This window comes from Modestobacter versicolor (genome assembly GCF_041028285.1).
GTDB lineage: Bacteria > Actinomycetota > Actinomycetes > Mycobacteriales > Geodermatophilaceae > Modestobacter > Modestobacter versicolor_A.
Map to the genome: position 1 here is coordinate 342309 of NZ_JABGDB010000002.1, position 56390 is coordinate 398698.

Below are 56390 nucleotides of genomic sequence, written 5' to 3' on the forward strand. Positions count from 1 at the left end.
CGACTACGCGCTGTTCATCGTCAGCCGGCACCGGCAGGAGCTCCGCCGCGGGTCCGACGTGGGCACCGCCACCGCCACCGCCACCGGCACCGCGGGCTCCGCGGTGGTCACCGCGGCGCTGACCGTCGTCATCGCGCTGGTCGGGCTGACCGTCGTCGGCATCCCCTTCCTCAGCCAGATGGGCATCGCCGCCGCGGGCACCATCGTCGTCGCCGTGCTCGTCGCGCTCACCCTCGTCCCCGCGGTGCTCGCCCTCCTGGGCACCCGGGTGCTCCCCCGCCGGCAGCGCACCGCGCCCGCCGCGGCCAGCCACGCCGCCCCCGGCAGCGGGTTCCTCGCCCGCTGGGTCGGCACCGTCACCCGGCACCGGGTGGTGTCGCTGCTGCTGTCGGTGGCCGTGCTCGGCGTCATCGCCGTCCCCTTCGCCTCGATGCAGACCACGCTGGTGCAGACCCAGGCCGAGGACAGCACCCAGGCCCGGGCCGAACGGCTGCTCGCCGCCGGCTTCGGCGAGGGCGTCAACGGCCCGCTCACCGTGCTGTTCGAGGGCGACGGCGCCGCTGCGGTCGCCGGCTCGGCCAGCGCCGCGATCGGCGGTCTTCCCGACGTCGTCGCGGTCACCCCGCCGGTGCCGAACGCCGACGGCAGCGCGGCGCTGCTCACCGTCGTCCCGGAGTCCGGGCCCACCAGCCAGGACACCGAGCAGCTGGTCGCCGACCTGCGCGACGAGCTGGCCGGCCTCGACGGCGTGGACACCTACGTCACCGGCACCACCGCGGTGAGCGTCGACGTCGCCCGGTCGCTGGACGCCGCCCTGCCGGTCTACCTGGTGCTGGTGGTCGGCCTGGCGCTCGTGCTGCTGGTGCTGGTCTTCCGCTCGCTGCTGGTGCCGCTGGTCGGCGTGCTGGGCTTCCTGCTCACCATCGGCGCCTCGCTCGGCGCCACCGTCGCGGTGTTCCAGTGGGGCTGGCTGGGCGACCTGCTCGGCGTGCCCAGCACCGGTCCGCTGATCAGCCTCACGCCGATCCTGGTCATCGGCATCCTGTTCGGGCTGGCGATGGACTACCAGATCTTCCTGGTCTCCCGGATGCACGAGGCGCACAGCTCCGGCGCCGCCGCGCTGGACGCCGTCCGGCGCGGGTTCGGCCAGGCGGCCCCGGTCGTGGTCGCCGCCGCGCTGATCATGTTCGCGGTGTTCGCCGGCTTCTTCACCGGCGACGAGGCGACCATCAAGTCGATCGCGTTCGCGCTGGCCACCGGCATCCTCTTCGACGCCTTCGTGGTCCGGATGGTGCTGGTGCCGGCCGCGCTGGCCCTGCTCGGCGAGCGGGCCTGGTGGCTGCCGCGGTGGCTGCGCTGGCTGCCCCGGCTCGACGTGGAGGGCGCCGCCCTCGAGACCGCACCCGCGCGGGACGACGACCGGGAGCCGGTCGGCGCCCGCTGACGCCCCGGGACTGTCGGACCCGTGTGCTGGCATGCCAGCCGCACAGGTCCGGCACCCCGGGAGGCCCGTCATGAAGGTCGTCGTCACCACCCCCACCGGTCACGTGGGCTCACGCGTGGTCCGGTTGCTGCTGCAGGCGGGGCTGCGTCCCACCCTGCTGGCGCGCGACCCCGCCCGCGTCGACCCGGGGACGCGGCAGCGGGTCGACCTCGTCACCGGCGACCAGGGCGACCCGGCTGCCGTGCTGCGGGCGACCGCCGGCGCCGACGCGCTCTACTGGGTCGACCCACCCAGCCCGGACGGCGACCCGGTGGCCGGCTCCGCCCGGATGGGCGCCGTCGCCGCCCGGGCGGTGCGGGAGAACGGCGTCCCGCGGGTGGTCTTCCAGAGCAGCGTGGGCGCCGAGAAGCGCGTCGGGGTCGGGCGGATCGACGGCCTGGCCCGCACCGAGGAGCTGCTGGAGCAGACCGGCGCGGACGTGCTGCACCTGCGCTGCGGGTACTTCTTCACCAACCTGCTGTACGACCTCGACGCGCTGCGGGCCGGGACGCTGACCACGACGATGCCCACCGACCGGGCACTCCCCTGGGTCGACCCGCGCGACGTCGGCGAGGTGGCCGTGGCCAACCTGCTCTCCGCCGGCTGGTCCGGTCGCCGGGTGCTCGCCGTCCACGGGCCCGCCGACCTGAGCTTCAGCCAGGTCGCCTCGGTCGTCGGCGAGGTGACCGGGCGTGCGGTCGCGGCCCGGCAGATCGGCGACGACGACCTGCGGGCCGTCCTGCGGGCAGCAGGCATGTCGGAGCCGCAGGTGGAGGGCTTCGTGCTGATGTCGAGCGGGATCCGGGACGACTTCACCGCGGAGGACCCGCGCTCGCTGCTGACGACCACGCCCACCACCCTGCGGTCGTGGGCCGTCGAGCACCTGCGTCCGCTGCTCTGACGCCGCCGCGGCACGGCCTGCCCGCCGCGGCCCGCCGACGTAGCCTGGACGGGGTGAGCGTCGCACCGGCACCGACCGTCGCCCTGCAGGGCCGTTTCGCCCGCGAGCTGCCCGAGATGGCCGTCCCCTGGCAGGCGGCCGAGGCACCCGCTCCCGAGCTCCTCGTGCTGAACGAGCCGCTGGCCGCCGAGCTGGGTCTCGACCCGGCCGCGCTGCGCACCGACGCCGGGCTGCGGCTGCTGGTCGGCACCGCCGTGCCCGACGGCGCCACCCCGGTGGCGCAGGCCTACGCCGGCCACCAGTTCGGCGGCTTCAACCCCCGGCTCGGCGACGGCCGCGCGCTGCTGCTCGGCGAGCTCGTCGACGGCGCGGGCCGGCTGCGCGACCTGCACCTCAAGGGCTCCGGGCGCACGCCGTTCGCCCGCGGCGGAGACGGCCTGGCCGCGGTCGGCCCGATGCTGCGCGAGTACGTGGTGAGCGAGGCGATGCACGCCCTCGGCATCCCGACCACCCGCTCGCTGGCCGTGGTGGCGACCGGGCGCCCGGTGCGCCGGGAGACGCTGCTGCCCGGCGCGGTGCTCGCCCGGGTCGCCAGCAGCCACCTGCGGGTGGGCAGCTTCCAGTACGCCCGGGCGACCGGGGACGTCGACCTGCTGCGCCGGCTCACCGACGTCGCCATCGCCCGGCACCACCCGGCCGCCGCGGACGCCGACGTGCCCGCGCTGGCGTTGTTCGAGGCGGTGCTCGCCGCCCAGGCGTCGCTGGTGGCCCGCTGGATGCTCGTGGGCTTCGTGCACGGGGTGATGAACACCGACAACACCACCATCTCCGGCGAGACGATCGACTACGGCCCGTGCGCCTTCCTCGACGCGTTCGACCCGGCGACGGTGTACAGCTCGATCGACACCGGCGGCCGCTACGCCTACGGCAACCAGCCGGTGGTGGCCGAGTGGAACCTGGCCCGGCTGGCCGAGGCGCTGCTGCCGCTGATCGACGAGGAGCAGGAGCGGGCCGTCGAGCTCGCGGTCGAGGCGCTGGGCCGGTTCCGCGGGCAGTACAGCGCCGCGTGGTCGGCCGGCATGCGCGCCAAGCTGGGCCTGCCCGACGGGCCGGACGACGAGGTGTCCACCGCGCTGGTCGACGACCTGCTCGTCCTGCTCCAGACCGACCACGTCGACGGCACCATCTTCCACCGCGCGCTGGGTGCGGCGGCCCGCGGCGACGTCGAGCCGGTGCGGTTGCTCTTCCTCGACCTGGCCGGCATCGACGGCTGGCTGGCCCGCTGGCGGGCGCTCGCGCCCGACGCCGACGCGATGGACCGGGTCAACCCGGTCTACATCCCGCGCAACCACCTGGTAGAGGAGGCGCTGACCGCGGCCACGGACGGGGACCTCGCGCCGCTGCACCGGTTGCTCGAGGCGGTCTCCGCGCCGTTCGACGAGCGCCCCGGGCTGGAGCGCTACGCCGCGGCTGCACCCGCGGACTTCGGCGCCTACCGGACCTTCTGCGGCACCTGAGGCGAGCCGGGGTGGCACCGCCCCGCCCGAGGGACTACACAGGGAGATGACTCCGTTCCGGAAAGCCACCGGAGCGGTCACCCGGCCGAGCAACGGCCCCAGAGTCGCCGTGGGCAGACGCTGGCCGGGCTCGCAGCGAGGCACCACACCATGTTGAAGACGTCGATCCCCTCCCGCTGGCCGCTCGGCCCCCCGCCGGCCGGCGAGGACCGCTGGTCCTGGAGCCCGCAGCTGCTCGCCGAGCTGCCGCACATCCGGCGCGACCTGCGCCGCGCCCTCCCCGCCGACCACGCCGGCCCCTGCACCGAGGTGGACGACGAGCTGCACGAGCGGCTGGTCCTGCTGATGGACGAGCTGCTGTCCAACGCGCTGCGGCACGGCGACGCGCCGGTGGTCGGCGCCGTCCGGCGCACCGATTCGGCCTGGCTGCTGGTCGTCTCCGACGCCGCCGCCGACACCCCGCCGCACCCCGCGCACGACCGGGACCCCGCGCTGGGCGGGCTGGGCCTGCGGATGGTCGCGGACCTGTCCGCCGGCTACGGCTGGTGCAGCGAGGACGGCCGCAAGTGCGTCTGGGCGCTGCTCTCCGTCGGCTGACCCGCAAGCTCTGAAGGCAGCCTGCGAGACCGTGGCAGCGGGCTGGTGAGGGCTGCTGCTGACAGGCGGCGTCGAGCCCCGACGCAGGTCCTAGAGATCCGATCTCGCTGTCCGACCCCCGCCGGCGAGGACCACGGCCAAGGCCAACGGAGCGACACCGAAGAAGGCGGTGCGCCACAGCGTGCGGCCCACTTCGGCGAGAGAAAGGCCAGAGGAGTCCAGCAACGACCAGGACAGGGCGAGGAGCGGCACGGTGACCACACCGGTGCCCAGGGCGGCTGCGCTGCGGGCGAGCCGACCACGACGGCTGAACAGCCAGCCGGCCAGGAGCGCGGGGACGAAGGTGAACAGCCAGTGGAAGACGGGGATGAGGGGGCCGGGCTCCGTCGCGGACATGGCTGCCGAGTAGAGGCCGTTCGCGACCAGAGGTGCCGCGGCAACCAGGACGAGCACCACCCATGCCCAGGTCAACGGGTCACCCGCCCGTAGTCCTGCGGCGCCTGCGCTGACCACGAGTGCTGTCCCCGCACACGCGATCGTCGTCCCGACGAGGAGAGCCCAGAGCGGGCCGGAGACCTCCGCGACCTGCCAGCCGGACCCGGTCAGCGCCGGCCGCGGCCACGACTGCAGGCCGACGACCGCCGCGCACAGGCTGAGCACCGCGATCGCCACCACCGGCGGGGAGGGCAGCCGTCTCGCACGAGGTCGGAGGGCACGGGACATGTGCGCACGCTGACATGGCCGGACTGCCCCCGCCATCCCCTCGCCCGGCCGAGGGAGACCGGAGTCTGCGAGGGCAGCCGCCCTACCGGGGCGCTCGGGAGCACGAGCCTGGACCGACTCGTCGGGCGGCCCGCCCGCCACCGCCCTCAGCCAGGGAGGACCCACGGCGCCTTCCCGAACGGGGTGCCCGTGCGCTTCCCGCACCGGCCACAGACCTTGTCGTCCGGGCCCGAGGGTCGGTCGCCGTCCGGGTGTCGCTGGACGTAGGAGTGGAACCCGAACCGGCACCGCAAGGGCTTCCGAGTCATGCACCGACGCTAGGAGTCGCCGATCCCGCCCGGAAGGCAGCACGACACGGCGCGCCAGGCCAGGAGCGCAGCCCGCGCAGATGGATCGTCAGCCGAGCGGCCGGACGAGCCTCAGACCTGCGGTGCGCCCTACGCTCCGCTGGTGTCCGCGCCTGAGGTACCGCGTTCGGGGCACTGCCTCAGGGGCGAACACGAGCGGTGCCCGCACACCGCCGGCGTCGACTTCGGCGGCCTGCGTCGACGTCGGCCCGAGGCGGAGCACGTCCTGACCGTGTGCACCTGCGACTGCCACGGCGGATGCGCGCTGGTGGGCCGGGGCACGGTGACCCGCCATCTCTGGGACCAGGAGTGCACGTGTCCCGGCGCAGCGGCGGGGAGGGAGCGTCGCGCGCTGATGATGAACCGGCGCGCGGAAGTGACCGAGGTGCTGGCGGGCGTCCAGCGGGAGGGGCGCGTGACGGCACGCGAGGTCGAGAGCAGGCTCCGCTCCGTCTACGCGCGTCACGGGGAGGCGCCGCCTCCCGGCATGGGGCGTTGGGCCGAGCTCGTGGCGGCCGGCACGGCGCCACGAGGCACACGATCACTTCGGCTGCTGTGGATGGGCATCCGCGCGGTGGCGCGCACCGTCAGGTGGGCATGGACCCCGGCGGGCGGCACGGATGGAGGCAACCGGGTCGAGGCGCGCATGTTCCATGGAGCCGTCGCGGTCGTCGCACTGCTGGCCACTCTGTTGACGGCTGCGGCCGCCCGCTCGTCGGGAAGGCGCCGGCTGCCGTTCGGTGCTGGGGCAGCGGCCGCCTGGCTCGTCACGCTGGTGGCCACATCCGTCGGGACGGCAGTCCTGCAGCTCGCCCGGTCCCTCAAAGGGCCCTCAGAGGACGTCCCGCGGAGTGGAGGGACGGACGCAACGTCCGTCTGAGCAGCGCCTCGATCTCTCCCCCGGGGTTTGACGAGCACAGTCCACAGTGAGCGCCTTGACCGCGACAGCGGGCTTCTTGGCTGCCTCGTCGGCGATCTGTAGACGCGGACAGCCGACCGTGCCGCTCGCCGACTGTCCGCAGTCACCGGTCCCGCCGGTCGGGTGGTCGAGCTGACCGTCGATCTCCTTCACCGGGCCAGGATCGGGCGGCCTCTCGGAGGTGCCGACACGGTCGGCCCTGGCTGAGCGTCGCGAACCGGCATGGCCTACATCGACTCACAGCCGGCCCCCATGAGTTGGCCCTGGGCAATGCCCGACCGAGCGCGTTCATGGTGGGTCGCTCGGGATGCCGATCCACGGGCGGCCGGGCTCGAACACACCCGCCGACGGGTGACGTCGAGGGGGTGGGCGCGACCCATTTTGCAGCGCCGTTGGCCAGGTCAGAGGTGCATCAACAGGCGCTGTCCTCTGCGACGGTCCCGGCGCACCAACCCCAGCAGCGCTATCACGAGCAGTAGCGCGAGGGCGGCCAGCGTCCAGAGCACCGGGTCGTCGGAGTTGTTCCAGTGCGCCGCTGCGGCCGTCGACATCGCCGCCGCCGCGCAGAGAGCTGCCCAACACGTCCACAACACGATGCCTCGCCGGACGTGACTCCGGATGCGGATTCGCCATCGGTCGGCGTCACCATTGGGCGGGAGCAGTCCGGTACGGACTGCTTCGGCGGACTCTTCCTCGTCGTCGTACTGGCGCCGGGCTTGGGCGCTGACCGAGCCGAAAATGCCGCGGCGCACCAGTGCTTGCATCCCGCTGGACACCGCGGAGCTGGACAGCACCAGGAAGAAGATGCCCCAGAACCGCCCCCAGTCCCAGCCGTCACCAGTCCCCAGTGACTTCCCGGCGGCGAACGTCTGGGCCACCGTGAGGCCGTAAGCACTGAGTGCGATGGCGACGAGGAACGGTCTCCGCTCACGCCCCACGTCGGCCACGCGGTGATCTTGCAGGACGACCGGGCAGCTCCACGGCTTTGATGATCATCGACGCCGCAACCGCAGGAGCAGCCCGCCAGTCGTGCGAGCTCGCATCGCGCTCCGGCGGAGGCCGCTCGATACCCCAGCCCGGCGTCTAGGTCGGGGGTCTAGAAGGTCACGGACAAGGCAGAGGCCGCACCAGAGAGGGATGCGAAGGCGATGATCACCATCCAGATCATCTCGTCCCGGTCCATGACCACGTCGAGCTGAGGGCGCTGAACCACGTGCCGGCGCCCCTGTATCGGGAGGTCGACGGCCTCACGCCACCCCGCAGGTGCGGAGGGCGAGCAGCGCCAGACTGCGGGCCGACAGCAGCAGGTCGTCGACCGGCACCTGCTCGGCCGGGCCGTGCGCCAGCCGCAGGTCGCCCGGGCCGTGGTGCAGCGCGGGGATGCCCGCTGCCGTGTAGAACCGCAGGTCGGTACCGGCGGTGAGCGCCCGCTCCGGTGGCCGGGCGCCGCCGGCGTCGGTGACCGCCTGCTGGACGGCCGGGAGCAGCGGCGAGCCGATAGGGAGTCGGCTGCTGGCGTACGTGCCGCCGACCCACTCGACCTGCGCCGGGTGGTCGGCCAGCCAGGGATGTGCCGCGCACGCCGCCGCCACACATGCCTCGAACGCCGCCCGGGCCGCCTCCACCGGCTCGTCCAGCCGCACGCCGAACCGTCCCTCGGCGGCCAGCCGGTCGGGCACGGTGCTCGCCCAGTCGCCGGCCTGCAGCCGGCCGATCGAGATCCCGTAGGGGAACGGGTGGTCACCGAACCGGGAGCGGTCGGCGGGCTGACGGCCGGACTCCAGCGCCCGGAGCGCTGCGTGCACGTGCTCGAACAGCTCGATGGCGCTGACCCCGAGGTGCCGGTTGGCCGCGTGCGCGGCCAGCCCGGTGAGGGTGAGCCGGAAGGTCAACGCGCCGGCGTGCGCGGTCATCACCGCTCCTGCGGTCGGCTCGGGGATGACGCAGGCATCGCCGCGGTGCCCCCGCCGGAGGGTGGCCCACGCGCCGAGCCCGCCGTCCTCCTCGCCCATGACGCTGTGCACCGCCAGCGGCCGGGCCAACGGCACGCCCGCCGTCCGGATGGCCCGGACGGCGGTCAGCGCGGCGACCAGCCCGCCCTTCATGTCGCAGGTGCCTCGGCCGTGCACGGCGCCGTGGTCGACCCGAGGCGTGAACGGGTCCCCGGGCCACAGCGCCGGGTCACCGGCCGGGACGACGTCGGTGTGCCCGCAGAGGACCAGCGCCGGCTGTCCGCCGTCCGCGCCCGGGAGAGTGCCGACGACGCCCCACGCCTCGCTCCGCTCGACCTCCTGGCCGGGCGCGTCCGGGGCGGCCGCCGCCTCTGCGAGGTCGATGGCCCAGCGGTCGACGTCGGTGCCGAGCTCGTCCAGCCAGCCGGCCACGAGGTGCTGCGCCTCGGACTCGGCGGCCGTACCGCCGAGTGACGGGACCGCGACCAGCGCGACCAACCGGTCGACGGCCCACTGCGCGTCGATGGCGTCGAGCACCGTGGCCTCCCGGGTGGAGGGCTCAGTACTCCGGCTGTGACGAGGTGAGGGCATGACTGCACGGTGCGGCGAGGGTGGTCCAGGACGCAAGTGCGTGGATCCGTGCCCATACGTTGCACAATGACGTTGTGCCGAACACCGGATTGGATGCTCTTGATTGCGCCATCGTCGACCTGCTGCAGCAGCGGGGCGACATCCCGAACGTCGATCTGGCCCGCGCCGTGGGGCTGTCCCCGGCGGCGACGCTGCGGCGGGTGGCGCGGCTGCGCGCCGACGGGGTGATCCTCGGAGTGCACGCCCGGGTCGACCCCGAGCGGGTGGGTGCTGGTCTGCAGGCGTTCGTGCTGGTGGTGCTCGACGAGCACGACGAGGACAGCGAGCGGCGCTTCGCTCAGGCCGTGGAGCAGATGCCGCAGGTGCTGCGCGCCGACGCGGTCAGCGGTGCCGACGACGTGCTCCTGCACGTGGCGGCCTCCGGCACCGCCGAGCTGCAGGAGGTCCTCCGGGCTCTCCCCCGCATCGGCGCCCGCCGGGCCACCACCATGCTGCGGCTGGGACCGGTGAAGGAGCAGAGCCCCACCCCGCTCAGGCCCTCTCCCCCATCCGGCACGACGCGGCGATGACGCTCACCCGCCTCAGCCACGCCGGAGTCCCCCAGGCGGTGTCAGGCCTGCGGCCCCGTTGAGCGTCGAGTCTCCTCGGCCGGCACGGCGGCACCCGGCTCGCGACGCCGTCGGCGGCGGCCGACCAGCCCAGCCACCAGCAGGACGAGACAGCAGAGCACCGTCAGGATCCGCACCACGACATCGACCGTGTTCGGTTCGTCGGCCCGGAGGTCACGGATCAGCAAGCCGGTGGTCATGACCACGAGCAGGGTCTGGAGCAGCATGAACGCCGGGTTCATCGTGACGTCGTCGATCAACCCGCGCCTGGCCACACCCGCACGCTAGAGGAGCAAGGCCCGTCTGGACGTCGGTGTTGCTCAGGCGTTCGGCCGCGAGTCGCCACCGACGAGCCGACCGGGGTCGCGGCACGCCTTCGGCGGCCGCTTCGCTGGGTCAGCCGCGGTAGTTCACGTGCACGTGGTCGAAGTGGTTCGCGGTGGCACCGCCGCGGTCCTCCATCGGCTTCCACGAGCCACCCGGCGAGCTGAGCATCCGCTGCTCCCAGATGACGTACTCCACGCCGAGCTCGTCCCAGTGGGCGATGTGGTACGCCGCGATGGCGTCACCGAGGGCGGCGTCGCCCATCACCATGTAGTCCAGCGCCAGCCCCGAGGGGTGCCCGCCGGGGTCGGCCGCGCTGGGCCGGGTGCCGCCGAGGGTGATGCCGGCGGCGCCGGGCACTGCGGAGACGACCACGTTGGCCGCCGCCTGCACCACGGGCTTGACGCTGCCGGAGCTGTTGCTGATCCGCGCGACGGCGGACACGGCCGCTGCCGCGCTCGACGTGGCGGTCGCCGGCTTCGGGGCGCGCTGGGCGGCGGAGGACGACGCGGCGGCCTGGGCGGCAGCAGCCTCGGCGGCGGCCGCAGCAGCCGCGGCCTCTGCAGCGGCGGCGGCCTCGGCGGCGACGCGCTCGGCCTCCGCAGCGGCGGCAGCGGCGGCGGCCTGCTGGTCGAGCACGGCCTGGTCGGCGGCGGCCTGCGACTGCTGGGCCGCGGTCGCCGCAGCCTCCCGGCTGCTGCGGCTGGTGGCCAGGTCCTCCAGCGGCGCCAGGTCCGGGGCCTCGCCGGTCTGCGCCGTCAGGCCCAGCTGCTCGGCGACGCTCATCGGCTCCGACGCCGCCGCCTCGGCCTGCGCCGTGGGCTCGGCGCCCACCAGCACGTGGACCAGGACGGCGCCGGCGGCGGCAGCGCCGAGCAGGACGCCGGGACGACGGACACCGGCAGGCGGGCGGCGGCGGGCGGAGGCGCGGTCGGCCGAGCGGCCGGTGGTGGTGCGGGGTGCCATGGGGTGAGGTGCTCCGAGGGGTGCAGGCGCCGCAGCGGCGCCCCGGAGGGCGGCTGGCAGCGGTGGTCGTGCGGGCAGCGGGCGCGGGTGCCGGCCGGGGCGCCAGGGAGGCGGCCACCGCCGGCAGCGGCGATCAGGTGCGCGGGCACGTCCTCGTGCGCGGGGTCGAGCAGGGCAGCGCAGGCAGCGCGGTCCAGGGGCACGCCATCCGGCGGCTCTCCACTTCTTCCAGGTGCCGCCTACCAGGTCAGCTGACGGGTTCGGGCCGGAAGCAGCCCTACCCCCTCCGGACAGGCGTCCAGGAGCGGGATTCACCCCAGTGGTTCGGTGGGTCCCCGGCTCGCCCCGGAGGGCGACTCGGCGGCGTCCGCCCGGCTGCCCCGACGGGGACGTGGTGACCGGACCGACCCAGCCAACGTAACGGCGTTGTCGATTCGTGACAATCGACCGGACCACATTTCGTCGGGTGACGGTGCTTGCAGTCGGCCCGGCGGTGGCAGCGCTCCCGCCACCACGCCAGACTGGGACGGTGACCCAGCCCAGCGCGAACGCCGACGTCCGGGGCGTCGTCCGGCTGTTCAACACCGCCGGCGGACGGGTGCTCTGCCTGGCCGGCGAGGTCGACGGCGCGGCCGTCGACTCCTTCCTGCAGCGCTACGGCCGCGAGCCGGCGCGGGTCGAGGGCATCGACACCGGCTCGGTCACCTCGATGTCGGCCCCGGCGCTGGACCTGGTGCTCGACCACCTCGACGCGGCTGAGCTCGCCGGGCGGCCGGTCACCGTGCGGCGCTCCCCGCTGGTCGAGCGGCTGCTCGCGGGGCGGACGTCCGCAGACCGCTGAACGTGGTGGTCACCAGGGCGTCGGCGAGCGCGTCGGCGTCCAGCCCGCGACCGGGCCGGTACCACTCGGTGAGCGAGTTGACGGTGCCGAACAGCAGCCGGCTGGTCACCGCCGGGTCGACGTCCGGCCGGACGTCGCCCTGCTCCTCCGCCGCCCGGACCAGGTCGGTGACGACCCGGTCGAACTCCCGCCGCCGCTGCAGGGCCCGGGTCTCCACCTCGGTGTTGCCGCGCACCCGGAGCAGCAGGGTGACGAAGGGCAGCTGACCGGTCAGCACCCGGACCGAGCCGCGGACGACGTGCTCGAGCCGGTCGATCGCCGGCCCGGACGTCGCACCGGGTTCGTCGAGGACGGCGAACAGCGCGTCCAGCGCCCGGTCCAGGGCCAGCCGCAGCAGCTCGCCCTTGCTGGGCACGTGGTGGTAGATCGCGGACTTGGTGACGCCGAGCCGGCCGGCCAGCTCGTCCATGCTGGTCGCCTCGTACCCGCGCTCGTTGAAGACCGCCACGGCGACGTCCAGCAGCGAGTCCAGCGAGTGCCCGGGCCTCCCCCGCCGCACCGGGACGACGCTCACCGCACCCCCCGCCGGTCGGTCAGCCGCTGCAGCTTCCCCATCGACCGGGCCAGCGTCTCCGGGTCGACCACCTGCACCTCGACGCTGGTGCCGACGGTGTCCTTGACCGCCTGCTCCACCTCGCGGGCGGCGGGTCCGCGGCGGTCGGCCGGGCAGTCCGGACGGGCCTCGACGTGCACCGTGAGGTGGTCCAGCCGACCGCGGGTGGACAGCTCCAGGGAGAAGTGCGGCGACAGCCCCGCCGTCCGCAGGACGACCTCCTCGATCTGCGTCGGGAACAGGTTCACGCCGCGCAGGATGATCATGTCGTCGGTCCGGCCGGTCACCTTCTCCATCCGGCGCATGCCCGGCCGGGCGGTGCCCGGGAGCAGCCGGGTGAGGTCGCGGGTGCGGTACCGGACGACCGGCATCGCCTCCTTGGTGAGCGAGGTGAAGACCAGCTCGCCGACCTCGCCCTCGGGCAGCACCGCGCCGGTGACCGGGTCGACGACCTCCGGGTAGAAGTGGTCCTCCCAGACGTGCAGGCCGTCCTTGGTCTCCACGCACTCCTGCGCGACGCCGGGGCCCATCACCTCCGACAGCCCGTAGATGTCGACGGCGTGCAGGTCCAGCCGCTCCTCCATCTCCTGCCGCATCTGCTCGGTCCACGGCTCCGCGCCGAAGATGCCGATCTCCAGCGAGCTGGCGCGGGGGTCCAGGCCCTGCTTCTCGAACTCGTCGATGACGGTGAGCATGTAGCTCGGCGTCACCATGACCACCCGCGGCCGGAAGTCGGTGATCAGCTGCACCTGGCGCGGCGTCATCCCCCCGGAGACCGGGACGACCGTGCAGCCCAGCGCCTCCGCGCCGTAGTGCGCGCCGAGCCCGCCGGTGAACAGCCCGTAGCCGTAGGCGTTGTGCAGCACGTCGCCGGCCCGGCCCCCGGCGGCGCGGATGGAGCGGGCCATCACGGTGGCCCAGGTGGCGAGGTCGCGCTGGGTGTAGCCGACGACGGTCGGCCGTCCGGTGGTGCCGGACGACGCGTGCACCCGGCGCACCTGCTCGCGCGGGACGGCGAACATGCCGAACGGGTAGTTGTCGCGCAGGTCGGCCTTGCTGGTGGTCGGGAAGCGGGCCAGGTCGGCCAGGTCGCGGCAGTCGTCGGGGTGCACGGCGGCGGCGTCGAAGGCGGCCCGGTAGTGCGGCACGTGGTCGTAGGCGTGCCGCAGCGACGCCCGCAGCCGCTCCAGCTGCAGGGCGCGCAGCTCGTCGACGCCCAGCCGTTCGGCCGGGTCGAGCAGCGCCGGGTCGGGCGCCGTGCCCAGCCGTCGGGTGTCCTCGGTCGTCGTCATCGTCGACGTCCCCTCAGCAGCGCGCCGGGACGGGTCCGCGCCGGCGCTTGTGGACCGCGGTGTCCCGGGCCACACTATTACTGAACGCCCGGTCGGTAAATCCCGGACCGCCCACTGCGCCAGGAGATGCGATGTCCGCCCCCGCACTGGACCGCCCCCTCGACGGCACCGACGACACGGCCGAGCTGCAGGCGCGCTTCGACGCCGTCATCGCCGCCGACCACCGGATCGAGCCGCGCGACTGGATGCCGGACGCCTACCGCGCGGGTCTGGTGCGGCAGATCGCCCAGCACGCGCACTCGGAGATCATCGGCATGCAGCCCGAGGGCGACTGGCTGCTGGCCGCGCCCAGCCTGCGGCGCAAGGCCGTCCTGCTGGCCAAGGTGCAGGACGAGGCCGGCCACGGCATGTACCTGTACTCGGCCGCGGAGACCCTCGGCGCCGACCGGGCCGACCTCACCGACAAGCTCATCGAGCGGAAGCAGAAGTACAGCTCGATCTTCAACTACCCGACGCTGACCTACGCCGACGTCGGCGTCATCGGCTGGCTGGTCGACGGTGCGGCGATCTGCAACCAGGTGCCGTTGTGCCGGTCCAGCTACGGGCCCTACGCCCGGGCGATGATCCGGGTCTGCAAGGAGGAGTCGTTCCACCAGCGGCAGGGCTACGAGCTGCTGCTGACGATGATGCGCGGCACCGACGCCCAGCGGGCGATGGTGCAGGACGCCGTCGACCGCTGGTGGTGGCCCTCGCTGATGATGTTCGGCCCGCCGGACGACGACAGCCCGAACTCGGCGCAGTCGATGAGGTGGGGCGTCAAGCGGCACGGCAACGACGAGCTGCGGCAGCGCTTCGTCGACATGACCGTGCCGCAGGCCGCCGTCCTCGGCGTGACGCTGCCCGACCCGGAGCTCGCGCTGGACCCCGGCACCGGCCGGTACCGCTTCGGCGCGATCGACTGGACGGAGTTCAAGCAGGTCATCGCCGGCAACGGCCCGTGCAACGACGAGCGCATCGCCCGCCGCCGCGCCGCCCGCGACGACAACGCCTGGGTGACCGAGGCGGCCATGGCGTACGCCGCGAAGAGGACGGGCGAAAGAGCATCGCAGGGAGCGCCAGCGACCGAGGAGCGGAACGAGCCCGGAGTCGAGCCATCCAACGCCGCGAAGCACGGCCGATGAGCGACGTCACCGCGGAGGGCGGGCACGGCGCCGTCCCGACCGGGCCGGAGATCCCGGTCGAGCCCAAGGCGTCGACCGCGCGCCGGGACTGGCCGCTGTACGAGGTGTTCGTCCGCGGCAAGCGCGGCCTCAACCACGTGCACGTCGGCTCGCTGCACGCCCCGGACGACGAGATGGCGGTGCACGCCGCCCGCGACCTCTACACCCGGCGCAACGAGGGCGTGAGCATCTGGGTGGTCCGGGCCGCGGACATCACCGCGTCCAGCCCGGACGAGAAGGACCCGATGTTCGCCCCCAGCGGGGACAAGGTCTACCGGCACCCGACGTTCTACGAGATCCCGGCCGACGTCCCCCACATGTGAGCGGAGCGAACTCCCATGCACGAAGAGACCGTGTACGACGCGCTGGACCACGCGCACGGCGGCGAGGGCCAGTGGGCGTTCGGCACCGGGTTCGACGAGCCGCTGGCCGGGGTGGACACCACCGTCCCTGACGGCATCGACCCCACCGACCTCGGCGTCTACTGCCTGACGCTGGGCGACGACGCGCTCGTGCTGTGCCAGCGGCTCACCCAGTGGGTGACCCGGGCGCCCGCGCTCGAGGAGGAGGTCGCCCTCGCCAACTGCGGGCTCGACCTGCTCGGCCAGGCGCGGCTGCTGCTGGCCCGGGCCGGCTCGGTCGGCGTGCTCGGCCGGTCGCGGCAGCTGGCCACGGCGAGCATCCCCGACGAGGACGCGCTGGCCTACTTCCGGGACGCCGACGAGTTCCGCCACTCCGCGCTGGTCGAGGCCCCCAACGGCGACTTCGGCCAGACCGTCGTCCGGCTGCTGGCGGCGTCGGCCTGGCGGCTGGCGCTGTTCACCCGGCTGCGGGAGTCACGCGACCCGGTGCTCGCCGCGATCGCCGCCAAGGGGGTGCCCGAGCTGACCTACCACCGGGACCACGCCGCCCGCTGGGTACTGCGGCTCGGCGACGGGACGGCGGAGTCGCACCGCCGCACCCAGGCCGGGGTGGACGCCGTCTGGCCGCTGCTGGCCGACCTGTTCACCGCCACCGACGTCGAGGCCCGGCTGACCGCCGCCGGCGTCGCCGTCGACCCGGCCGAGCTGCGCGACGAGGTGCGCGACGTGCTCACCCTCGTGCTCGAGCGGGCCACGCTCACCGTCCCGGACTGGCCGGCCGAGCACCCCAGCCCCGGCCGCGCCGGCGATCACGGACCCGAGCTGGCCGAGCTGCTGGCCGACCTCCAGGGCCTCGCCCGCGAGCACCCCGCGGCCACCTGGTGACCACCGTCCAGGGCGGACATGGCCAAGTCCGCCCCCTCCGCAGCGACGAGGATGGCCATCTTCGGGGCGCCCACGACCCCGAAGATGGCCATCTTCGGGCGGTGGGGGACGCGCGGGTGGTGGCGGAGACGGTCACCGACCCGGAGCTGCCGATGCTGACGCTGGCCGACCTCGGGGTGCTGCGGGACGTCCGCGACGAGCAGGGCACCGTGGTCGTCGAGATCACCCCGACCTACTCCGGCTGCCCGGCGATGGGCGTCATGCGCGCGGACCTGGTGCACGCGCTGCACCGGGCGGGCTTCGCCGACGTCGACGTGCGCACCGTGCTGTCGCCGGCCTGGTCCACCGACTGGATCAGCGCCGAGGGCCGGCGCAAGCTCGCCGCCGGCGGCATCGCCCCGCCCGGCCGCGCGCCGGCGCGCACCTCCGGCCCGGTGCCGCTGCAGCTGGGCCCGTCCCGGCGGACGGCGACCTGCCCGCAGTGCGGGTCGCCGGACACCGAGGAGGTCAGCGAGTTCAGCGGCACCGCGTGCAAGGCGATGCGCCGCTGCCGGGCCTGCCTCGAGCCGTTCGAGCACGTGAAGGAGATCTAGTGCCGCGACAGGGAGCGAGCATCGCAGCGAGCGCCAGCGAGCGAGGAGCGGAACGACCGCGGAGCGGCACCGATGTCGACGTGACCGCCGCTGCCCGTCGCAGGCCACGGTTCCACCCGTTGCGGGTGGCCGACGTCGAGCGGCTCACCGACGACGCGGTGGCGGTGACCTTCGACGTGCCGGCCGAGCTGGCCGAGGACTACGCCTTCTCCCCCGGCCAGGCGCTCACCCTGCGCCGGGTGGACGGCGACCGGGACGAGCGCCGCTCGTACTCGATCTGCGCCCCGGTCGGCGCCGCACCGCGGGTCGGCGTCCGCGAGGTCCCCGGCGGTTTCTTCTCGTCCTGGCTGGTGCACGAGGTGCGGCCGGGCGACCGGATCGAGGTGCTCCCGCCGTCGGGCACCTTCACCGCCGACCTGTCGGTGCCCGGCGACCACGTGTTCGTCGTCGCCGGCTCCGGGATCACCCCGGCGCTGTCGCTGGCCTCGACCGTGCTCCGGGACGGGCGCTCGACGGTCACCGTCTTCTACGGCAACCGGCGCACCAACACGGTCATGTTCGCCGACGAGCTGGCCGACCTCAAGGACCGGTACGGCACCCGGCTGCAGCTGGTGCACGTGCTCTCCCGGGAGCCGCGGGACGCCGAGCTGACCAGCGGCCGGCTGGACGGCGACCGGCTGCGCGCCCTGGTCGGCGCGCTGGTCGACCTTCCGGAGGTCGACCACTGGTGGCTGTGCGGGCCGCACGGCATGGTCACCGAGGCCCGGGCGCTGCTGGCGGAGCTGGACGTGCCGGCCCCGCGGGTGCACCAGGAGCTGTTCTTCGTCGACGACGTCCCGCCGGAGCCGGTGCGCGGCGACGAGGAGACCGTCAGCGGCCCCAGCTCGTCGGTGACGGTCGTGCTCGACGGCCGGTCGACGACGCTGGCGCTGCCCCGCGACGTCCCGGTGCTGGACGCCGCCCAGCGGGTGCGCGGCGACCTGCCCTTCGCCTGCAAGGGCGGGGTGTGCGGCACCTGCCGGGCCCGGGTCACCGACGGCGAGGTGGAGATGCGCCGCAACTACGCCCTCGACCCCGGCGAGGTCGACGCCGGCTACGTGCTGACCTGCCAGAGCCTGCCGCGCTCGGACGCGGTGACGGTCGACTACGACGCCTGACCGCGGTCGTACTGCGCCGCGACCAGCGTGCGGAGCGCCTCCAGCCCCTCCGGCGGGCTGTCGGCCCACCAGGTGAGCTGCACCTGCACCGGCGGGGCGTCCCGCAGCGGCCGGTAGACCACGCCGGGGCGGGGGTGCTGCGCGGCCGTCGCCGCGGCGGTGACGCCGACCGCCTGACCGGCGGCGATGGCGGTGAGCCACTCCTCGACGCCCCGGACGGTGCGGACCGCAGCGGGCGACCCGGCCGCGGACCAGACCTCCTCGGTGGTCGAGCCGGTGACCCGGTCGACGGCGAGCACCCGGCCGTCGAGGTCGGCCAGCCGCAGGCTGCGCCGGCGGGCCAGCGCGTCGTCGGTGGCCAGGGCGGCGTAGCGGCGTTCCTCCCCCACCACCGCGCTGCGCAGCCGGCGGTCGTCCACCGGACGGCGCAGCACGCTGACGTCGGCCAGCCCCTCGACCAGCCCGGCCGTCGGGGTGATCGACTGGACGAACACCAGCGTCGTCCCCGGGCGGGCGCGCGACCACGACCGCTGCACCGCGACGGTGTGCCGCCCCAGCGCGGCCCAGGCGAAGCCGATCCGCAGGTCGCCCCGGTGCTCACCGGCCGTGCGGCGCATCGCGGCGACCTCCTCGAGCACCCGCCGGGCGTGCGCGACGACCCGCTCCCCGACCGGGGTGAGCGACACCGCCCGCGTCGTGCGCTGCAGCACCCGGGCGTCCAGGGCGCGCTCCAGCGCGACCACCGTGCGGGACACCGACGCCTGCGAGACCCCGAGCAGGGACGCCGCTCCGGTGAAGGTGCCCGCCTCGACGACGGCGAGCAGCGCCCGCAGCTGGCGCACCTCCGGATCCATGCACGCAGCGTATCGATGCTGCGGCCCGGACATTTCCCTCAGCCGCCCGGCGTGCTGATACTCGGCCAGGTGCCCACCGAGCCCCACCCCCTGCGCGGGATCACCACGATGCTGGGCAGCGCGCTGAGCAACCAGGTCGGCGCCGCGATGGGCGCGCACGCGTTCGGCGCGATCGGCCCGCCCGGCGTCGTGGCGGTGCGCCAGGTGGTCGCCGCGGTGGTGCTGCTGCCGGTGGCCCGCCCGCCGCTGAGCCGGATGACCTGGCCGCAGTGGTGGCCGGTGCTGCTGCTGGCCGTGGTGTTCGGCTGCATGAACCTGGCGCTCTACACCGCGATCGACCGGATCGGGCTGGGCCTGGCGGTGACGCTGGAGTTCCTCGGCCCGCTGGGGGTCGCGCTGGCGACGTCCCGCTCCCGGCGCGACCTGCTGATCGCCGCAGCCGTGGCGGCCGGCGTCTACGTGCTGGTGCTGCCCGGGCCGTCCAGCGACGGGCTGGGCCTCGCCGTCGGGGTGGCCGGCGGCGCCTGCTGGGCGGCGTACATCCTGCTCAACCGACTGGCCGGCGCGCGGCTGCCGGGGCTGCAGGCACCCGCCGTCGCCGCTGGGCTGTGCGCGCTGGCCTACGCGCCGGTGCTCGTCCTGCTCGCCGCGCAGGGCCGGCTCACCGGGACGGCGGTGGCGTTCTCGGTGACCGCCGGGGTGCTGTCCTCCGTCGTCCCGTACGCCGCCGACCTCACCGCGCTCCGGTACGTGCCGGCCCGGTCGTTCGGGGTGTTCATGAGCGTGCACCCGGTGCTGGCAGCGGTCGTCGGGCTGGTGGTGCTCGGCCAGGTGCTCGCGCTGCACGAGTGGGCCGGCATCGCGGTGGTCGTGCTGGCCAACGCCGCGGCCGTCGCCCGGCCGGCCCGGCGCCCACCCGTCCCGACGGTCGCGGAGGGGCAGGCGCCGGTGCCGGCCTAGCCCAGCCGGCGTCGCTCAGCCGGCGTCGCGCTGGTGGTCGGCCCAGCTCACGTACTCGATGCCGAACTCGGGGAGCCGCTCGCGCAGGCCGTAGCGGTCCAGGCCCAGCTCGCCCTGCTGGAAGGCGGCCCGGGCAGCGGCCTCCTTGTCCAGCCGCGCCTGACCCGCGGTGAGCGCGCGGGGCACGTCGGCACGGGGCACCACCATCACGCCGTCGTCGTCGCCGAGCACGACGTCGCCGGGGTGGACCAGCTGCCCGCCGAGCACGACCGGCACGTTGACCGCGCCGGCGGTGTTCTTCACCGAGCCCTGCGCGCTGACCGCCCGCGACCACGCCGGGAAGCCCATCTCGCGCAGCTCGGAGACGTCCCGGATGCCGCTGGCGAGCACCACGCCGCGCACGCCGCGGTGGGCCAGCGCGGTGGCGAACAGCTCGCCGAACAGCCCGTCGGTGGACGGCGAGTTGGTGGTCACCACGAGGACGTCGCCGGGGCGGCACTGCTCGACCGCGACGTGGATCATCAGGTTGTCCCCCGGCCAGCAGACGACCGTGACGGCGGTGCCGCCCATCCGCGCCCCGGCCCAGGCCGGCCGGTACTCCGGGCCCAGGTAGCCCACCCGGCCCAGCGCCTCGTGCACGGTGGCGACGCCGAAGCCGCCGAGGGTGGCGGCGTCCTGGGCGTCGGCCCGGGGCGGGTCGGTGACGACGACGTTCTTCATGAGCGGTCCTCTCGGAGTGCGGCGATGACGCTGCGGAAGTGGGCGACGGAGGCCGCCTCGGCGCGGTCGCCGTCCCGGTCGGCGACCGCGTCGACGAGCGCGGTGAGCTCGGCCAGGCTGACCCGGGAACGCCCCGGCCGCAGCGAGAGCCGGAACTGGTGGCGCACCAGCTGGGCCTGCAGCCGGTCGACGAGCCGGGTGGCCACCGGCTGCCGGCCGGCGGCGTGCAGGGCGCCGTGCAGCTGCTGGATGAGCGCGGAGTAGCCGACCACGTCGCCCGCGTCGACGGCGGCGTGCATCCGGCCCAGGTGGGCGCGCAGCTGGCCGATCTCCCGGGGGGTGACCCGCTCGGCGGCCTTGCGGGCGATGAGCGCCTCGAGGGCCATCCGGCACTCGGTGGTGGCGACCGCCTCCTCGACCGAGACGACCCGCACCCGGGCGCCGCGGTTCGGGATCCGCTCCACCAGCCCCTCGGCGGCGAGCGCGTCGATGGCCAGCCGGACGTGGCTGCGGCTCACCCCGAGCTGGGCGACCAGGTCGGCCTCCACGAGCCGGTGCCCGGGCGCCATCTCGCCGTCGGCGATGGCGTCGCGCAGCCGCTGCTCGGCCACGGTGCGCCCGCCGGGCGCCTCCAGCGGGAGCGGCCGGGTCAGCTCAGCGGCCTGCACGGCGCAGCGCCGCGTCCAGCCGCGGGTAGACCCGGCGGACGTTGCCCTCGTAGACGGCGGTCCGCGCCACGTCGTCCAGGGCGGAGGCCTCGACGTACCGGCGGGTGTCGTCGAAGTGGTGCCCGGTGGTCGGGTCGATGCCGCGGACCGCACCGACCATCTCCGAGCCGAACAGCACGTTGGGGGTGTCGATCACGTCGAGCAGCAGGTCGATGCCCGGCTGGTGGTAGACGCAGGTGTCGAAGAAGACGTTGCCCATCACGTTGGTCTCGACCGGCGGCTGCTTGAGCATGTCGGCCAGGCCGCGGTACCGGCCCCAGTGGTAGGGCACCGCGCCGCCGCCGTGCGGGATGACCAGCCGCAGGTCGGGCAGGTCGGTGAACAGGCTCCCCTGCAGCAGCTGCATGAAGGCGGTGGTGTCGGCGTTGATGTAGTAGGCGCCGGTGGCGTGGAAGGCCGGGACGGCGGAGGCCGAGACGTGCACCATCGCCGGGACGTCGAGGGAGACCATCGCCTCGTAGAACGGGTACCAGGCCCGGTCGGTGAGCGGCGGCGACGTCCAGTGCCCGCCGCTGGGGTCGGGGTTGAGGTTGGCGCCGACGAAGCCGAGCTCCTCGACGCAGCGCCGCAGCTCGGCGATCGAGTTCTCCAGGCCGGTGCCCGGGGACTGCGGCAGCTGGGCGACGCCGATGAACCGGTCCGGGTAGAGGGAGACCACCCGGGCGATGAGGTCGTTGCACCGGCGGGCCCACTCCAGGCTGACCGCCGCGTCGCCCACGTGGTGGGCCATCGCCGAGGCGCGCGGGGAGAAGACGGTGAGGTCGATGCCGCGCTCGTCCATCAGCCGCAGCTGGCTGGTCTCGATCGTCTCGCGGATCTCGTCGTCGCTGATGACCGGGTAGGGCTCCGGGGCGACCCCGGCCTCCCAGGCGCGCACCTGCTCCTCGCGCCAGGCGGTGTGCGCCGCCGGCGCCGTCGTGTAGTGCCCGTGGCAGTCGATGATCACGCCGGGTTCCCGTCCACGGGCCCACCCTGGCCGACCGTCAGCAGGATTGTCAACGATCCTGCTGACGACCCGGCGCGCACCCGATCGACCGGCGGGGGCACGATGGGCGCTCCTGCCGTGCTGCCCCGGGGAGACGCGATGTCCGACGACGCCGAGCTGCTCGCCGGGCTGCGCCGCGCGGGGGTGGCCGACGTCGACGGCTCCGGGCTGGCCCGGGCGCTGTACTCGACCGACGGCTCGCTATACCGGGTGCTGCCCCGGGCGGTCGTGCGGCCGCGGCACCCCGACGAGGTGGTCGCCACTCTGGCGGTGTGCCGCGAGCTCGGCGTCCCGCTGACCGCGCGCGGGGCGGGCACGTCGATCGCCGGCAACGCGGTCGGTGCCGGCGTCGTGCTGGACACCAGCCGGCACCTGTCGCGGGTGCGGTCGATCGACCCCGAGGCCCGGACGGCGGTGGTCGACCCCGGCGTCGTCCAGGCGTCGCTGCAGGCCGCGGCCCGGCCGTACGGGCTGCGCTTCGGCCCCGACCCGAGCACGCACAACCGCTGCACGATCGGCGGGATGATCGGCAACAACGCGTGCGGGTCGCGGGCCCTGGGCTACGGCCGGACGTCGGACAACGTCGCGGCGCTGGACGTCGTCACCGGTGCCGGCGTGCGCCTGCAGCCGGCCGGCCCGGGCACGCTGCCCGCCGACCTGCAGGCGCTGGTGGACGCGCACCTGGCCACCATCCGCACCGAGCTCGGCCGCTTCGCCCGCCAGGTGTCCGGCTACGCGCTCGAGCACCTGCTGCCCGAGCGCGGTGGCGACCTGACCCGCGCCCTGGTCGGCAGCGAGGGGACGCTGGCGCTGACGCTGGGCGCCACCGTCCGGCTGGTGCCCGAGCCGGCCGTCCGCGCGCTCGTCGTGCTGGGCTACCCGTCGATGCCGGACGCCGCCGACGCCACCCCGCCGCTGCTGGCGTACTCCCCCACTGCGGTCGAGGGGCTGGACTCGCGGATCGTGCAGCGGCTGCTCGACGTGCCGGCCGCCGTCGTCCCCGAGCTGCCGCGCGGCCAGGGCTGGTTGATCGTGGAGCTGACCGGGGACGACGCCGCCGAGGTCGCCGACCGCGCGCGGCGGATGGCGGCCGCGTCCGGGGCGGTCGACACCCTGGTGGTGGACGACCCGGCCGAGGCGGCGGCGATCTGGCGGATCCGGGAGGACGGCGCCGGGCTCGCCGGGCGCACCAGCGACGGCCGCCCGGCGCACGCGGGCTGGGAGGACGCCGCCGTCCCGGTGGAGCAGCTGGGCGACTACCTGCGCGAGTTCGAGGCGCTGCTGGTGGAGCACGATCTGCAAGGGCTGCCCTACGGGCACTTCGGCGACGGCTGCGTGCACGTCCGGATCGACTTCCCGTTCGGCGCCCAGCACGCCGACGGCGGCCGCGGGCGCTACCGGGCCTTCATCACCGACGCCGCCCGCCTGGTGGCCCGCTACGGCGGGTCGGTGTCCGGCGAGCACGGTGACGGCCGGGCCCGCAGCGAGCTGCTGCCGCACATGTACTCCCCCGCCGCGATCGCGCTGTTCGAGCAGGTCAAGGGCGTGCTCGACCCGGACGACGTGCTGAACCGCGGCGTGCTGGTGCGCCCGGCGGCGTTCGACGCCGACGTGCGGGTCGCCCAGGTGGCGCCCCGCCGGCAGCAGCTGGCGCTGGCCTACCGGCACGACGGCGGCGACCTGACCGCGGCGGTGCACCGGTGCACCGGCGTCGGCAAGTGCCGGGCGGACCTGACCGGCACCGGGGCGGTGATGTGCCCGTCGTTCCCGGCCACCCGCGAGGAGAAGGACTCCACCCGCGGCCGGGCCCGGGTGCTGCAGGAGATGCTCGCACCGGGCGGACCGGTGCAGGGCTGGCGGTCCCCGGAGGTGCACGAGGCGCTCGACCTCTGCCTGTCCTGCAAGGGCTGCTCGCGCGACTGCCCGACCGGCGTGGACATGGCCGCCTACAAGACCGAGGTGCTGCACCAGTCCTACCGTCGGCGGCTGCGGCCCCGGTCGCACTACGCGCTCGGGCAGCTGCCGCGCTGGTCGGACCTGGTGGCCCGGGCGCCGCGGCTGGTCAACCGGCTGACGGCGTCCCGGCTGGGTGGCGCCGTCGCGAAGTGGGGCGCCGGGGTCGACCAGCGGCGGCCGCTGCCGGCGTTCACCGAGCAGACGTTCCGGGCCGGCTGGACGGCGCGGCCGGCCGACGACCGCCCCGCGGTGGCGCTGTGGGTCGACTCCTTCACCGACCACTTCGCGCCGGAGGCCGCGGCGGCGACGGTCGCGGTGCTCGAGCAGGCCGGCTACCGGGTGGAGGTGCCGCCGGCCGACACCTGCTGCGCGCTGACCTGGATCACCACCGGCCAGCTGGACGCCGCGCGGCGCATCCTCCGCAGCACCCTGGGCACGCTGGCCGGCTACGCCGACGCCGGGATGCCGATCGTCGGCGTGGAGCCCTCGTGCACGGCGGTGCTCCGCGGCGAGGCCGCCGAGCTCGTCGACGAACCGGTCACCGCGTGGGTCGCCGCCGCGACCCGCACGCTGGCCGAGCTGCTCGCCGAGACCCCGGGCTGGGCGCCGCCGTCGCTGGCCGGGGTCGAGGTGGTCGCCCAGCCGCACTGCCACCACCACGCCGTGCTCGGCTGGGACGCCGACGAGCGCCTTCTGCGCGCCGCCGGGGCGACGCTGACCCGGGTCGGCGGCTGCTGCGGGCTGGCCGGCAACTGGGGCGTCGAGCGCGGGCACCACGACGTCTCGGTGCGGATCGCCGAGCACGACCTGCTGCCCGCCGTCCGCGCGGCCGGACCCGACGCCGTCGTGCTGGCCGACGGGTTCTCCTGCCGCACCCAGCTGGACCAGCTCGAGGGCCGGCGCGCGGTGCACCTGGCGCAGCTGCTGGCCGACCCGGCGCTCAGGGGCTGAGCGGCTCCTCGGCCGTGCGGCGGCCGGCGCCGGACCCGAGGACGAGGAAGACCGCACCGATCGAGACCAGCAGCCAGAGGCTCGCCAGCCGGTACACCAGCACGGCGGGCACGGCCTGGCTGGCCGGCAGACCGCTGGCCACCAGGGCGGCCACCAGGGCGGCCTCGACCACCCCGATGCCGCCGGGGGTGAGCCGGGCGGAGGAGACCAGCGTGCCCGCGGCCCAGACCAGCACCAGGCCCTGCCAGGGCACCGGGGCGCCGACCGCCTGCAGCGCGAGGGCGAGGCAGGCCGCGTCGAGCACCCAGTTGGCCAGGGCGTACAGGCCCGTGCCGGCGGCGGCCGGGACGCTCAACCGGAACGAGCCGAGCGAGGTGAGGAAACCCTCGACCCGCTCCTCGACCGGGCCGTCGCGGAGGGCGGGCACCCACCGGCCGAGCAGCCGGGCGCCACGGCTGAAGACCCGGACCAGTGCGGCCCGGGTGCGGGCGTGCCGGAAGGCCAGCACGATGCCGAGCACCGGCAGGACGCCGGCGGCGGTGGCCACGAAGGCGCCGAAGGCCCCGGCGACCGACCCGGTCATCGCCGAGCCGAAGGCGAGCACGAGCGCGAGGGTGGCGGTGGACGCGATGCCGGAGACCGCCAGCGCCCAGCCCACCAGGGCCGCGCCGTTGCCCAGCGCGTGCAGCCGGCGGTAGGTGTAGGCGGTGCTGGCGGCGGCGCCGGCGAAGGGCAGGCCGGCGGAGATGGCGTTGCCGGCGTAGAGGGTGCTGGTGGCGGCCGGCCACGGCACGGCGCCGCCCCCGGCGCGCAGCAGCACCCGCAGCTGCTGGACCAGGCACTGCATCGAGACCAGCTGGACGACGGCGGCCAGCGCCACCCAGCCCCAGGCGACGCCGACCAGGCCGTCCCACCACTCGGCGATGCGGTGCCGGGAGACGACGACCAGCACGGCGACGGCGAGCACCACGGCGGCGCGGACCAGCAGCTGCCAGCGGCTCCACCCCCGCGGGCCGGTCACCGGGAGCTCCGTCGTCCCGTCGCCGCTCACGGGCCCATGCTCCCCTGTGCCCGCGCGCGGACGGGACGACGGGTGGCGGGCACGGGACGATCCTCCCGCGCGCGGGGCTGGGAGCATGGCGCCGTGCTCCTCGCCGACGTGCTCGCCGCCTCCGCCGCGGTCACCGCCACCCGCTCCCGGACGGCGAAGGCGCAGGCCATCGCGGAGCTGCTGCGCCGGGCGGAGCCGGCCGAGGTGGAGCCGGTGACCGCGTGGCTGTCCGGCGAGCCGCAGCAGGGGCGGCTCGGCCTGGGCTGGCGGACGCTGTCCCGGCTGACCGGCGAGCCGGCGGCGGAGGCGGGGCTGACCGTGGCCGCCGTGGACGGCGCGCTGGCCGAGCTGGCCACGACGTCCGGGCCGGGGTCGACGGCGCGGCGGGACGCGACCGCCGGCGGGCTGCTGCAGGCGGCGACCGCGGACGAGCAGCAGTTCCTGGTCCGGCTGCTCACCGGCGAGCTGCGGCAGGGAGCGCTGGAGGGGGTCGTGCTGGACGCGGTGGCGCTGGCCGCCGAGGTGCCGGCGGCGAGCGTGCGCCGGGCGTTCATGCTCTCCGGCCGGCTGCCCGGGACGGCGGCCGCGGCGCTGTCCGGCGGGGTGGCGGAGCTGGACGCGGTGCGGCTGGAGGTGGGGCGGCCGGTGCGCCCGATGCTGGCCAGCCCCGGCTCGTCGCTGGACGCGGCGCTCGACGACCTCGGTGCCGACGTCACGGTGGAGTTCAAGCTCGACGGTGCCCGGATCCAGGTGCACCGGGACGGTGACGTCGTCCGGGTGTGGACCCGCACGTTGCGGGAGGTGACCGACGGGGTGCCGGAGCTGGTGGAGCGGGTGCGGGCCCTGCCGTGCCGCACGGCGGTGCTGGACGGGGAGACGCTCGCGCTGGACGACGACGGCCGGCCGCGGGCGTTCCAGGACACGATGAGCCGGTTCGGCAGCGACACGGCCGAGGCGGGGGTGCTGCTGTCGCCGTTCCTGTTCGACGTGCTGCACCTGGACGGCCGGGACCTGCTCGACGAGCCGCTGGAGGTGCGGCTGGACGCGCTGGCCGGGCTGCTCGCCGACGACCGGCACGCGCCGCTGCGGATGCCGGGGGTGCGGCGGCCGTCGCCGGAGCAGGCCGCCGAGGTGCTGGACGGCGCGTTGTCGGCCGGGCACGAGGGCGTGGTGGTGAAGGCGCTGGACGCGCCGTACGCGGCCGGGCGGCGGGGGAAGGCGTGGCAGAAGGTCAAGCCGGTGCACACGCTGGACCTGGTGGTGCTGGGCGCGGAGTGGGGGTACGGCCGGCGCTCCGGGAAGCTGTCGAACATCCACCTGGGCGCGCGGGACCCGGACGGCGGCGAGCCGGTGATGGTCGGGAAGACGTTCAAGGGGATGACCGACGAGCTGCTCGAGTGGCAGACGGCGACCTTCCCGGGGCTGGCGCAGGAGCAGCCGGAGTGGGGCGTGCTGCTGCGGCCGGAGCTGGTCGTGGAGATCGCGCTGGACGGCGCCCAGCGGAGTCCGCGCTACCCGGGCGGGGTGGCGCTGCGGTTCGCCCGGGTGCTGCGGTACCGGCCGGACAAGACGGCCGCGGACGCCGACGACCTCGACGCCGTCTGCGCCCTGCTCGCCGGCGGCTGAGCGCACGATCCGGCACATGGACCGCGCCGGCGCTGGGCACGGTGGGTACGACCGGTCTGCCGACGGAGGTGGGCCGGCGCCGATCGAGGAGGCGCGCGATGACCGAGCCCGAGCAGACGCCGGACGTGGAGCGGCGCCTCGCGGAGCAGCTGGACCCCGAACGCCACCGGGCCCCGTCCGAAGGCGTGCCCCAGGACCTGCCGGACGACGCCGACGCCGAGGACGGCCACGCGACCTGACCTCTGCCACTCGACGAGGCGCCGCCCCGACATGGCCCCACCGCTGGGGACGGCGCCGCCGGTGGACATGGCGACATGTCGACATGGTCATCCGGCGACACGGGGACTGGGCGACACGGGGACTGGGCGACTTCTCGACACGGGAGCTCGGTGACACGACGTCGTGACGACTCAGAACGGTGGAGGGTCATCGTCCGGGTCGGCTGGCCCTCCGCTGCCTGGAATCTGGTACGCGTCGGGAAGCCGCCAGCCCGGTGGTCGGGTGGTGCGGGTGACGCCCGAGGGTGTGGTGACCGTCAGCGTGCCGTCGTCGGTCATGGTGAACCGCCAGCCCGGGGCGTGGGTCTTGAGCCGGTGGTGCCGGCGGCACAACGAGCACAGGTTGCCGCAGTCGGTGGCCCCGCCGTCGGCGTGCGGGTGGACGTGGTCGGTGTCGGTCCACCGGGCCGGTCGTCGGCACCCGGGATGTCGGCAGGTGCGGTCGCGGGCCTTGACGAACCGTTGCTGCGCCGGCGTCGGGGTGTAGCGGCCGACCGGCGGAGGGGCAGTGAGCGCTGGGCAGCCGCAGTCCCTGACCGGGTGGTCTCGGCAGCCGCGGCGGACCAGGCGTTCCAGTTCCGGGCGGCTCACCGTGGCCCGCAGCGCACCGGTGGCCGGGTCGGTGAGGTCGATACCCAGGCTGCCGCCGGCCGGTGCCTGTAGTCCGCCGGGGCACAGCGCATCGAGCTGCTCGAGCAGTGCGCGGAGCTGGCCGGCGGTGATCGGAGCGCCGTCCACGCTCGCGGCGTCCGCGTCGGTGGGCACCCGGTCGCCGTCGTGCGGTCGGGCAGGCGGGGCGCCGAGCACCGGGAGCGGGGCGATCACCCGCAGATGCGCCGTCACCGGCTCCCGCGAGGTGTCCCACGGCCGGAGGATGAGGTCAGCCATGATCTGCGTCCGCAGCTGACCGATCGGCCGGGTGTCCCCGTCGGCCTTGGCCATCCGCGCGTACCCGTCCACCGCCTCCCGGCAGGCGACCGCGACCGGCATCGGCAGGTCCGCGATGAGCTGACCCATCCCGTCGGCGGTGGCCCGGGTGACGACGTCGGCGTTGGCCTCGGCCTTCTTCCGCCGCCGATCGGCCGCCGCCTCGTCCAGCGCGATCAACGCCGCTGCGGTGCGCTCCTGCAACCGGCGCGGCGTCTCTCCCGCCAGCGCCCACTCCAGCGCCTGCGCCTCGACCTCGGCCACCACTGCTGCGGCGACCTTGCCGCCGGCGTCCACGGACTGACCGCCCAGGGCCTTGGCGATCGCCGCCGCCCGCGGCGGGTCCACCAACCCATCGGCCAGCGCACCCCAGGTGTCGGGCAGCTCGTGCACCCACACCAGCGATCGCTCCAGCAGCCGCGATGCCGCCGTCACCGAGATCCCCCGGGCCAAGGCGAGCTCGTCGACGAAGAACTCCGACACCTGCACCGGCGGCGGCTCCCCCGGCGCCCACCCCGCCACCCGATGACCGGGCTGGTCGGGGCTCCGGTCCGCCGACGCTGGCCGGCGCGCGGCCATGCTCGCCACCATCGCCGCCTCGTAGGCAGCCAGCTTCGCCGCACCCACCGCCAGCGCCGACATCTCCCGCGCCCACCCGGCGTCGTCGAACCCGTCGGGGTCCAGCACGTCGGTCAACCGCGATCGCCGCCGCGTCACCCCCGGCGGAGGCGGCGACATCCGCCGATCCGGCGGGCCGGAGACAGGCGCGACCGTCAGCGCCACCCCGTAACCCGCCGCCTCGAACACACCCGGAACCTAGCCAGGGGGTACGACACTTCCGGCGCGTTCCTGGCCTCTGAGCAGCACGTTCTTCGACGGGTTCTTGGTCGTTCGCCCGCAGCGGGGAGTCCACCGGAGGTGGCGGGTGCCGCACACCGCTGGTGTCCTGCGAGCCGTGCTCCGGCCGGTCCACCGCGCGCCGCAACCAAGCAGCCGAGTCGCGCGCGCCTCCCCACACCCCGCGGTTTCGCGCGCCTTCCCACGCGCGGTTTCGCGCGCCTTCCCACGCGCGGATTCGCGCGCCTTCCCACGCACGGTCCCGCGCGCCTTCCCACGCACGGTCCCGCGATCGACGGCGATGAGTCCGGCGGCGGCAGCGGGTCTGGACTGCGGGGGCGGTCAGCCGGTCCGTCCGCGAGCGAAGGAGAGGCCCATGGGCACGGTCGTGTCCTCCGCGTCGATGTCGTTGGACGGCTTCGTCGCCCACCTCGACGACACCCCGGGCGCGCTGTTCGACTGGTACGACTCCGGCGACGTCGAGGTGCGCACGACGCTGCCCGAGCTGACCTTCCACCTGACCCCGCAGAGCGCCGACCACTGGACGGCGTGGCTCGCCGAGCTGGGCGCCCTCGTCGTCGGCCGCCGGCTGTTCGACCTCACCGACGGCTGGGGCGGCCGCCACCCACTGGGCGTGCCGGTGGTCGTGGTGACGCACTCCCCGCCCACCGACTGGGCGCACGCCGGACCGTCGACCGAGTTCGCCGGCGACGTCGCGTCCGCGGTCGCCCGGGCCCAGCAGCTCGCCGGCGACGCCGCCGTCGGCCTCGCTGCCGGCACCGTCGCCAGCCAGGCGCTGGAGCTCGGCCTGCTCGACGAGGTGGCCATCGACCTGGTGCCGGTGGTGCTCGGTGCCGGCCGGCCCTACTTCACCGGCGGCACGCACGCGCTGCTCGGCGACCCGGTCACGACGGTCCAGGGCGACCGGGTCACCCACCTGCGCTTCCGCGTCCGGCGCTGACCGGGACGAGAGAGCAGCTGGAACGAGGGAGCAGCCGGGACGACGGCTCAGGCGTCGGCGACCCGCGGGGCGACCTCGGTGCCGAGCAGCTCGATGCCGCGCAGCAGGTCGGCGTGCGCCAGCCGGGGGTTGGTCATCTGCAGCGAGATCCGGTCCACCCCGCCGAGCTGCCCGGAGATCCGCACCAGCTTCTCGGCCACCGTCTCCGGGTCGCCCATGAAGAAGGCGCCGTTCGGGCCGCTCGTCGCGTCGAACTGCGCCCGCGACGGCGCCGCGAAGCCGCGCTCGCGGGAGACCTTGGTGAACATCTCGTGCCAGCCCGGGTAGATGGTGTCCGCGGCGGCCTGGGTGCTGTCGGCGACGAAGCCGAACACGTGCAGGCCGACCTGCAGGGCCTCCGGCGCGTGCCCGGCCTGGGCCCCCGCCCGCCGGTACAGGTCGATGAGCGGCCCGAACTGGCGCGGCTCGCCGCCGATGATCGCCACCATCAGCGGCAGCCCGAGCAGCCCGGCACGCGCGAAGGACTCCGGCGAGCCGCCGACGCCGACCCAGATCGGCAGCGGGTCCTGCAGCGGCCGCGGGTAGACGCCCTGGCCGGTGAGCGAGGGCCGGTGCCGGCCGGACCAGGTGACCTCGGTCGACTCGCGGATCCGCAGCAGCAGGTCGAGCTTCTCGGTGAACAGGGTGTCGTAGTCGGCCAGCGACAGCCCGAACAGCGGGAAGGCCTCGGTGAACGAGCCACGCCCGACGACCAGGTCGACCCGGCCCTTGGAGATGAGGTCGAGGGTGGCGAACTCCTGGAACACCCGCACCGGGTCGGCGGCGCTGAGCACGTTCACCGCGCTGCCCAGCCGGATCCGGGAGGTGCGCGCCGCCGCCGCCGCGAGGATGACCGCCGGGGCCGAGTCGTAGTACTCGGGCCGGTGGTGCTCGCCGATCCCGAAGGAGTACAGCCCCGACTCGTCGGCCAGGGCGATCTCCTCGAGCAGGTGCTCCATCCGCTCCTCGGGCCCGATCACGCGCTCGGTCGAGGGGTCGGTCACCGCCGAGACGAAGCTGTCGACACCGACGTGCATGGGGTCCTCCCGTGGATCACCGGCGTCGACGGACCGATCCCGTCAAACGCTCAACCACCAGTGAACCAGAACGGGTCAGCGGCGGCGGGGCTGGACGGGCAGGAGCAGGCCCAGCATGCCGGTCCGACGGGCGGTCGGGGTCACCCCGCCAGGGCCCTTCACTTTCTGGCACCGGGTGCCATAACGTGCGACGTACATCACACGGACGTCGGTGTGCAGCTCCCGCCGTCCCGACCACTGCAGAGGAGAACGACATGGGACTGCTCGACGGCAAGGTCGCACTGATCACCGGTGGCGCCCGCGGCCAGGGGCGGGCGCACGCCCTGACCTCGGCGCGCGAGGGCGCCGACGTGGTCCTGGTCGACATCGCCGACCAGCTGGAGACCGTGCCCTACGCGATGGCGACGGCCGACGACCTCGCCGAGACGGTGCGCCAGGTGGAGGCGCTCGACCGGCGGGCCCTGGCGGTCACCGCCGACGTCCGCGACCAGGGCCAGCTCGACGAGGCGGTACGCCGCGGCATCGCCGAGTTCGGCCAGATCGACATCCTCATCGCCAATGCCGGGATCTGGACCCAGGGGCCGTTCTGGGAGCTGTCGGAGCAGTCCTGGGACGAGATGATCGGGGTCAACCTCACCGGCGTGTGGAAGTCGGCGAAGGCCGTCGCGCCGCACATGATCGAGCGGCAGAGCGGGTCGATCGTGATCACCTCGTCGGTCAACGGCCTCGAGCCCGGGATGAACTACGCCCACTACGTGGCGGCCAAGCACGGGGTCATCGGGCTGATGAAGAACATCGCCCTCGAGCTGGCGCCGCACGGAGTGCGGTGCAACTCGATCAACCCGGGGGCGATCAAGACGCCGATGACCGACCACCAGGGTGCGTGGGACATGTTCGCCGGCCACGAGGGCGGCACCGAGGCCGACCTGATCGAGGGCGGCTACCACTTCCACGCACTCAAGGGCCGCACCTTCCTCTCGCCGCAGGTCATCGCGGACACCGCGCTCTACCTCAACTCCGAGCTGGCCGCCGCGGTCACCGGCGTCACCATCCCGGTCGACGCGGGCCACATGCTGCTGCCGGGCGTCAACCCCGCACCGGTGAAGTGACCCACCGGCGGTCTGCGCGCAGCCCGCGCGCACACCGCCGGTGCGCTCGCCTCACGCCTCGGCCGCCTGCCCCTCGGCGTCCAGCCCGGGCGTGAACTGGGCTCTGGCGGCCGCGACGGCTCCCTCGACCTCGTCGCTCCCCGCTGTGCCGCTGGCCCGGACGACGTCGGCCCACGCCTCGATCGAGGCGGCGTTGGCCCGGAGCACCTCCGGCGACGCCTCCCACGCCACCGGGTCGCCGACGGCCTCGCCGCTGAGGAACAGGCCCAGCCCCAGGACGCCGACGTCCCAGCCCGGCCCGACGTACAGCGCACCGGCGCCGCTGCCCGCGAAGGCGACCGGCACCGAGTGCTCCAGCGCCAGCTCGGTGGCCGCGCCGTCCGGCGTCAGCCGCAGCCGGACGACGCTCTCCGGACCACCCCAGCTGACCGCGAAGGCCGACGGCGGCCGGCACTCGAGCACCTCGCCGCCGGCGTTGCCCTCCACCTGGAAGGAGCCCCCCTCCCGCAGGTCGCCGCTGACCGGCGCGAACCAGCGGGCCAGCCGCTCGGGGTCGGTCACCGCGTCCCACACGTCGGCGACGGCGGCGTCGTAGCGGCGCCGGACGGTGACGGCGATCAGCTCGCCGTCCCCCTCGCCGCGCCGGACGACGTCCCGATGGGCCGCGACGATCTCCTCGACCAGGTCTCTCATGTCCCCTCCTCCGCAGGCGCCGCGGGCGCGTTGCCCGCAGCGGTGGACCGCTTCCCCCGGGCCAGCTCGGTGGCCAGCGCGTCGAGCCGCTGGTCCCAGAACCGCCGGAAGCCCTCGAGCCAGGCATCGACCTCGCGCAGCGCAGCCGTGTCCACGGCGTAGAGCCGCCGGGTGCCCTCGGCGCGCACGCGCGCGAAGCCGTTCTCCCGCAGCACCTTGAGGTGCTGGGAGGTGGCCGGCTGGGAGATGCCGAACTCGTCGCGCAGCGCGGCGGCCAGCCGGCCGGCCGGCTGCTCCCCCTCGGCGAGCAGCTCGAGCAACCGACGTCGCACCGGGTCGCCGAGGACGTCGAGGGCGTGCACGGCGCGATTGTATAAGTGACAACTTATGCCCGGCAAGGGGTCCGCCACCCCGCCGGTCCACCGAGGGACACTGGGGCGTGACCGACGTGGCAGTGCAGTGGGCGGGCAGCAACTGGGCGGGCAACTACCGGTACGGCGCGACCGCGCTGCACCGGCCGGGCAGCCTGCCGGAGCTGCAGGAGCTGATCGCCGGCACGCCGCGGGTGCGGGTGCTCGGCTCCCGGCACTCCTTCACCTCGGTGGCCGACTCCGCCGAGCTGGTCACCCTCGAGGCCATGACCAGCGACGTCGTCGACGTGGCGGCCGACCGGCGCACGGTCACCGTGGACGCCGGTCTGCGCTACGGCGAGCTGGCCGCCGCCCTGCACCGCGAGGGCCTGGCGCTGCACAACCTGGCCTCCCTCCCGCACATCTCCGTGGCCGGCGCGGTCGCCACCGCCACCCACGGGTCCGGCGTGGGCAACGGCAACCTGGCGACCGCCGTGGCCGGCCTGGAGCTGGTCACCTCGGCCGGGGACCTGGTCCGGACCGTCCGCGGCGACGCCGACTTCGCCGGGACGGTCGTCGGCCTCGGCGCGCTGGGCGCGGTCACCCGGGTCACCCTGGACGTCGAGCCGGAGTTCGACGTCCAGCAGCGGGTGTTCGAGCACCTCGCCTGGGACACCCTGTTCGACCACGTGGACGAGGTGCTGTCGGCCGCCTACAGCGTCAGCCTGTTCACCCTGCTCGGCGGGGACGTCGACATGGTCTGGGTCAAGGCCCGCACCGACGCCCCCGGCGCCCCGGCCGGCGAGCTGTTCGGCGCGCGGGAGGCCGACGGCGAGCGGCACCCGATCCCCGGCATCGACCCGACGCCGACGACGGAGCAGCTCGGCGTCCCCGGCCGGTGGTCGGACCGGCTGCCGCACTTCCGGATGGGCTTCACGCCCAGCAACGGCGACGAGGTCCAGACCGAGTACCTGCTCCCCCGCGCGGACGCCGTGCCGGCGCTGCAGGCGCTGCTCCGGCTGGGCCCGCGGATCCGGCCGCTGCTGCAGACCTGCGAGATCCGCACGATCGCCGCCGACGACCTGTGGCTGAGCACCGCCCACGAGCAGGACTCGATCGCGCTGCACTTCACCTGGGTGCCGGCCCAGCAGCAGGTCGAGGAGGTGCTGGTCGACCTGGAGGCGGCGCTGCTGCCGCTGGGCGCGCGCCCGCACTGGGGCAAGGTCTTCCTCGCCGACGCCGCCACGCTGGCCCCGCGGTACCCCCGGCACGCCGACTTCGTCCGGCTGGTCGAACGGCTGGACCCCCGCGGGGCGTTCCGCAACGACTGGCTGGAGACCTACGTCCTCGGTCGCTGACCGGTCCCCGACCGGCGCCGGACGGCGTGCGCGGCCGCCTCGGCCCGGTTGCGGACGCCGAGCTTGGCCAGGATGTGGCTCACGTGGTGCCCGGCGGTCTTCTCGCTGATCACCAGCGCGCGGGCGATGCCGGCGTTGGACAGCCCGCGGGCGACCAGCGCCAGCACCTCCTCCTCCCGCGCGGACAGCTCACCGCCGCCCCGCGCCCGCCGGGCCGCCGGGACGCCGCACCCGCGCAGCACCGCGGCCGCGGTGTCCGCCGCCCGCGCGGCACCCAGCCGGCGGAAGGCGGCCAGCGCGGTGCCGGCCTCCTCCGCCGCGGTCTCCCGGTCGTCGCCGGCCACCGCCCGGGCCAGCGCCAGCCGGGCGTGCGCGGACTCGAACGGCATCAGCAGCCCGGTGAAGTCGCGCAGGGCGCACCGCGCCGGCTCGGCCGCCGCGCCCGGGCGGCCTGCAGCGAGGGACACCGACGCGTCGGCCAGTTCCGCGCGGGCGGTGAGCAGCCGGATGCCGGTCGCCGCCGCCAGCGCCGCGAGCGCACCCGCGGCTGCCCCGGCACCCGCCACGTCGCCGACGGCCAGCCGGGCGTGCACCAGCGGGGACAGCAGCCCCCCGGTCGCCACCGCGTCGTCGGACGCCGCCCGCAGCCCGCGCTCCAGCAGGCCGACGGCCTGCCGCGCCCGGCCGTCGGCCAGCCGCAGCAGCGCCAGCGCCCGCAGCACCGCCGGGTGCTCCTCCCGGCCGGCGAGCAGCCGCTCGGCCTCGTCCAGCCGGCCCTGCTGGACCCGCAGCTCGGCCAGCGAGGCCAGGGTCGGCGCGCTCAGCTCGGGCAGGTCCCGCACGTGCGTGGCCAGCGCGTCCTGCAGCGCCGCCTCCGCCTCGACCCACCGGCCCCCGGCGATCAGCAGCTCGGCGTGCACCGTCCGGCAGGCGCCGAACAGCGGGGCGATCGACCGGGTGCGCGCGAAGGACTCGACGTGCTCACACCACTCCGCGGCACGGGTCCACTCCCCCGCCCCCGAGCAGCCCAGCACCAGGTTGCAGTAGGCCTCGCCGAGCGTGTGCACGTCCGCGGCCCGGCCCGCCGTCGCGGCCGCCATCGCCTCCTCCAGCAACCGCAGCCCGGGCTCCCGCCGCCCGGCGCGCACCTCGGCCCGGCCGAGCAGGCTGATCGCCAGCACCTCCAGGTCGGGGTCGCCGGTCGTGCGGGCGACCGCCAGCGCGTCGGCGGCCGCGGCCGCCTGCTCGGCCACCGTCGCCGCCTGCCGGGCGTGCTCGACGGCGACCCAGCCGTGCCCGGCGCAGGTGGGTGCGTCCGCGAGGACCCGCTCGGCCCGGGCCAGCCAGCCCCGCGCCGCGGAGCTGCGGCCGCCCAGCTCGTGCTGGTGGGCCACCCACACCGCGCACCGCGCCGCCTCGGCGCAGCGGCCGGCGCGGGCGTGCTCGGCGAACGCCTGCTCCCGCAGCGCGACGGCCTCCGGGACCCGGCCCAGGAACCACAACACCTGCGCCAGGCCGTCCCGGGACTCCGCTCCACCCCCGGCGGCGAGGGCAGCGGTGAACGCCGAGCGGGCGGACTCCCAGTCCGCCCGCTCGAGCGCGCGCCAGCCGGTGGGGAGCAGCGCGACCCCGTCGGGTCCGTGCACGGGTCGAGGGTGCCACCCAGCGGGCCCGATGAGGAGCCCTTCGGCGCTCAGCGGCGGGTGCCGACCGCGACCAGGTACTCCATCTCGAACCGGGCCCGCTCCGGTGTGCCGCGGTCCCACTCGACGCAGAACGCCCCCAGCGCGGCGTCGAAGTCGTGCTCGCGACCGTCCTTGGCGGCGTTCGCCCGGGCTGCGATGGCCGGCCCGTAGCTGGCGATGAAGTGCCGGGCGTAGTCGCCGGGCTGCGCGAACGCGGTGATCTCCAGCGTCGCCCGGGACAGGGTCGCCCAGTCGACCCGCCCGCCGAACAGCCCCTGCAGGTGCTCCTCGCTGCCCCAGAGCGGAGCCGGCTGCGCGCCGGGCGGCGGGGGCGCCATGAACGGCTTCATGGTGCGGAACAGCGCACCGAGCATGCCCTCGGGCGTCCAGCTCAGCAGCGCGATCGTGCCCCCGGGACGGCACACCCGGACCACCTCGTCGGCGGCCTCCTGGTGGTGCGGGGCGAACATGACGCCGATGCAGGAGAGCACGACGTCGTAGTCGGCCGCGGCGAACGGCAGGTGCTCGGCGTCGGCCTCGACCCACTCCAGCTGCAGCCCCGCGGCGTCGGCCCGGCGGCGGCCGTCGGCGAGCAGCTCGGGGGTCAGGTCGCTGGCGGTCACCTGCGCCCCGGTCGCCGCGGCGGGCAGCGAGGCGTTGCCGGTGCCGGCCGCGACGTCGAGCACGCGCTGCCCGGCGCGCACGCCGGCGGCCTCGACCAGCCGCGGGCCCAGCGGGGTCAGGAAGGTGTCGACCATCAGCGGGTAGTCCCCGGAGGCCCACATCTTGGCGTGGCGGGCCTTGAGCTCGGTGTCCGCGGCGGTGGTGGTGCTGGTCATCGTGTCGGTCCCCTCGGTCGGGTGGTGGGTGGACCGAGGGTGCTCGCGGCTGCCGCGCCGCCGCATCGGGCGAACTCCCCATCCCCGCCCGACCGGGCGGGCCGCCGACCTCAGGGGACGACGTCGGGGACGATGTGCTGGCTCTCCTTGGGCGGGCGCACGTAGTCGTCGTGGACCGGCGGCCGGGGTGGCAGCTCCGGCGCCGGCGGGGTGAGGTCCTCGTAGGGCACCTGGCCGAGCAGGTGGGCCATCACGTTGAGCCGGGCCCGCTTCTTCACCTCCGCCTCGACCACCCACCAGGGCGCCTCGGGGATGTCGGTGGCGGCGAACATCGCGTCCTTGGCGCGGGAGAAGTCCACCCAGCGGTTGCGGGCCTCCAGGTCCATGGGGCTCAACTTCCAGCGCTTGGCGGGGTCCTTCAGCCGCTTCTGGAAGCGCGCCTCCTGCTCGGTGTCGCTGACCGAGAACCAGTACTTGAGCACCGTGATCCCGCTGCGCACCAGCATCCGCTCGAACTCCGGGCAGGAGCGCAGGAACTCCTCGTACTCCTCGTCGGTGCAGAAGCCCATGACCCGCTCGACCCCGGCGCGGTTGTACCAGGACCGGTCGAACAGGACCATCTCCCCGGGGCCGGGCAGGTGCGCGACGTACCGTTGGAAGTACCACTGCCCCTTCTCGCGTTCGGTCGGCGCGGCGAGTGCCACGACGCGCGCGTGCCGGGGGTTCAGGCTCTCGGTGATCCGCTGGATGGCGCCGCCCTTCCCGGCAGCGTCCCGGCCCTCGAAGAGGACGACGACGCGCAGACCCCGTGCCCGGATGTGCTCCTGCTGCTTGACCAGCTCCACCTGCAGCCGGGCCAGTTCCGTGTCGTAGTACTTGCCGTCGACCTTGCCGGTGGACCGGGGCGCCTCCTCGACCGACGACGACGGGAGCGGCGGGGTGGTCATGTGACGAGCATCACGCCCCGGTCGACGGGGGGCAACCGCGGGGCTGCCGGCTGCGGGGCCCGGTGGCCCCGCAGCCGGGCGGCTCAGCTACCGCTGGAGAAGGCGGCGTCGAAGGCGGCTGCCGGCGGGTCGAAGGCCAGCCGGCGGACGAACTCCAGCGCCTCCGGGGCACCGACCAGCCGGTCCATCCCGGCGTCCTCCCACTCCACCGAGATCGGCCCGGAGTAGCCGATGGTGTTCAGCATCCGGAAGCACGCCTCCCACGGGACGTCGCCGTGGCCGGTGGAGACGAAGTCCCAGCCGCGCCGCGGGTCCGCCCAGGGCAGGTGCGAGCCCATCCGGCCGTTGCGGCCGTTGCCGACCTGCTTCTTCGCGTCCTTGCAGTCGACGTGGTAGATCCGGTCCTTGAAGTCCCAGAGGAACCCGACCGGGTCCAGGTCCTGCCAGACGAAGTGGCTCGGGTCCCAGTTCAGCCCGAAGGCCTCGCGGTGGCCGATGGCCTCCAGGGTGCGCACCGTCGTCCAGTAGTCGTAGGCGATCTCCGACGGGTGGACCTCGTGGGCGAACTTCACGCCCACCTCGTCGAAGACGTCGAGCACCGGGTTCCACCGGTCGGCGAAGTCGGCGTACCCGGCGTCCACCATCGACTCGGGCACCGGCGGGAACATCGCCACCGTCTTCCAGATCGACGAGCCGGTGAACCCGACGACGACGTCGACGCCCAGCGCGCGGGCGGCCCGGGCGGTCGCCTTCATCTCCTCGGCGGCCCGCTGCCGGACGCCCTCGGGGTCGCCGTCGCCCCAGACCCGCGGGTGCACCATGCCGCGGTGCCGCTCGTCGATCGGGTCGTCGCAGACGGCCTGGCCGTTGAGGTGGTTGGAGATCGCGAACACCTGCAGGCCGTGCTGCTCCAGCAGGTCCAGCCGGCCCTTGGCGTAGGCGTCGTCCTCAGCGGCGCGGACGACGTCCAGGTGGTCGCCCCAGCAGGCGATCTCCAGGCCGTCGTAGCCCCAGCCCGAGGCGAGCCGGCAGACCTCCTCGAACGGCAGGTCGGCCCACTGGCCGGTGAACAGCGTGACGGGACGGGGCATCAGGACGGGTCCTCTCGGGTGGTCTCGGTCCAGGTCGATCGGTCGGCGGCGCTGCGCTCGACGGCGTCCAGCACCCGCTGGACCTGCAGCCCGTCGGCGAAGGACGGCGTCGGCTGCTCCCCGGCCGCGAGCGCTCCGACCAGGTCGACGACCTGGTGGGTGAAGGCGTGCTCGTAGCCCAGCCCGTGGCCCGCGGGCCACCAGGCGGCGACGTAGGGGTGCCCGGGCTCGGTGACGACGATCCGGCGGAAGCCTGCGGTCTCCGCCGGCTCCGCGCCGTCGAAGAACTCGAGCACGTTCATGTCCTCGAAGTCGAAGGCCAGGCTGCCGGCCGACCCGTTGACCTCGATGCGGATGGCGTTCTTGCGGCCCAGCGCGAACCGGGTCGCCTCGAAGGTGGCCAGCGCACCGCCGGAGAACCGGCCGAGGAAGACCGCGGCGTCGTCGACGGTGACCTCGCCCATCCCCTCGCCGCCGACCCCGCCGAGCGCGCCGGTGCTCGCCGGCAGCGGGCGCTTGCGGACGAAGGTCTCCAGGACCGCGCTCACCCCGGTGACGGTCTCGCCGGTGATGAACTGGGTGAGGTCGACGATGTGCGCGCCGATGTCGCCGAGCGCACCCGAGCCGGCCCGCTCCTTCTGCAGCCGCCAGGACAGCGGAGCCGCCGGGTCGGCGATCCAGTCCTGCAGGTACTGGGCGCGGACGTGCCGGACCTGCCCGATCCGGCCCTCGGCGACCAGCTGGCGGGCCAGGGCCACCGCGGGCACCCGGCGGTAGGTGAAGCCGACCATGGCGCGCACGCCGCGGGCGGCGGCCCGCTCGGCCGCAGCGGTCATCGCCTCGGCCTCGGCGACCGAGTTGGCCAGCGGCTTCTCGCACAGCACGTGCTTGCCGGCGTCCAGGGCGGCGATGGCGATCTCGGCGTGGGTGTCGCCGGGGGTGCAGATGTCGACCAGGTCGACGTCGTCGCGCTCGACGACGCGGCGCCAGTCCGTCTCGGTGCCGGCCCAGCCGAGCCGGGTGGCCGCCGCGCCGACGGCCGCGGCGTCCCGGCCGGCCAGCACGGTGAGCTCGGGGAGGAGCGGCAGGTCGAAGAAGTGCGGCGCGGTGCGCCAGGCCTGGGAGTGGGCCGCGCCCATGAAGGCGTAGCCGAGGAGGCCGACGCGCAGCGGCGGCCGTGGTGCAGAGGTCATCGGGACTCCAGGAGTGGTGCCGGGTGCCGCCGCCCGCAGGCGGCGGCACCCGGCGCGCCGGTCAGGACTCGAACGCCGAGTCGATGTACTGGTCGACGTTCTCCTCGGTGACGACCGGGGCGTTGAGCACGATCTGCCGCGGGATCTCCACCTCGACGAGGTCGGACAGCGCCTTGTCCTGGGCCAGCAGACGGGCCAGCCGGACACCGTCGGCCGCCTGGGTCGACGGGTAGATGACCGTGGCCTTCAGGACCGAGTCACCCTCCTGGATGGCGCGCATCGCGTTGGCCGAACCGGCGCCACCGACCATGAAGAACTCGTCGCGGCCGGCGTTGTCGATCGCGGCCAGGACGCCGACGCCCTGGTCGTCGTCGTGGTTCCAGATGGCGTCGATCTGCGGGGCGGCCTGCAGCAGGTTCGAGGCCGCCTCCTCACCGGACTCCACGGTGAACTCCGCGGCGACCCGGTTGCTGACCTCGAGGCCGCAGTCGGCCAGCGCGTCGGCGAAGCCCTGGCTGCGGTCCTGGGTCAGCGGCAGCGAGTCGATGCCGGCGATCTCGGCGACCACCGCGTCCGGCTTGTCCGACAGCTGCGAGCAGACGTACGTGCCGGCCGAGACGCCCATGCCGTAGTTGTCACCCAGCACGGTGGCGCGGGCGGCGAACGGGCTGTCGAACTCGCGGTCGACGTTGATGACCGGGATGCCGGCCTCCATCGCCTCGAGCGCGACCGGGGTCAGCGCCGCGCCGTCGAAGGGCAGCAGGACGATCGCGTCGACGCCGTCGTTGATGAACGTCTCGACCTGGCTGATCTGGGTGCTGACGTCGTTGGTGCCCTCGGCGACGCGCAGCTCGACGTCCTCGTACCGGTCGGCCTCGGCCCGCGCGGCCTCGGTGATGCCGGCCATCCAGCCGTGGTCGGCCGCCGGTGCCGAGAAGCCGATGGTGACGGTGTCACCGGTGTCGTCGTTGGCGCTGGCGGCGTTGCTGCCGCCACCGTCGGAGGACGACTCGTCCTCGGTGGAGTTGCTGGTACAGCCCACCACGAGTGCGCTGGCTCCCACCAGGCAGACGGTGGTGGACAGCAGGCGCCAGAACGGCCGCTGCGGCGTTGCAGACATCGGTCTCTCCTTGCATCGAGCCGGCTGGCCGTGCCAGGAGACAGGGCCAGGGAAACGGGTGTCGGTCGGACATGAGGGGTGCTGCGCCCCGGCGGCCACCGGCCGGCGGAGGTGGTGCTGGCCGGCGCCCGGGCGGGCGCCGGCCAGGGTCAGGAGGCGCCGGAGTCGCCGCCGGCGGGGCCACCGGACACCGAGGAGGCGCCGGAGACCGCACCGGCCGGACCGCCCGGCCCGCCCGCCGTCGGTGACATCGACCGCGGGGTGCGCATCCGCGCGGACCCGGTGACCAGCCGCTGCTGGAGCAGCACGGCGGCGACGATGATGACGCCGCGGGCGACCGCCTGGGCGGAGCTGGACAGGTCGTTGAGGGTGAAGACGTTGCCCAGCGTGGTGAAGATCAGCACGCCGAGCACGGTGCCGACGATGGTGCCGCGGCCGCCGATGAGCAGCGTCCCGCCGATGACGACGGCCGCGATGGCGTCGAGCTCGTAGAGGGTGCCGTGCGTCGAGCTGCCGGTCGTCGTCCGGGCCATGATCATCACCGCGGCGATGCCGCAGGTGAAGCCGGAGAGCACGTACAGCAGCACGGTGTGCCGCTGCACCCGGATGCCGGCGAGCCGGGCGGCCTCGGCGTTGCCGCCGACGGCGAAGGTGCGGCGGCCGAACGTCGTCCGGTTGAGCAGCACCCAGCCGGCGAGCGCGACCAGGGCGAAGACGATCACCAGGGTCGGGATGCCGAGCACGTCACCGGAGAAGAACCGGACGAAGTCGCGGTCCTGCACGATCTGGGTGCGCCGGTTGGCGATGATCTCGGCCAGGCCGCGGGCGGCGGCGAGCATCGCCAGGGTGGCGATGAAGGCGACCAGCTTGCCGTAGGCGATCACCACGCCGTTGACCAGCCCGGCCACCGAGCCGACCACCAGCGCGGTGAACACCATGACGATCCAGTGGGTGTCCTCGGCCATCTGCTGGGTCGCCAGCGTGGTCGCCCAGACCGACGAGAGCGCGACCAGCGCCCCGACCGACAGGTCGATGCCACCGCCGATGATCACGAAGGTCATCCCGATGCTGACCACGCCGATGACCGAGGCCAGCCGGAGGATCGTCAGCACGTTGTCGATGTCGGCGAACCGGTCCCCGGCGGTGGCGACCCCGGCGATGCAGAGGAGCACCAGGGCGACCACCAGGCCGAGGTTGCGCCCCACCGGGCCGGCCATCAGGCTCTCGCGGCTGCGGGGCGGCCGGGAGGCGGAGGCGCCCCCGGCGGGCTCGGGTGCCCGCGTCGTCGTCGTGGTCATGCAACGTCTCCCTGTCCGGCGGCGGGTGCCGCGCCCTGCATCACGAGGTCGAGCACGCGGTGCTCGTCGAGTTCTCCGGCCCCGGCGCTGGCGACGATGGCCCCGTCGGCCACCACCAGCACCTGGTCGGCCAGTCCCAGCACCTCCGGGATCTCGCTGGAGACCACCACCACGGCCACACCGCGGTCTGCCAGCGCGCGGACCAGCGCGTAGATCTCCGAGCGGGCGCCGACGTCGACGCCGCGGGTCGGTTCGTCCAGCAGCAGCACCTTGCAGTCGCGCAGCAGCCAGCGGGCCAGCACGACCTTCTGCTGGTTGCCGCCGGACAGCGTGCGGACCTCCCGGTCGACGTCGACCGGGCGGAGGTCCAGGGCGTCCGTCTGCTCCCGGGCCGCCTGCCGCTCCGCGGCGGCGGACAGGAACCCGGCGCGGGCGAACCGGGCCAGGCTGGAGACGGTGATGTTGCGGTAGATCGGCTCGCCGAGCAGCAGGCCCTGGCTCTTGCGCTCCTCCGGCGCCAGCCCCACCCCGGCGGCGACGGCGGCGGCGACGTCCCCGTGGCGGAGCCGCTTCCCGGCGACGGTGACCGTGCCGGTCGTCGCCTTGCGGGCGCCGAAGACCGTCTCCAGGATCTCCGACCGGCCCGAGCCCACCAGGCCGGCCAGGCCGAGCACCTCGCCCGGGCGGACGGCGAAGGACACCCCGGAGAACCGGCCCGCCAGCGAGAGGTCCGAGACCTCCAGCAGCGGGGCGGCGGAGGGGTCGGCGAGCTCCCGGCGGGGCGGGAAGACGTACTCGATGGTCCGGCCGGTCATCAGCGTGATGACCTCGCGGGTGCCGGTCTCGCGGGCCGGCAGGCCGGTGGCGACGGTCCGGCCGTCCTTGAGGACGGTGATCCGGTCGCCGACCGAGCGGATCTCCTCCAGCCGGTGGGAGATGTAGACGACCGCGACGCCCTCGGCGGTGAGGTCGCGGATCACCTGGAACAGGTGCTCGACCTCCTCGCTGTCGAGCACCGCCGACGGCTCGTCCATGACGATCAGCCGGGCGTCCTGGGACAGCGCCCGGGCCATGCTGACCATCTGCTGCGAGGCGGCCGACAGCGAGCTCACCTCGGCGGTGGGCCGGATCTCCGGGTGCCCCAGCCGGGCGAGCAGCGCGGCCGCGGCCCGGTTGGCGTGCGCCGGGCGGGACAGCCCGAACCGGGAGCGCTCCCGGCCGAGGAAGACGTTGTCGGCCACGGTGAGCCCGGAGACGAGGTCGAGCTCCTGGTAGATCGTCGCGATGCCCAGGCTCATCGCCGCCTGCGGGTCGCCCAGGGTGACCGGGCTGCCCTCCCAGGAGATCTCGCCCTGGTCCGGCTGGTGCGCGCCGGCGAGGACCTTGATCAGCGTGGACTTGCCGGCGCCGTTCTGGCCGAGCAGGCAGTGCACCTCGCCCGCCCGGACGTCGAGGTCGACGCCGTCGAGCGCGCGGACGCCGGGGAACTGCTTGACGATGCCGCGCATCTGCAGCAGCGGTGCCGTCATCCGAGCACCCTGGCCATGGCCATCCTCTCCAGACTTTTGCTCAACAGTGAACAGAAGTACGTTGAGGCCGGACACTATGTCGGGCGTCACAGAAGGGTCAAGGGACTCGGCGGGCGTTACCGAACCGCAACCGTCCACGGCAGGGGCCGCGGACAGCCACGGGCAGGGGCGCGGGCGGCGCCGGAGGGGTGGGGCGGGAGCGCGGGTCAGCGCGCGGAGGCGTCCGGCCGACCGCCGGCCGGCAGCCCCGAGGCGGCCGCGGCCCGGTGCACGGAGTCCTCGTCGAGGTACCCCTCGATCGCCATCAGCGCAGCGCCCAGCCGGCCGGACATGCCGGGCGCGTCGCTGACGGTGATGTCCAGCGCCCGCGCGGCCAGCGGCAGCGAGCGGCCGTAGACGGCCTCCCGGATCCCGGCCAGCAGCGGGTTGCCCGCCTGCGCGACGCCGCCGGTCATCACGATCCGGTGCGGGTTGAAGAAGTTGACCAGGCTGGCCAGCACGGTGCCGATGGTGCGGCCGGCGTCGCGGACCAGCTCCAGCGCCGCACCGTCGCCGTGCGCGGCCAGCCGGACGAGCTCGCGCGTCGTGGTGACCGGCAGCCCGGCCGCGACGGCGTCGCGCAGCAGGGCGCCGCCCCCGGCGAGGGCCTCCAGGCAGTTCTCGTTGCCGCACCGGCAGACCACGGTGCGGCCGTCCGGCGGCGGCACGGAGATGTGCCCGATGTCGCCGGCGCTGCCCTGCGCCCCGCGGTAGACCTGGCCGTCGACGATGATCCCGCAGCCGATGCCGGTGCCGACCTTGATCACCAGCACGTCCTCCGCGGAGCCGGCGACGCCCATCTCACCCAGGGCCATCACGTTGACGTCGTTGTCGGCGAAGACCGGGCACCCGTAGCGGGCGAACGCGTCCGGGATCGGGTGGTCGTGCCAGCCCGGCATGATCGGCGGGTGCACCGGCCGACCGGTGGAGAACTCCACCGGCCCGGGCACGCCGATCCCGACGGCGCAGACGTCGGCCGGGGTCAGCCCGGCCTCGGCGAGCACCAGCTGGGCCAGCCGGTCGACCTCGGCCAGCACCGGGCCCGGCCCGTCGGCGATGTCGATCGGGTGACCGATGGTCGCCAGCACCTCGGCGGACAGGTCGGTGACCGCGACGTCGACGCTGGTGACCCCGAGGTCGACGGCGAGCACGCAGCCGGCCCGGCTGTTGAACCGCAGCAGCGTCGGCGGCCGGCCACCGGTGCTCCAGCCGCGGCCACCCTCCTCGAGCAGGTTCGCCGCGATGAGCTGGTCGACCCGCGCGCTCACCGTGTTGCGCGAGGCGCCGGTGAGGGCGACCAGCTCCGCCCGGCTCCGGGCCCGGCCGGTGCGCACGTGGTGCAGCAGTGCGCTCGCGGAGGCGGAGGAGTGGGCCACGGCGACATGGTGGCACGCGGGAGGACGGAGCCGGCCCCGGCGGCGCCCGGGCGTGCGGACGGACCCCGGCGTGCGGGTCGGCCTGGGACACGCCGGGGTGGAACAGCGGCGGGCGTCCCGGTGCTGCCCTCCTGTCCTGCCTGCCGCACCACCGACCGCCCCGGAGGCCGCTCCGTGCCCGCCGCACCGCACCAGCCCGCCACCCCGCCGCCCAGCCCCGACGCCTCCGCGCTCGTCGTCGGCGCCAGCGGCATCACCGGCACCGCGCTCGTCGACCGGCTGACCGCCGGCGGGTGGCCGGTCGCCGGCCTGTCCCGTCGCCCGGTGCCCGGCTCGCCCGCCCGGCACGTGGCCGCCGACCTGCGCTCGGCCGGTTCGCTCGCCGATGCCCTGCGCGACCTGCGCCCCACCCACGTCTTCTTCTGCGCGTGGTCGCGCCAGCAGACGGAGGCGGGGAACATCGCGGTCAACCGCGCGATGGTCGCCGACCTGCTGGCCGCCCTGGCGCCGGGCCGCAGCGTCCGGCACGTCGCCCTGGTCACCGGCCTCAAGCACTACCTCGGCCCCTTCGAGGCCTACGGGCAGGGCGACCTCCCCGACACCCCGTTCCTCGAGGACGCCGAGCGGCTGCCGGTGCCGAACTTCTACTACGACCAGGAGGACGCGCTCTGGGCGGCCACCGCCGAGCAGGGCGCCACCTGGAGCGTGCACCGGTCGCACACCGTCCTCGGCCACGCGGTCGGCAACGCGATGAACATGGGGCTCACGCTGGCCGCGCAGGCCGCCATCTGCCGGGCCACCGACCGGCCGTTCGTGTTCCCGGGCTCGCAGACCCAGTGGGACGGGCTGGTCGACATGACCGACGCCGGGCTGCTCGCCGACCACATGGTCTGGGCCGCCACCACCCCGGCGGCCGCCGACCAGGCGTTCAACGTGGTCAACGGCGACGTCTTCCGCTGGCGGCGGATGTGGCCGAGGCTCGCCGCCCACCTCGGCGTCGAGTCCGAGGGCCCGAACGGCCGGCCCCGCCCGCTCGAGCAGCAGATGGCCGGCGCCGAGCCGGTCTGGGCCCGCCTGGCCGCCGCCCACGACCTGGTCGAGCCCGACCTCTCCCGGGTCGCCTCGTGGTGGCACACCGACTCCGACCTCGGCCGCGAGGTCGAGGTGCTGGCCGACATGTCCCGGAGCCGGCTGGCCGGGTTCACCCGGTACGTCCGCACCGAGGACGCCTTCGTCCGGCTGTTCGAGCGCTACCGGGCCGACCGGGTCGTCCCGGCCTGACCGGCCCGCGGCGCCGGCCGGCGCGTCAGGGTGCGGTGAGCACCTCGTCGAGGTGGGCCAGCAGGTCGCGGCCGGTGCCCGCGACCACGTCGTCCAGCCAGACCCGGAAGGCGGCCACCGACTGCGCCACCAGCAGGCGGGTGCGCCAGTCGGCCGGGCCCGGACGGCGCGCGGCGAGCTGCTCGGTCAGCTGGCGCTCCCGGCCGGACAGGTGCAGGAACGGGTTGCTGCGGCTGGCCGCCGCTGCCTCGGCCACCCGGAAGAAGACCGCCAGCCGGGCCCGGTCGGCCACCACGTGCTCCCCCAGCTCGCGCAGCGCCCGGGTGAGCACCTGGCGGTCGTCCAGGCCGGCCGGCGCCGCGGCGATGGCCGCGGTGAGCCGGACGGCGAGCACTCGCGCCGGCTCGGCGAGCACGTCGTCCTTGGACGGGAAGTAGCGGAAGAAGGTGCGCGGCGCGATCTGCGCCGCGGCACAGATGTCGGCGACGGTGACCGCGTCGAAGCCGCGCTCGGCGAACAGCTGCATCGCCACGTCGACCGTGGTCGCCCGGCTGTGCGCCCGGCGGCGCTCCCGCAGCCCCTCACCGGGGACGTCGTCGACCTCGGTCATCGCACTCCCCCCGTCGGTCGTCGTGGGCACCGGTGCCGTCCCGAGTCTCCACGGGAGTGCCCTGGTCCCGGAGCACCCCCACCGCGGGGCGCACCGCGACCCCGTCCGGCGGGCCGGCGCTTGACGCCCGGCCCGCCGGTGCGGTCCTGTCGCCGGCATGACCCCAGGCCCCCCCGCCGGAGACGCCACCCGACCCCCCACCGGACCGCTCGCCGGACTCCGCGTGGTCGAGCTGGCCGGCCTCGGCCCGGGCCCGTTCGCCGCGATGCTGCTGGCCGACCTCGGCGCCGACGTCCTGCGGGTCGACCGGCCCGGGGCCCGGCCGTTCACCGGTGACACCGAGCACGACCTGCTGGCCCGGGGCCGCCGGTCGGTGGCGGTCGACCTCAAGCACCCCGACGGCGGCGAGGTGGTCCGCCGGCTGGCCGCGCAGGCCGACGTGCTGCTGGAGGGTTTCCGGCCCGGGGTCGCCGAGCGGCTGGGCGTCGGGCCGGCGGACTGCCTGGCCCGCAACCCCCGGCTGGTCTACGGCCGGATGACCGGCTGGGGCCAGGACGGTCCGCTGGCCGCGACCGCCGGCCACGACGTCGGCTACATCGCCGTCACCGGGACGCTGCACGCCATCGGCCGGGCCGGCGGCCCGCCGCAGGTGCCGCTGAACCTGGTCGGCGACTTCGGCGGCGGGGCGCTCTACCTGGTCGTCGGGGTGCTAGCCGCGCTGCTGGAGGCCCGGGTCAGCGGCCGCGGCCAGGTGGTGGACGCCGCCATCGTCGACGGCACCGCGCACCTCGCCACGATGGTGCTCGGGATGCTCGCCGGCGGCGCCTGGCAGGACACCCGCGGGGTGAACCTGCTCGACTCCGGCACCCCCTGGTACGACGTCTACGAGACCGCCGACGGCGGGCACCTGGCGGTCGGCGCCCTGGAGCCGCAGTTCTACGCCCAGCTCGTCGACCGGCTCGGGCTCACCGGCGTGGCACCGGACCGGGCCGGCGCCGACCCGGCGGAGCTGCGCGCGCTGTTCGCCGCCACGATCCGCCGGCGCACCCGGGACGAGTGGGTGACGGTCTTCGCCGGCAGCGACGCCTGCGTCGCCCCCGTGCTGTCCTTCGCCGAGGCCCGCGAGCACCCGCACCTGGCCGCCCGGCAGACCTACGTCGAGCACCACGGCGTCGTGCAGCCGGCGCCGGCCCCGCGGTTCTCCCGGACGCCGGCCGCGCTCGGCCGGCCGCCGGCCGCCGCGGGCGCGCACACCCGGGCGGCGCTGGCCGACTGGGGCATCGGGGACGTCGACGCCCTGCTTGCCTCCGGCGCGGTGGCCGAGGCCGGCGGGACGGCGACCGGGGCGGCGGGCGGGTGACACGCCGCCCCGGGGACCGGCGGTCACCCGGGGCGGCGGGTTCGTGGGGGTCGGTCGCCGTCCGCTCAGGGACCGGCCGGCACGTAGACCAGCGCGCCGCGCCGGTCCCGGGCCGGGACCCCGGTGAGCGGGCAGTGGACCAGCCGGTAGCACTCGGTACCGGTGGCGGTGGCCACCTCGGCGGACTCCGGCGGGGGCCACTCGGCCGAGCGCCATGCCGTCTGGTGGGCCGGCCCGCAGTACGCGCGGGCCGTCTGCGGCAGCGGACCCGGGACCGGGACGAGCCGGCCGTCCCGGCGGCGTGCGGGGGTGCCGACGACGGAGAGCACAGAGACCACCTGACCCGACGGGAACTGGGAGGTCACCGGGTCTGGGGTGACGTGCACACCGCCCCTACCCGAGCCGTCGAGCGGTCATGCACCGGTTCCCCGGTCGGTCGCCCGAGGCACCGGGCGGGTGGCGCACCGCACCGGCCGGGACGCCACCCGGACGGCGGTGCCGGTCAGCCGCGCAGGGTCCCGACCGCGGCCCGTCGCCCGGCGCGACCGGCGTGCCCGTCGCCCCGGTCCCGGGGCAGCAGCAGGAGCAGCACCCCGGCCAGCGCCGCGCCGAGGAGGCCGCCCAGCCCGTTCGCGACGACGTCGGCGAAAGCCCCGACCCGGGTGGTCAGCGCGGCCTGGTAGCACTCGATCGCGGCCGACAGCACGACGGCGGCCGCGGCGGCGGCGAGCGGCCGGCGGAGCAGCAGCGCCAGGAAGAGGCCCAGCGGGACGAACAGCGCCACGTTCGGCGGGCCGTCGGACGTGTGCGTCCAGGCGGTCAGGTCCCCGGGCAGCGGCCGCAGGTTCCGCGCGATGCTGTCCAGCGCCCCGGGGGCGACGCCGAACCGCTGCCAGCCGCCGGTGGGCACGACCGTCAGCCCGAGCACCACCGCCAGCGACAGCCCCGTGCCGGCGACCAGCAGCCGCACCGACGGCGACCGGGACGGCGGGGTCAGGGCCGCTCCGGCCAGCGCCAGCACGGCGAGCAGGCCGGTCGTCGCCAGCACCGCTCCCCCGCTGCCGGTCAGGACCATCCGGCCCAGGGACTCCTCGATCATGGGGACCAGCGTGCCCAGCACCCCGTCGGGCCGGCGTTCGGCGGCTCCTTATGCCGCCCTTACCACCGGGTGTGTTCCACTGCCGGGGTCCCCTGCCCGGCCCTCCCCCGGAGTCCGCTGACCGTGCGCATCCTGCTCGCCGACGACGAGCGCCTCCTGGCCGACACCGTGGCCGCCGGGCTGCGCCGGCTCGCCATGGCCGTCGACGTCTGCCACGACGGCGCGGCCGCGATGGAACGGCTGGCGGTGAACCGCTACGACGTGGCCGTGCTGGACCGGGACATGCCGGAGGCCACCGGTGACGAGGTCTGCCGGTGGATGGTGGACCGGGGCATCGGCACCCGGATCCTGATCCTCACCGCCGCCAGCGGGATCCGGGACCGGGTCGACGGGCTGGGCCTGGGGGCCGACGACTACCTGACCAAGCCCTTCGCGTTCGCCGAGCTGGCGGCCCGGGTGCAGGCGCTGGCCCGCCGGCCGCCGGTGGGCACGCCGCCGGTGATCGACCGGGACGGCGTGGTGCTCGACGTGCCGCGGCACCAGGCGTTCCGCGACGGCCGGCTGCTGGAGCTCACGCCCAAGGAGTTCGCCGTGCTCACCGTGCTCATGCAGTCCGCGGGCGCGGTGGTGGGCGCGGAGGAGCTGCTGGAGAAGGCCTGGGACGAGCACACCGACCCGTTCACCAACGCCGTCCGGGTGGCGGTGATGACGCTGCGCCGCAAGCTCGGCGACCCACCGATCGTGCACACCGTGCCGCGCGTCGGCTACCGGTTCGGCAGCTGACCGGTGGTGCTCACCCCGCGCCGGCGGGCGGTCATCGCCGTCCTGGTGGTGTTCCCCTTCGCCTGGGCCTGGTGCGACTGGGCGCTGTACACCGTCCGGGCGCTGCTCTACTACCTGCGGAGCGGGTTCATCTCCTGCGGCGGCGGCTGGCCCCGGTTGTTCAACAGCTGCGCCTCGTTCAGCCCGACGCTGGCGGTCGTCGAGCTGCTGGCGGCCACCGCGCTGGCCGTCGCCGTCGCGGTGCTGCTGTCGCGCTGGGTGCTCTACCCGGTGCGCGACATGGCCGCCACCGTCGGCCGGTTCGGCCCCAACAGCCTGGCCCTGCGGCTGCGGGCCGGCGGGCCGGCGGACGAGACCCGGCAGCTCGCCGACGGGATCGACACCATGCTCGACCGGCTGGCCGAGGGCTACGAGGCGCAGCGCCGGTTCGCCGCCAACGCCTCCCACGAGCTGCGGACCCCGCTGGCCACCCAGCGGGCGCTGATCGAGGTGAGCCTCGGGTCGGCGCTCACCCCCGAGCAGCTGGAGCTGCTGTCCCGGCAGCTGCTGGCCACCAACGAGCGCAACGAGCGGCTGGTCGACGGGCTGCTCACGCTGGCCGAGAGCGACCGCGGGGTGCTCGTCCGCAGCGCGCTGCCGCTGGACGGCGTCGTCGCCGCGGTGGTGGCCGAGCACCGCCCGGCCGCCGAGCGGGCCGGCCTGCAGCTGCACGCCACGCTGGCGCCGGTGACGGTGGTCGGTGAGCGGCCGCTGCTGGAACGGCTGGTCGGCAACCTGCTGTCCAACGCGGTCAAGTACAACGAGCCGGGCGGCTCGGTGGCGGTGACCGTGGACGCCGCCGGCCGGCTGACGGTCGGCAACACCGGCCCGGCCGTGCCCCCCGAGCAGGTCGCCGGGCTGTTCGAGCCGTTCCGGCGGATGACCGGTGAGCGGCTGGAGCACGGCGGGGGCGTCGGGCTGGGGCTGACCATCGTCCGGTCCCTCGCCGCGGCGCACGGCGCGGTGGTGGAGGCCCGGGCCAACGAGGGCGGCGGGCTGGCCGTCCAGGTCCGGTTCCCGGCGGCGACCGCGGTCAGCGCCGCGGGTAGCCGGTGACCCGGCGCCAGAACCAGCTCGCGGGCACCCGCCGCCCGGTGACCAGGTACTCGGGCACCGCGTCGACCATCAGCGTCTTCTCCAGCGCCCGGCGGGCCAGCGGGCGCCCGGCCAGCAGCAGCTCGTCGCCGGGCTGCAGCACCGTGCCGTCGTCCGGCGCGAGCAGGCACTCGTCGCCGTCGCGCAGCAGCAGCAGCGGCACCGCGGGCAGCGACTGGTCGCGCTCGTCGGGGTTGCGCAGCAGGTCGCCCAGGTGCAGCTCGCCGCGCTCGAGCCACCCGCCGAGCGAGGGCGCCTCCTCGTCGGTGAGCCGCACCTTCCACAGCGCCCCGAGGTGGTGCCCGCACTCCTCGACCAGCCGCTGGGTGAGCGCCTCGGCCCAGGCGTCGTCCTGGCCGGGCAGCTCGCGGACGAACCGCCACAGCAGCGGGGTGCTCAGCCGGGCGTAGATCTCGTGCGCGATGACCTCGGTGGGCACCAGCAGCGCGTCGACCTCCATCGCGACGAACAGCGCCGCGCTGGTCGGCGCGTTCTGCCGGGCCGCCACGAACAGGTCCGGGTTGACCCGGCGGGCCGCGGCCACCAGCGAGAGGTTGGTGGTGTCGTTGTCGGTGCCGGCCACGAACGCCACCGCGTTGCGCAGGTCGGTCGCGGCCATCACCTCGGGGTCGGACTCGTCGCCGACCACCAGGTGCAGCCCGTGGTCGGGGTCGGGGTCGGGCACCGCCTTCGGTTCGACGACGGTGACCTCCAGCCCCTCGCTGCGCAGGTCGGCGGCGAAGTGCCGGCCGAACCGGCCGTACCCGCAGACCACCCACCGGCCCGGCGCGGGGGCGGCGGACCGCTCGGGCAGCTGCGCGCCCGGCCCGCTCTCCAGCCAGGTCATCAGCTGGTAGGCCGCCGGCGAGTGCAGCGCCAACCGCAGGTGGTCGCCGAACCGGTCGAACGGGTTGATCACCGTCGGGTCGCCGAAGGAGGACATCCGCTCGGCGACCACCGCCGACGTCGTCCGGGTGACCACGGTCAGCTCCGGGCGCAGCAGCGCGGCGGTCATCGCCACGGCCAGGTTCGCCTCGTCGTCGTCGGTGAGCGCGAGCACGCCCTCGCAGCAGGGGTGGCTGAGCCCCGCGACCTGCAGGTCGCGCGGGTTGCGGGCGTCGCCGACCAGACCCGGGACGTCGGCGCGGAGGGTGTCCAGCTCGAGGGCGTCGATCCGCGCCTCGCGCAGGTCGACGACGGTGAACCGCCGGCCCAGCTCGTCGAAGGAGCGGCCGAGCAGCTCGCCGGTCTGCCCGTACCCGGCGATGAGCAGGAAGGGCTCGCGGAGCCGGGTGACCTTGCGGCTGAAGTGCTGCAGCGCCAGCGCCGACCGGAAGGCCCGGTCCTGCAGCAGCGACAGCAGCGCGCTGATCGCGTAGGCCCAGCCGACGACCGACAGGTAGATCGTGCCGGTGACCCACAGCCGCTGGGCACCGGTGAAGGCGTAGGGGATCTCGCCGAAGCCGATCGTGGTGGCGGTGTAGCTCATCACGTAGAACGAGTCGAAGATGCTCATCCGGTACGGCTCGCCGGCGTCGTCCACGCCCGGCATCAGGCTCAGCCCCAGCACGCTGACCGCGAAGATCAGGATCAGCGTGATCAGCGGGGCCCGCATCCGCCGCAGCACCAGGAAGATCGGCGCCGAGGCCTGCACGCCGGCCACCACGCCGGCCGGCAGCCGCCGGTGACCGGGCGGCGCCGGCCCGTCGACGGCGGGACGTCGTCCGGTCCCCGGTGCCCTGGTCATCTCCGGCCGCCGGTCAGGAGCGGCGGAACGAGCTGGTCTCGACCACCAGCAGCACCAGCGAGACGACGTTCGCCACCAGGGCGCCGCCGGACAGCGAGACGATGCTGGCGGTGGCCCCGGCGGTCAGGCCGGCCTCGGAGACGTGCGCCGCGAACGCCCAGGCGACGGTCGCCGCGATCAGCTGCAGGTCCGCGACCAGGCTGGTGGACAGGTGCACCGCGCCGATCTGGGTGCGGTCGCCGAACTTCAGCACGGTGGCGATCAGGTTCACCACCACGGCGGCGAACAGCTCGTACTCGTTGTGCAGCTCCGGGTCGGAGATGTCGCCGATGAAGAACCCGAAGTTCAGCGTCGCGGCGAGGGTGACGAAGAACCCGAAGACCACCTTCTCGAGGTTCATCCGGCTCCCCGCGACAGCTCGGTGATCAGCACCGTCGGACCCTAACGCCGGAGGTCACCGGCCCGCCGTGTGGAACGCCCGCAACGCCGCCAGGGTCGGCCCGGGCTGCTCCTCGACCAGGAAGTGCCCGCTGTCGACCGGCCCGCCGGTGACGTCGCCGGCCCACGGCCGCCACACCTCGAGCGGGTCGTACCAGGCCGGCAGCGCACCCCGCGCCCCCCAGAGCACCTGCACCGGGCAGGAGAGGGTGCGGCCGGCGGCCCGGTCCTCGTCGTCCAGCCGCCGGTCGCAGGTCGCCCCGGCGCGGTAGTCCTCGCACATGGCGTGCACGACGGCCGGGTCGGCCAGCGCCCGCCGGTAGTCGGCCAGCGCCTCGGGCGCCACGCCGCGCAGCAGCCCGCCGAACTGGCCGTCGAGGAAGAAGAACTCCGGGTCGGCGCCGATCAGCCGCTCGGGCAGCGGCTCGGGCTGGGCGAGGAACGCCCAGTGCCAGTAGCCGAGCACGAAGCGGGCGTCGGCCCGCGCCCACACCTCACCGGTCGGGACGACGTCCATCACGGTCAGCCGCCGGACGGCGTCCGGGGTGTCCAGGGCCATCCGGTAGCCGACCCGGGCGCCGCGGTCGTGCCCGGCGACGTCGAAGGCGCCGAAGCCCAGCGAGCGCATCAGCGCGACGTTGTCGGCGGCCATCGCGCGCTTGCCCATCGCCTCGTGTCCGGGCAGCGGGGCCGGCTGCGAGCTGCCGCCGTACCCGCGCAGGTCCGGGGCGACGACGGTGTGGTCGCGGGCCAGGTCGGCCGCGACCGGCCGCCACATCTCGTGGGTCTCCGGGTAGCCGTGCAGCAGCAGCAACGGCGGGCCGGCCCCGCCCACGCGCACCCGCAGGGTCACCTCCCCGACGTCGACGGAGGACAGCTCGAACCCCTCGAACCCCGGCATCGGGTGCTCCTCGCTGGTCGGTGGCGGGCCGCTCACCCTCCCGCACGGGCGGCGTCACGCACCACCCGGTACAGCCGGGCCAGGTCGGGCAGCTGGTGGTGGGCGTTGAGGCCGCTCGGGTTCGGCGCCACCCAGGTCGGCACCCCGCCCACCCGGTCCGGCTGCTCCCCCAGCACGGCGCGCGGCCGGTCGAAGGCCGTCCGCCAGGCGGTGACGCCCAGGACGGCGAGCACCCGCGGGCGGTGCCGGGCGACCAGCCGGGCCAGTTCGGCGCCCCCGGCCCGGAGCTCCTCGCGGGTCAGCTCCGCCGCGGTCCGGGTCGGCCGGGCCACCACGTTGGTCACCCCGAGGCCGTACCGGAGCAGCTCCCGGTCCTCGTCCGGGGTCAGCCGGCGCGGGGTGAGGCCGGCCAGGTGCAGCGCGGGCCAGAACCGGTTGCCCGGGCGGGCGAAGTGGTGCCCGCGCTCGGCCGACAGCAGCGAGGGGTTGATGCCGCAGAACAGCACGTCCAGGCCGTCGGCGACCACGTCGGGCAGCGGCTTCGCGGGCACGGCGTTCAGTGCGCGGTCCAGCCGCCGTCCATCACCAGCGACGTGCCGGTGACCGACA

General features: G+C 75.1%; 55 protein-coding genes and 1 riboswitch (2 of these 56 cut by a window edge). Of the genes, 22 read left to right on the plus strand and 33 right to left on the minus strand.

What is annotated here, in order from left to right; genetic code table 11:
* From HL054_RS07945 to HL054_RS07960, 4 genes are all read left to right on the plus strand, one after another.
* A protein-coding gene (locus HL054_RS07945; protein WP_369138351.1) for an MMPL family transporter crosses the window boundary here: on the plus strand, window positions 1–1444 show its 3' portion. Its footprint begins 731 nt before the window's first position; the window shows 1444 of its 2175 coding nt (coding positions 732–2175); the start codon falls outside the window, past its left edge; it ends in the stop codon at window positions 1442–1444.
* 70 nt (window positions 1445–1514) lie between these two features.
* A complete protein-coding gene (locus HL054_RS07950) occupies window positions 1515–2384 on the plus strand; it encodes an NmrA family NAD(P)-binding protein (RefSeq protein WP_369138353.1) in 870 nt (289 codons plus the stop codon).
* Between the two features lie 53 nt (window positions 2385–2437).
* On the plus strand, window positions 2438–3901 hold the full coding sequence (locus tag HL054_RS07955) for a protein adenylyltransferase SelO (RefSeq protein ID WP_369138354.1): 1464 nt from the start codon (window positions 2438–2440) through the stop codon (window positions 3899–3901).
* 150 nt (window positions 3902–4051) lie between these two features.
* Window positions 4052–4498 (plus strand): ATP-binding protein, encoded by a 447-nt coding sequence (locus tag HL054_RS07960; protein ID WP_369138356.1) that lies wholly within the window; start codon window positions 4052–4054, stop codon window positions 4496–4498.
* Window positions 4499–4588: 90 nt separating this feature from the next.
* On the opposite strand, the gene HL054_RS07965 is transcribed toward HL054_RS07960, so the two are convergent.
* From HL054_RS07965 to HL054_RS07975, 3 genes are all read right to left on the minus strand, one after another.
* Window positions 4589–5173, minus strand: a complete 585-nt coding sequence (locus tag HL054_RS07965; protein ID WP_369138357.1) for a hypothetical protein — start codon at window positions 5171–5173, stop codon at window positions 4589–4591.
* Window positions 5174–6888: 1715 nt separating this feature from the next.
* Window positions 6889–7434 (minus strand): hypothetical protein, encoded by a 546-nt coding sequence (locus HL054_RS07970; protein WP_369138358.1) that lies wholly within the window; start codon window positions 7432–7434, stop codon window positions 6889–6891.
* A gap of 300 nt (window positions 7435–7734) precedes the next feature.
* Window positions 7735–9030 (minus strand): ArgE/DapE family deacylase, encoded by a 1296-nt coding sequence (locus tag HL054_RS07975; RefSeq protein WP_369138359.1) that lies wholly within the window; start codon window positions 9028–9030, stop codon window positions 7735–7737.
* A gap of 74 nt (window positions 9031–9104) precedes the next feature.
* Here HL054_RS07975 and HL054_RS07980 point away from each other — a divergent pair, with 74 nt between their 5' ends.
* Complete coding sequence (locus HL054_RS07980; protein WP_369138360.1) at window positions 9105–9599, plus strand: Lrp/AsnC family transcriptional regulator; 495 nt, start codon at window positions 9105–9107, stop codon at window positions 9597–9599.
* 41 nt (window positions 9600–9640) lie between these two features.
* Here HL054_RS07980 and HL054_RS07985 read toward each other — a convergent pair whose 3' ends face one another.
* On the minus strand, window positions 9641–9913 hold the full coding sequence (locus HL054_RS07985; protein ID WP_369138361.1) for a hypothetical protein: 273 nt from the start codon (window positions 9911–9913) through the stop codon (window positions 9641–9643).
* Window positions 9914–10034: 121 nt separating this feature from the next.
* Window positions 10035–10928 (minus strand): hypothetical protein, encoded by an 894-nt coding sequence (locus HL054_RS07990; RefSeq protein ID WP_369138362.1) that lies wholly within the window; start codon window positions 10926–10928, stop codon window positions 10035–10037.
* A 221-nt stretch (window positions 10929–11149) separates the two neighbouring features.
* Window positions 11150–11301, minus strand: a riboswitch (cyclic di-AMP (ydaO/yuaA leader).
* A 156-nt stretch (window positions 11302–11457) separates the two neighbouring features.
* Between HL054_RS07990 and HL054_RS07995 the strand changes: the two genes are divergently transcribed.
* On the plus strand, window positions 11458–11769 hold the full coding sequence (locus HL054_RS07995) for a hypothetical protein (protein ID WP_369138363.1): 312 nt from the start codon (window positions 11458–11460) through the stop codon (window positions 11767–11769).
* On the opposite strand, the gene HL054_RS08000 is transcribed toward HL054_RS07995, so the two are convergent.
* Both HL054_RS08000 and paaK read right to left on the minus strand, forming a co-directional pair.
* Window positions 11705–12343 carry a TetR/AcrR family transcriptional regulator gene (locus tag HL054_RS08000; RefSeq protein ID WP_369138365.1) on the minus strand — a complete coding sequence of 213 codons (639 nt, stop codon included), beginning with the start codon at window positions 12341–12343 and terminating at the stop codon, window positions 11705–11707. The two genes, HL054_RS07995 and HL054_RS08000, sit on opposite strands and share 65 nt — an antisense overlap.
* Window positions 12340–13674, minus strand: coding sequence for a phenylacetate--CoA ligase PaaK (gene paaK, locus HL054_RS08005; protein WP_369138366.1), 1335 nt, complete (start codon window positions 13672–13674; stop codon window positions 12340–12342). Before paaK ends, HL054_RS08000 begins: the two co-directional genes overlap by 4 nt.
* 131 nt (window positions 13675–13805) lie before the next feature.
* On the opposite strand from paaK, the gene paaA reads away from it, so the two are divergent.
* The 5 genes from paaA to paaE all read left to right on the plus strand — a co-directional run bounded on the left by paaA (window position 13806) and on the right by paaE (window position 17891).
* Window positions 13806–14855, plus strand: a complete 1050-nt coding sequence (gene paaA / locus HL054_RS08010; protein WP_369138367.1) for a 1,2-phenylacetyl-CoA epoxidase subunit PaaA — start codon at window positions 13806–13808, stop codon at window positions 14853–14855.
* A complete protein-coding gene (gene paaB / locus HL054_RS08015; protein ID WP_369138368.1) occupies window positions 14852–15217 on the plus strand; it encodes a 1,2-phenylacetyl-CoA epoxidase subunit PaaB in 366 nt (121 codons plus the stop codon). Before paaA ends, paaB begins: the two co-directional genes overlap by 4 nt.
* A 15-nt stretch (window positions 15218–15232) precedes the next feature.
* A complete protein-coding gene (gene paaC, locus HL054_RS08020) occupies window positions 15233–16141 on the plus strand; it encodes a 1,2-phenylacetyl-CoA epoxidase subunit PaaC (protein WP_369138369.1) in 909 nt (302 codons plus the stop codon).
* Between the two features lie 101 nt (window positions 16142–16242).
* Window positions 16243–16734: a 1,2-phenylacetyl-CoA epoxidase subunit PaaD gene (gene paaD / locus HL054_RS08025; RefSeq protein WP_369138370.1), complete on the plus strand. Its 492-nt coding sequence runs from the start codon at window positions 16243–16245 to the stop codon at window positions 16732–16734.
* Between the two features lie 80 nt (window positions 16735–16814).
* Complete coding sequence (gene paaE / locus HL054_RS08030; protein WP_369138371.1) at window positions 16815–17891, plus strand: 1,2-phenylacetyl-CoA epoxidase subunit PaaE; 1077 nt, start codon at window positions 16815–16817, stop codon at window positions 17889–17891.
* On the opposite strand, the gene HL054_RS08035 is transcribed toward paaE, so the two are convergent.
* Window positions 17879–18745: a LysR family transcriptional regulator gene (locus tag HL054_RS08035; RefSeq protein ID WP_369138372.1), complete on the minus strand. Its 867-nt coding sequence runs from the start codon at window positions 18743–18745 to the stop codon at window positions 17879–17881. The two genes, paaE and HL054_RS08035, sit on opposite strands and share 13 nt — an antisense overlap.
* 69 nt (window positions 18746–18814) lie before the next feature.
* On the opposite strand from HL054_RS08035, the gene HL054_RS08040 reads away from it, so the two are divergent.
* The gene (locus HL054_RS08040; protein ID WP_369138373.1) at window positions 18815–19705 is read left to right on the plus strand and encodes an EamA family transporter; all 891 of its coding nucleotides are present in this window, start codon (window positions 18815–18817) and stop codon (window positions 19703–19705) included.
* 15 nt (window positions 19706–19720) lie between these two features.
* Here the strand turns inward: HL054_RS08040 and HL054_RS08045 are convergent, their stop codons facing one another.
* Genes HL054_RS08045 through HL054_RS08055 form a run of 3 tightly spaced genes read right to left on the minus strand, consistent with a single transcriptional unit; the run spans window position 19721 to window position 22099 of the window.
* Window positions 19721–20425 (minus strand): 4-carboxy-4-hydroxy-2-oxoadipate aldolase/oxaloacetate decarboxylase, encoded by a 705-nt coding sequence (locus tag HL054_RS08045; RefSeq protein ID WP_369138374.1) that lies wholly within the window; start codon window positions 20423–20425, stop codon window positions 19721–19723.
* Window positions 20422–21093 (minus strand): GntR family transcriptional regulator, encoded by a 672-nt coding sequence (locus tag HL054_RS08050; RefSeq protein ID WP_369138375.1) that lies wholly within the window; start codon window positions 21091–21093, stop codon window positions 20422–20424. Before HL054_RS08050 ends, HL054_RS08045 begins: the two co-directional genes overlap by 4 nt.
* Window positions 21080–22099, minus strand: a complete 1020-nt coding sequence (locus HL054_RS08055) for an amidohydrolase family protein (RefSeq protein ID WP_369138376.1) — start codon at window positions 22097–22099, stop codon at window positions 21080–21082. The genes HL054_RS08050 and HL054_RS08055 overlap by 14 nt, the downstream gene beginning before the upstream one ends.
* 138 nt (window positions 22100–22237) lie before the next feature.
* Here HL054_RS08055 and HL054_RS08060 point away from each other — a divergent pair, with 138 nt between their 5' ends.
* Entirely contained in the window at window positions 22238–25045 is a 2808-nt protein-coding gene (locus HL054_RS08060; protein WP_369138377.1) for an FAD-binding and (Fe-S)-binding domain-containing protein, read from the plus strand.
* Here HL054_RS08060 and HL054_RS08065 read toward each other — a convergent pair.
* The gene (locus tag HL054_RS08065; protein WP_369138378.1) at window positions 25035–26096 is read right to left on the minus strand and encodes a lysylphosphatidylglycerol synthase transmembrane domain-containing protein; all 1062 of its coding nucleotides are present in this window, start codon (window positions 26094–26096) and stop codon (window positions 25035–25037) included. The genes HL054_RS08060 and HL054_RS08065 overlap by 11 nt on opposite strands.
* A 93-nt stretch (window positions 26097–26189) precedes the next feature.
* Between HL054_RS08065 and HL054_RS08070 the strand changes: the two genes are divergently transcribed.
* Window positions 26190–27722 carry an ATP-dependent DNA ligase gene (locus HL054_RS08070; RefSeq protein ID WP_369138379.1) on the plus strand — a complete coding sequence of 511 codons (1533 nt, stop codon included), beginning with the start codon at window positions 26190–26192 and terminating at the stop codon, window positions 27720–27722.
* 98 nt (window positions 27723–27820) lie between these two features.
* A complete protein-coding gene (locus HL054_RS08075) occupies window positions 27821–27961 on the plus strand; it encodes a hypothetical protein (RefSeq protein ID WP_369138380.1) in 141 nt (46 codons plus the stop codon).
* Between the two features lie 171 nt (window positions 27962–28132).
* Here the strand turns inward: HL054_RS08075 and HL054_RS08080 are convergent, their stop codons facing one another.
* Complete coding sequence (locus HL054_RS08080) at window positions 28133–29614, minus strand: HNH endonuclease (protein ID WP_440347932.1); 1482 nt, start codon at window positions 29612–29614, stop codon at window positions 28133–28135.
* 526 nt (window positions 29615–30140) lie between these two features.
* Here HL054_RS08080 and HL054_RS08085 point away from each other — a divergent pair.
* Window positions 30141–30725, plus strand: a complete 585-nt coding sequence (locus HL054_RS08085) for a dihydrofolate reductase family protein (RefSeq protein WP_369138382.1) — start codon at window positions 30141–30143, stop codon at window positions 30723–30725.
* Between the two features lie 47 nt (window positions 30726–30772).
* Here HL054_RS08085 and HL054_RS08090 read toward each other — a convergent pair whose 3' ends face one another.
* Window positions 30773–31801 (minus strand): Atu2307/SP_0267 family LLM class monooxygenase, encoded by a 1029-nt coding sequence (locus tag HL054_RS08090; RefSeq protein ID WP_369138383.1) that lies wholly within the window; start codon window positions 31799–31801, stop codon window positions 30773–30775.
* A 254-nt stretch (window positions 31802–32055) separates the two neighbouring features.
* On the opposite strand from HL054_RS08090, the gene HL054_RS08095 reads away from it, so the two are divergent.
* Window positions 32056–32910: a mycofactocin-coupled SDR family oxidoreductase gene (locus HL054_RS08095; protein WP_369138384.1), complete on the plus strand. Its 855-nt coding sequence runs from the start codon at window positions 32056–32058 to the stop codon at window positions 32908–32910.
* Between the two features lie 51 nt (window positions 32911–32961).
* Here the strand turns inward: HL054_RS08095 and HL054_RS08100 are convergent, their stop codons facing one another.
* Both HL054_RS08100 and HL054_RS08105 read right to left on the minus strand, forming a co-directional pair.
* A complete protein-coding gene (locus tag HL054_RS08100; protein WP_369138385.1) occupies window positions 32962–33603 on the minus strand; it encodes an SRPBCC family protein in 642 nt (213 codons plus the stop codon).
* Complete coding sequence (locus HL054_RS08105) at window positions 33600–33965, minus strand: ArsR/SmtB family transcription factor (RefSeq protein ID WP_369138386.1); 366 nt, start codon at window positions 33963–33965, stop codon at window positions 33600–33602. The genes HL054_RS08100 and HL054_RS08105 overlap by 4 nt, the downstream gene beginning before the upstream one ends.
* Before the next feature lie 77 nt (window positions 33966–34042).
* Here HL054_RS08105 and HL054_RS08110 point away from each other — a divergent pair, with 77 nt between their 5' ends.
* Entirely contained in the window at window positions 34043–35311 is a 1269-nt protein-coding gene (locus HL054_RS08110; protein WP_369138387.1) for a D-arabinono-1,4-lactone oxidase, read from the plus strand.
* Here HL054_RS08110 and HL054_RS08115 read toward each other — a convergent pair.
* The 9 genes from HL054_RS08115 to HL054_RS08155 form a co-directional block, all read right to left on the minus strand.
* On the minus strand, window positions 35293–36957 hold the full coding sequence (locus HL054_RS08115; RefSeq protein ID WP_369138388.1) for a LuxR C-terminal-related transcriptional regulator: 1665 nt from the start codon (window positions 36955–36957) through the stop codon (window positions 35293–35295). The genes HL054_RS08110 and HL054_RS08115 overlap by 19 nt on opposite strands.
* 47 nt (window positions 36958–37004) lie before the next feature.
* Complete coding sequence (locus HL054_RS08120) at window positions 37005–37835, minus strand: class I SAM-dependent methyltransferase (protein WP_369138389.1); 831 nt, start codon at window positions 37833–37835, stop codon at window positions 37005–37007.
* Window positions 37836–37945: 110 nt separating this feature from the next.
* Complete coding sequence (gene ppk2 / locus HL054_RS08125) at window positions 37946–38782, minus strand: polyphosphate kinase 2 (RefSeq protein ID WP_369138390.1); 837 nt, start codon at window positions 38780–38782, stop codon at window positions 37946–37948.
* Between the two features lie 83 nt (window positions 38783–38865).
* Entirely contained in the window at window positions 38866–39873 is a 1008-nt protein-coding gene (locus tag HL054_RS08130; protein ID WP_369138391.1) for a sugar phosphate isomerase/epimerase family protein, read from the minus strand.
* Window positions 39873–41066: a Gfo/Idh/MocA family protein gene (locus HL054_RS08135; RefSeq protein ID WP_369138393.1), complete on the minus strand. Its 1194-nt coding sequence runs from the start codon at window positions 41064–41066 to the stop codon at window positions 39873–39875. Before HL054_RS08135 ends, HL054_RS08130 begins: the two co-directional genes overlap by 1 nt.
* A 61-nt stretch (window positions 41067–41127) precedes the next feature.
* Window positions 41128–42186 (minus strand): substrate-binding domain-containing protein, encoded by a 1059-nt coding sequence (locus tag HL054_RS08140; RefSeq protein WP_369138394.1) that lies wholly within the window; start codon window positions 42184–42186, stop codon window positions 41128–41130.
* Window positions 42187–42335: 149 nt separating this feature from the next.
* The gene (locus HL054_RS08145; protein ID WP_369138395.1) at window positions 42336–43484 is read right to left on the minus strand and encodes an ABC transporter permease; all 1149 of its coding nucleotides are present in this window, start codon (window positions 43482–43484) and stop codon (window positions 42336–42338) included.
* Window positions 43481–45013, minus strand: coding sequence for a sugar ABC transporter ATP-binding protein (locus tag HL054_RS08150; protein WP_369138396.1), 1533 nt, complete (start codon window positions 45011–45013; stop codon window positions 43481–43483). Before HL054_RS08150 ends, HL054_RS08145 begins: the two co-directional genes overlap by 4 nt.
* Before the next feature lie 206 nt (window positions 45014–45219).
* Window positions 45220–46428, minus strand: coding sequence for an ROK family protein (locus HL054_RS08155; protein ID WP_369138397.1), 1209 nt, complete (start codon window positions 46426–46428; stop codon window positions 45220–45222).
* Between the two features lie 174 nt (window positions 46429–46602).
* Here HL054_RS08155 and HL054_RS08160 point away from each other — a divergent pair, with 174 nt between their 5' ends.
* Window positions 46603–47709 carry an SDR family oxidoreductase gene (locus HL054_RS08160; RefSeq protein ID WP_369138398.1) on the plus strand — a complete coding sequence of 369 codons (1107 nt, stop codon included), beginning with the start codon at window positions 46603–46605 and terminating at the stop codon, window positions 47707–47709.
* A gap of 25 nt (window positions 47710–47734) precedes the next feature.
* On the opposite strand, the gene HL054_RS08165 is transcribed toward HL054_RS08160, so the two are convergent.
* Window positions 47735–48319, minus strand: a complete 585-nt coding sequence (locus tag HL054_RS08165; protein WP_369138399.1) for a TetR family transcriptional regulator — start codon at window positions 48317–48319, stop codon at window positions 47735–47737.
* Window positions 48320–48476: 157 nt separating this feature from the next.
* Here HL054_RS08165 and HL054_RS08170 point away from each other — a divergent pair, with 157 nt between their 5' ends.
* On the plus strand, window positions 48477–49679 hold the full coding sequence (locus HL054_RS08170) for a CaiB/BaiF CoA transferase family protein (protein ID WP_369138400.1): 1203 nt from the start codon (window positions 48477–48479) through the stop codon (window positions 49677–49679).
* Window positions 49680–49744: 65 nt separating this feature from the next.
* Here the strand turns inward: HL054_RS08170 and HL054_RS08175 are convergent, their stop codons facing one another.
* A complete protein-coding gene (locus HL054_RS08175) occupies window positions 49745–50008 on the minus strand; it encodes a hypothetical protein (protein WP_369138401.1) in 264 nt (87 codons plus the stop codon).
* Window positions 50009–50181: 173 nt separating this feature from the next.
* Complete coding sequence (locus HL054_RS08180; protein ID WP_369138402.1) at window positions 50182–50778, minus strand: VanZ family protein; 597 nt, start codon at window positions 50776–50778, stop codon at window positions 50182–50184.
* Window positions 50779–50901: 123 nt separating this feature from the next.
* On the opposite strand from HL054_RS08180, the gene HL054_RS08185 reads away from it, so the two are divergent.
* Window positions 50902–51561 (plus strand): response regulator transcription factor, encoded by a 660-nt coding sequence (locus HL054_RS08185; RefSeq protein WP_369138403.1) that lies wholly within the window; start codon window positions 50902–50904, stop codon window positions 51559–51561.
* Window positions 51562–51564: 3 nt separating this feature from the next.
* Entirely contained in the window at window positions 51565–52656 is a 1092-nt protein-coding gene (locus HL054_RS08190; protein ID WP_369138404.1) for a sensor histidine kinase, read from the plus strand.
* Here the strand turns inward: HL054_RS08190 and HL054_RS08195 are convergent.
* The 5 genes in view from HL054_RS08195 to HL054_RS08215 are tightly spaced (at most 54 nt apart) and all read right to left on the minus strand, a layout consistent with a single transcriptional unit that may run on beyond the window.
* Window positions 52634–54442, minus strand: coding sequence for a potassium channel family protein (locus HL054_RS08195; RefSeq protein WP_369138405.1), 1809 nt, complete (start codon window positions 54440–54442; stop codon window positions 52634–52636). The genes HL054_RS08190 and HL054_RS08195 overlap by 23 nt on opposite strands.
* A gap of 13 nt (window positions 54443–54455) precedes the next feature.
* A complete protein-coding gene (locus HL054_RS08200) occupies window positions 54456–54842 on the minus strand; it encodes a DUF6394 family protein (protein ID WP_369138406.1) in 387 nt (128 codons plus the stop codon).
* A gap of 54 nt (window positions 54843–54896) precedes the next feature.
* Window positions 54897–55781 carry an alpha/beta fold hydrolase gene (locus tag HL054_RS08205; protein WP_369138407.1) on the minus strand — a complete coding sequence of 295 codons (885 nt, stop codon included), beginning with the start codon at window positions 55779–55781 and terminating at the stop codon, window positions 54897–54899.
* A gap of 32 nt (window positions 55782–55813) precedes the next feature.
* A complete protein-coding gene (mug, locus tag HL054_RS08210; RefSeq protein ID WP_369138408.1) occupies window positions 55814–56332 on the minus strand; it encodes a G/U mismatch-specific DNA glycosylase in 519 nt (172 codons plus the stop codon).
* 5 nt (window positions 56333–56337) lie between these two features.
* Window positions 56338–56390, minus strand: partial view of a 3-hydroxybutyrate dehydrogenase gene (locus HL054_RS08215; protein WP_369138409.1) — the 3' portion only. 697 nt of this gene lie beyond the right edge of the window; only the last 53 of its 750 coding nucleotides appear in the window; its start codon lies beyond the right edge, outside the window — the gene reads right to left on this strand; the stop codon is at window positions 56338–56340.

Bases quoted from the DNA above. Each gene is read 5' to 3' on its own strand.
- HL054_RS08145 (WP_369138395.1), bottom strand. From the start codon at position 43,484: ATGACCACGACGACGACGCGGGCACCCGAGCCCGCCGGGGGCGCCTCC.
- HL054_RS08135 (WP_369138393.1), bottom strand. From the start codon at position 41,066: ATGACCTCTGCACCACGGCCGCCGCTGCGCGTCGGCCTCCTCGGCTAC.
- HL054_RS08130 (WP_369138391.1), bottom strand. From the start codon at position 39,873: ATGCCCCGTCCCGTCACGCTGTTCACCGGCCAGTGGGCCGACCTGCCG.
- paaA (WP_369138367.1), top strand. From the start codon at position 13,806: ATGTCCGCCCCCGCACTGGACCGCCCCCTCGACGGCACCGACGACACG.
- paaK (WP_369138366.1), bottom strand. From the start codon at position 13,674: ATGACGACGACCGAGGACACCCGACGGCTGGGCACGGCGCCCGACCCG.
- HL054_RS08140 (WP_369138394.1), bottom strand. From the start codon at position 42,186: ATGTCTGCAACGCCGCAGCGGCCGTTCTGGCGCCTGCTGTCCACCACC.
- HL054_RS08195 (WP_369138405.1), bottom strand. From the start codon at position 54,442: ATGACCAGGGCACCGGGGACCGGACGACGTCCCGCCGTCGACGGGCCG.
- HL054_RS08090 (WP_369138383.1), bottom strand. From the start codon at position 31,801: ATGCACGTCGGTGTCGACAGCTTCGTCTCGGCGGTGACCGACCCCTCG.
- HL054_RS08095 (WP_369138384.1), top strand. From the start codon at position 32,056: ATGGGACTGCTCGACGGCAAGGTCGCACTGATCACCGGTGGCGCCCGC.
- HL054_RS08045 (WP_369138374.1), bottom strand. From the start codon at position 20,425: ATGAAGAACGTCGTCGTCACCGACCCGCCCCGGGCCGACGCCCAGGAC.
- HL054_RS08060 (WP_369138377.1), top strand. From the start codon at position 22,238: ATGTCCGACGACGCCGAGCTGCTCGCCGGGCTGCGCCGCGCGGGGGTG.
- HL054_RS07990 (WP_369138362.1), bottom strand. From the start codon at position 10,928: ATGGCACCCCGCACCACCACCGGCCGCTCGGCCGACCGCGCCTCCGCC.
- HL054_RS07960 (WP_369138356.1), top strand. From the start codon at position 4,052: ATGTTGAAGACGTCGATCCCCTCCCGCTGGCCGCTCGGCCCCCCGCCG.
- HL054_RS08085 (WP_369138382.1), top strand. From the start codon at position 30,141: ATGGGCACGGTCGTGTCCTCCGCGTCGATGTCGTTGGACGGCTTCGTC.
- HL054_RS08180 (WP_369138402.1), bottom strand. From the start codon at position 50,778: ATGATCGAGGAGTCCCTGGGCCGGATGGTCCTGACCGGCAGCGGGGGA.
- HL054_RS08170 (WP_369138400.1), top strand. From the start codon at position 48,477: ATGACCCCAGGCCCCCCCGCCGGAGACGCCACCCGACCCCCCACCGGA.
- ppk2 (WP_369138390.1), bottom strand. From the start codon at position 38,782: ATGACCACCCCGCCGCTCCCGTCGTCGTCGGTCGAGGAGGCGCCCCGG.
- HL054_RS08100 (WP_369138385.1), bottom strand. From the start codon at position 33,603: ATGAGAGACCTGGTCGAGGAGATCGTCGCGGCCCATCGGGACGTCGTC.
- HL054_RS08200 (WP_369138406.1), bottom strand. From the start codon at position 54,842: ATGAACCTCGAGAAGGTGGTCTTCGGGTTCTTCGTCACCCTCGCCGCG.
- HL054_RS08035 (WP_369138372.1), bottom strand. From the start codon at position 18,745: ATGGATCCGGAGGTGCGCCAGCTGCGGGCGCTGCTCGCCGTCGTCGAG.
- paaC (WP_369138369.1), top strand. From the start codon at position 15,233: ATGCACGAAGAGACCGTGTACGACGCGCTGGACCACGCGCACGGCGGC.
- paaB (WP_369138368.1), top strand. From the start codon at position 14,852: ATGAGCGACGTCACCGCGGAGGGCGGGCACGGCGCCGTCCCGACCGGG.
- HL054_RS07950 (WP_369138353.1), top strand. From the start codon at position 1,515: ATGAAGGTCGTCGTCACCACCCCCACCGGTCACGTGGGCTCACGCGTG.
- HL054_RS08150 (WP_369138396.1), bottom strand. From the start codon at position 45,013: ATGACGGCACCGCTGCTGCAGATGCGCGGCATCGTCAAGCAGTTCCCC.
- HL054_RS08205 (WP_369138407.1), bottom strand. From the start codon at position 55,781: ATGCCGGGGTTCGAGGGGTTCGAGCTGTCCTCCGTCGACGTCGGGGAG.
- HL054_RS07975 (WP_369138359.1), bottom strand. From the start codon at position 9,030: ATGCCCTCACCTCGTCACAGCCGGAGTACTGAGCCCTCCACCCGGGAG.
- HL054_RS08075 (WP_369138380.1), top strand. From the start codon at position 27,821: ATGACCGAGCCCGAGCAGACGCCGGACGTGGAGCGGCGCCTCGCGGAG.
- HL054_RS08165 (WP_369138399.1), bottom strand. From the start codon at position 48,319: ATGACCGAGGTCGACGACGTCCCCGGTGAGGGGCTGCGGGAGCGCCGC.
- HL054_RS08120 (WP_369138389.1), bottom strand. From the start codon at position 37,835: ATGACCAGCACCACCACCGCCGCGGACACCGAGCTCAAGGCCCGCCAC.